Here is a 57,671-nt window from a genome sequence, read left to right on the forward strand (position 1 = left end):
GCCGGGAGTATAACGTACTGTTTATCGCTGACGAGGTGGCTACAGGCTTTGGGAGGACAGGCATGATGTTTGCTTGTGATCATGAAGAAGTGTCCCCTGACCTGATGGTAGTTGGGAAGGGGCTGACTGGCGGTTATTTGCCTGTAGCAGCTACATTGGCAACCGAAGAGGTGTATCGTGCTTTTTACGCGGATTATGAAAAGCAGAAAACGTTCTTTCACGGTCATTCGTTTACAGGTAATCCGCTCGGGTGTGCAGTCGCGCTGGCAAGCCTGAAACGATTTGAAGATCACCATATGTTAGAGGGTGTAAAGAGGAAAGCACTGTTGGTTGAGCACAAACTTCGTGCCATTCAGGATGCTCCGCATGTCGGAGAGATCCGGCAAAAGGGACTGATGGTGGGCATTGAACTGGTGAAGGACAAGTCCACCCGGCAAGCGTATGAATGGGCAGAACGCATCGGCGTTCGTGTAACCGGGCGTGCCCGGGAACTGGGGATGCTGACGAGACCCTTAGGCCATGTCGTGGTGTTCATGCCTCCGCTTGCCAGCACCGATGCAGAACTGGATGCGATGACCGATATTCTGATGAAAGCCATTATCGATGTCACCGAAGGTGGTCGGTAGAGATGAATGGAACACAAGGGTTATTCGTAACAGGTACCGATACGGGTGTAGGCAAAACGGTAATAACAGGTGCGCTTGTTGCCGCGCTTCGTGCGGAAGGGGGAAACGTCGGCGTTTGGAAACCGGTCCAGACCGGTGGACTTGCGGGTGAAGGCACAACAGATGCAGAGCTTTTGCTGAAATACACGGGGATGGATTCGGACGCGGAGGATATTGCCTCGTTCACATTTGAGGCTCCACTTGCACCCATGCTTGCTGCAAAACAGACGGGATTGAACATTACGTTACAGGATATCCTCAGTGCCGGGGAATCGATACTTCATCGATATGATTCCGTTTTTATTGAAGGGGCAGGCGGAGTAGCGGTTCCAATAACGAAAGATGCCCTGACAACTGATCTGATAGCCGAACTTCAGACTCCGGTACTAATCGTTGCAAGATCAGGGCTAGGTACGATCAATCATACGTTGCTTACGATGGAATACTTAGAGCGCCGCGGAATTTCAATTCTAGGTTTCATTCTGAATGACGGTCTCTCAGGTGAGTTGTGCCTTGACCCAAGCTTGGAGACAAACGGGAGAATCATTGAACACTACAGCGGCATTCCTTGTCTGGGACATTTTCCCGAGCTTACAGGAGAGATTGATTCCAAGAGGTTAATCCATGCGGTTCAGGCAACGATCAACCTTTCTCCCGTCAGAGATGCTTTGACCATTCAGAAAATGGAGGAATATCGATGAATATGAGCATAGCTCCTAAAGATACAGACTGGGCATCCCTTGCCAGAAAATCTTTGAAAGGCGAATGCCTGACAGTAGAGGAAGGAGTTGCTGTTCTGGATGCGGCTAATGATGAGGTACTGCCACTCCTGCATGCGGCTTATCTCGTAAGAAAACACTTTTATGGCAATAAAGTAAAGCTGAATATGATTATCAACGCCAAGAGCGGGTTGTGTCCGGAAGATTGCGGGTACTGCTCTCAATCCATCCGATCCAGCGCATCTATTCCGAAATACAGTCTGCTAGATAAGGAAACGCTGCTGGCAGGTGCACAGGAAGCAATGGCTCGCCAAGCGGGTACATATTGTATCGTTGCATCAGGAAAAGGACCGACAAATCACGAACTGGAGCAGGTCATCGACGCTGTAAAAGAAATCCGTGCAACGCTACCCCTTAAAATCTGTGCTTGCCTTGGCATCTTAAAGGAGGGGCAGGGAGAACGTTTGGCTGAAGCAGGGGTGCATCGTTACAACCACAATCTGAATACAAGCCGAGATAACTATCCGTCCATTACGACAACACATACGTATGACCAGCGGGTTGAAACTGTAGAGAAGGCCAGAACTTCCGGCATGTCTCCTTGCTCCGGTGTTATTATCGGCATGGGCGAGAGTCAGCGAGACATTGTAGGGATGGCTTTTGCACTGCGAGAGCTTGATGTGGATTCGATTCCGGTTAACTTTTTAAATGCAATCCCCGGTACACCTATGGAAGGGGCTTCACGTACAACGTCGATGAGAGCGCTTAAGGTTCTGGCATTATTTCGATTGATCTGTCCATCCAAAGAAATTCGTGTAGCAGGAGGACGTGAGATTAGTTTGCGTTCATTGCAACCTTTGGCGCTGTATGCGGCCAATTCGATCTTTGTGGGGGATTATTTGACGACAGTAGGTCAGGACATTACGAATGATCATCAGATGATTGAGGATTTGGGGTTTGAGATTGAACTCAATGCTTTGCAGGGTGGTGCCGATAAATATGAACTGGATGGAAAATGAACTTGAGAAACTGGCTCACGCCTCAAATCAACGTCATTTACGCGATAGTACTAAGTCTCCTGAACGTCCTGGTCATATTGTAAGAGGAGGGAATAGCTTACTTGATCTGGCTTCCAATAACTATTTGGGACTTGCAGGGCATCCTGATATTATTCAAGCCATTTGTGAAGCACTTCAGGTTGAAGGTGCAGGCTCCGGTGCTTCTCGTTTTGTCACGGGTAATCGTTCAGTATACGGCCGTCTGGAAGCAGTGCTGGCGTCTTGGCAGCAGGCGGAAGCCTCTCTTGTTTTTGCCAATGGTTATATGGCGAATTCAGGTGTCATTGCAGCGCTTACGGGGCGAGGAGATATCGTTTTTAGCGATCAGTACAATCATGCCAGCATCGTTGATGGTACTGTGTTAAGCCGTGCGGATCATGCCAGATATCGGCATAACGATCTGGAGCATCTGGAGGCTCTGTTGCACAAACATCGGGACAAAGGGCGTAAGCTGATTGTCACGGATGCACTGTTTTCCATGGATGGGGATCGGGCACGGTTGCATGAACTGGTGAAACTCAAACGGCGATATGACGCTATGCTGATGGTGGATGAGGCACATAGTGGAGGTGTTTACGGGGAAAAGGGAGAAGGGCTGTGTCATGAGTTGGGACTGCATCGCCATGTAGATGTGCATATCGGGACATTCAGCAAAGCCTTCGGTATATATGGAGCTTATGCATCTGGTAACAACGTATTAATACGATATCTTATGAATAAAGTCAGACCGCTTATCTATTCTACGGCGCTTCCACCTTCGCTTTTGGCAGGAATTATGACGGCATTACATTTGGTACAGACGGAGCATTGGCGCCGTAATCATCTCCGTTCGACCAGTGAAATGTTTCGTTCCGCATTGACGAATGCAGGATTCCATGTAGGGGAAGGAGATTCGCCAATTGTGCCGATTATGGTTGGTGACAATGAACGTGCACTTCGATTCAGCGAAGCTCTGGAAGCGGTCGGCATTGCAGGGATTGCCATTAGGCCGCCTACGGTGCCAGTCGGCACAGCACGAATTCGTTTTTCTGTATCGTCGGCGCATACGTTTGATGAGTTGAGGCAGGCGAGTGCTCTCATTAAGAAAGTTGGAGATCAGCTCGGGGTGCTCAGATCATGAACAATCGGAATGAATACATGCGACGAGTAGAGCAAAAAGAAAAAGGGACGATTTTATGGTTAACGGGCTGGAGTATGACAGATGCTGTGTTTGACTTGCTGCGGGAACGTTTGCCTGATTATCAACATCTTTCTCTCGATTACAGTGCTGTAAGTACTCCCGAAGACATGCTGGACATCGTAGAAACAACCGCTAAGTGGTTATCTCGGGCAGTTCGGTCTGGTCGATTGCATGAGGGCGCTGCTCATGGCGATATCGGCATGCCGGAACTGTTCCACGTGCTGAAAGGGGCTTGCGGAGAGAACGTGCCTCGCGCCCCGCTACTCATCTCGGGCTGGTCTTTGGGAGCGGTACTTGCTCTTGGACTGGCAGCCAAAGGTTATGCCGATGGGCTGGTGTTATTTAGTGCAACGGCACGTTTTGTTCGGGATAAGAAGGAACTGAGCCTTGGTGTGCACGATGCGTACGTCAGGCAGATGATGCGAGACATAGCCAAGGATTATCAGCCAGACGTGGAGAGTCGTTTTCGCAAAATGATGTTTACGGCACGGGAGGGGGAAATGGGGTATGCTGACCGCCTGCTCCCTGCTGGTTGCTGGACACCAGAAGCGCTACTGGCAGGGCTTCAGATTTTACGTTATGAGGATCATTTGCCCGATCTTGCTCGAATCGATTGTCCAGTCCTTTTATTCCACGGGCATGAGGACAAAATTTGTCCATATGATGCAGGGGTGGAACTATTGGATCGGTTACCGCGAGCTAGGTTAGTGACGCTGAACGATAGGGGACATGCAGTTTTTCTGGGTGAGGAAGTCAGAATTGAGAAGGAGTGGAGGAGGTGGTGGCATGAGCATAAGCAGGAGTTGGGATGAAAATAGAACGAGCTTCGACAGTAGCATCCATGTTCAGCGGCGTTTCAATCGTAACGCATCTTCTTATGATGCACATGCCCACGTTCAGCGAAGGATGGCCGCTCAGCTCGCAGAGATTGTTGCACATGGCAAGAACAATACGCTCAGCCATTCACTGAATTTTCTTGAAGTAGGCTGCGGTACAGGTGTTTTGACTCAAATGATTGCCCGTGATTGGTCCGATGCCAGTATTACGGCCTTGGATATTGCACCCGAAATGATTCGTCTGGCATCCCGGCGTGTAAAGCATGCTGAAGATGGAAAAGGTACGGCAGAAGGAATTCGTTTTGTGCAGGCTGATATTGAAAGGTGGGTTCATGAAGTCCCTTCATGCTCGGTAGATATCATCGTTTCCAATGCTTGTTTTCAATGGTTGCGTCATCCTCAACGGACCTTGACCGGCTTGAAACGTATACTCCGTCCAAGAGGTAGGCTTCTGTTCACCACTTTTGGGACGGACACTTTTAGGGAGATGCATGAGGCATTTCATGAGGTATATCTAGCCTGCGGAATGCAACCGCAGCGACATGGACTTTCGTTTCATTCGGCTAACGAGTGGAGAGTTATGCTGGAGAGATCAGGTTTTACGAGTTATCGGGAGAAGCGTTTGGTTCATATCGAGAGATATGCTTCAGCAAGAGATTTTCTGCACTCGGTAAAAGGCATGGGGGCCAGCGCTTCGGAAGCGGTTGAAGTACCAGAGGTTAGTCTACGAACTCTGTTTACCCAGATGTACAAGGTGTATGAAGATAGGTTTAGTGTCAGGGCAGCAGGAGGAGTTCGGGCGACATATGACCTCTTGTTCATTGAAGCTGCCATTTCAGATATGAGTGCGATATGAAGCAGCATACGCGGCATATTATACAGATAAATCCCCTCCAGGCGGCTTATCAGCCATGAAGGGGATCTATTTTTTTATCCAGCCAACTATCTAAACCAGGCTTTATTCAGATTGTTCGCAAAGTTGTTATCGTTAAATGGTACATTGGCGCTGCCAAAGTCTGTTGTATTCAGGGCATTACGCGCAGCTGGAGTCAGATCATCCCAACCGATTAGCGGCTGAGTTCCCCCAACAACGTTGGTTACACCAAGCTCATGATTGAGCGGCCAGGTGCTATTATAGGAGATTTTCGGATGATCGCCCTGCATGTTGCTGTTGCTTGGTGCCACTTTGGTGAACTGTCCATGACCTGAGTAGGCGATCGAGAGTACTTTGGGATTAGCAACTGCCGGGTTGTCTACCCATACGACAATGCCTTCCCAGTCATGACGATGTCCAAATCCCGGAGAAGGGTTGTCTTTAGGGAAGTACCATGCGTACATGATCGCCCACACTCCATTATGCCAAGCAGAACGAGAGTAGACCTGACCCAGATTGGAGCCGCATCCACCATTGTGTGATCCTGACGTTGCCAAGCCTGCACTGGTGTTGCCTTGTGCATCAACGGCTGGAAAAGGCACGCATCCATGATAGACCTTCAGGAAAGGTTGAAAACGTTTGGCTGTGATTTGCGTGGCCGTTACGGGTGTGACTTCTTGAAAACCGACGACCTGGTCATGATTAATGACGGCTGCTTCCGCAACGGTGCCTATCGGTAAATAGGCGAGGAGGGTAACCATTAGCATCAGTACCAGTTTTTTGGTTGTTTGCATTGTGCAATTCTCCTTTGTAAACGTAGTAGAGTGAAGTCAGTTATGTATGGATGTGTTCTGTATATTCATGGTACTGGAAAAATATTGATTCGGGTTATATTTTTATATTGAGATTTGTAAATTTGCTGTATATTTTTGTCATACTATATTTATATGTAGACAGTGGAAAGTACCAAGATTAATTCCTGTGCAAGCGGGCAGAATGGAAGATCAGTGGTTTTTTTGCCAAAGTAGATGGAGAGAACGGTTTCAAGATGACTTTGACTTGTTTATTAGGGTAAGGGACTTTGGGTGTTAGGGTTTATGCAAAAATCACGGCTGGAATAGGCTAGGACATCTTTACATTTGATGATATGATAGAAGCAATAGCTTTAGGAATGGGACGTCATTCCTCTGGCATAGTTATATATAGTGTTTGGGCAGGATTAACGAAAGTGCATGGTTGTGTTAATTGAAATGATGCCCCTTGGTGGACTGATGCAGCGTAAGAAGATGAGGTCATTCGGACTCATGGATAATGTGGAATAGGTGGCGTATCAGATGAAAAAAGCTCGATTAATATATAATCCGACTTCAGGCCGGGAAGAAATGAAGAAACGTCTAGCTGATATTTTGCAACGTTTGGATCAGGGCGGTATTGAGGCCTCGTGTCATGCTACAACGGGGGAAGGTGATGCAACCCGGGAAGCGGAACTGGCGATTGAACGCGGTTATGACATGATTATTGCTGCCGGTGGAGACGGTACGCTGTATGAGGTCATTAATGGTATGGCTGAGCGGGAGAACCGTCCTCCACTGGGGGTGTTTCCTCTGGGAACGACCAATGATTTTGCGCGTGCGCTCGGCATTCCGAGACAATGGGAAGATTATGTGGACCTGGTCATTCAGCAGCAGACGCGCCCACTGGATCTCGGCAAGGCAAACGATAGGTATTTTATCAACATCGCCGGTGGTGGATCGTTAACTGAACTGACCTATGAGGTGCCGAGTCGTTTGAAAACGATGATCGGGCAACTGGCCTATTATATGAAGGGGATTGAGAAAATGGCAAGCCTGTCCCCGCAGGAATTAATCATTCGTGCGAATGGTCAGGAAGAAATTCATGATGAATTCATGCTGTTCCTCATTGCCAATACGAACTCCGTTGGCGGCTTCGAGAAGCTGGCTCCGGGGGCAACCATTGATGATGGGTTGTTCGATGTCATTGGTGTCCGCAAGTGTAATCTGGCGGATATGATTCGTCTTGTTACTCTGGCGCTACGCGGAGAGCATCTGAACGACAAAAAGGTTTTACATTTCCAGACAGATCATATGGAAGTCAATTCCCCAGGCTATGTGCAACTGAATCTGGACGGTGAGCTGGGCGGCACGTTGCCTGCGACGTTTACGAATTTAAAGCATCATCTGCAACTATTCCATCGGTAAGTTTATACATTAAAATAACGTTCTCTGAGATTCGTTAGAATTTTGGAACGTTATTTTTGGCGTGAAGAAGGCAATTCTTTTATTAAGATTACGAAAATTACGGAAAAGTTCAGAACAGTTCAGAACAGCTTAGGTTAACTCACCGTCATTGCAGGCGGTGTACTATATAAGAAAGAAGTGAATGTACGTTGTCAAATACGAACCGCAGCGGTCGTGGAAAAAACCGCCGGAATTCGGCTGCTCCTCAAGGGAAAGGGAAGGCTTCAGCTTCCCGTCAGCCAAGTCAATCAACTCGTCCATCTACAAGTCAGTCAGGTAAAGAGGTGCGGCCAAACGGTGCATCTCTTTCTGGTGCGCGTTCCAAAGGCAGAGCACGTGAATCCGCACCAATCGAAGGATTACCCGTTAGCAAAAATGAAGAAACCGTCATTGAGATCATTGGCATGAACCATGACGGCGAGGGTGTAGGCCGTGCAGATGGATACACACTATTCGTGCAGGGTGCTCTTCCTGGGGAAACGGTGCGCGTGCGCGTTATGAAAACCAAGAAGCAATATGGCTATGCCAAGCTGCTGGAGATTGTCAAAGCCAGTCCGGACCGTGTATCTGCACCATGTCCGATCTACGATCAATGTGGTGGTTGCCAGATCCAGCATATGAGCTACGCTGGTCAACTGGCGTGGAAACGTCAGCTTGTGATCGATAATTTGCAGCGGATCGGGAAGCTGAACGTGTTGGTGGAGGATGAGACGAACGAAGAAGATACAGGACACGCGATTCTTGTCTTGCCAACGATGGGGATGGACGAGCCGTGGCGTTATCGGAACAAGGCACAGGTGCCGATTGGTGTAACCGAAGGTGGTTTGGTGGGCGGTTTTTATGCGAAAGGAAGTCACCGAATCATCGACATGGAGACCTGTCTTATTCAACACGAGCATAATGATGAAGTCGTGGCGAAGGTGAAGGAGATCGGCAGCCACCTCGGCATCAGTGCATACAACGAAGAAACAGGCCGTGGTCTGTTGCGTCATGTCGTGGTGAAAAAGGCGTTCCGTACAGGCGAGATGATGCTCGTTCTGGTGACGAATGGCCGGGATATTCAACATAAAGACGAGTGGATCGGCAGTATCCGCGAAGCGATTCCTCAGGTGGCGAGCATCTGCCAGAACGTGAACAAAAAGCAGACAAACGTTATTTTCGGCGATGAGACCCGTGTCCTGTGGGGCCGGGATGTAATTTATGATTTTATCGGGGATGTACAATTTGCGATATCGCCGCGTTCGTTCTACCAGGTCAATCCGGTACAGACTGAAGTGCTGTATGGAAAAACGGTAGAATACGCTGGACTGAGCGGCAAAGAAACCGTAATTGATGCCTATTGTGGCATCGGAACGATCTCTCTTTTCCTGGCGCAACATGCGGATCAAGTGTATGGGGTAGAGATTGTGCCTGAGGCCATTGAGGATGCACGCAGCAATGCGATGCTGAACGAGATGCGTAACGTCAAATTCGAAGTTGGCGCTTCCGAGGACGTCATTCCGCGCTGGAAAGAACAAGGCATTGAAGCCGATGTCATCGTTGTTGATCCCCCGCGCAAAGGCTGCGACCCGCGTCTGCTCGATACCATCCTGGAGATGAAGCCGGAACGTGTGGTGTACGTGAGCTGTAATCCAAGTACGCTGGCACGTGATCTGCGCGTGCTGGAAGATGGAGGTTATCGCACGGTGGAGGTCACCCCGGTGGATATGTTCCCGCATACGGTGCATGTGGAGTCGGTGGCGATGTTGGTTAGGGAGTAGTTTTGAATCCATATTTCACCTAGTAAAGTCCGAACATACTACCGTTCGGGCTTTACTAATTTACATAAATAGAATGGAGCTTGTTATATCTGTGGTAGGGGTAACAAACACCGTGATAAGACTGGTTTCTTAAGAATTATCAACGATGTGGTATGGTACAGAATGGCGCAGGCTAAGCATTTTGGGAAGGTGATGGCAAAGGAATTTCCCGGCAGTACGCGGAAAATATAAGCTGTTATGCTATGGAGACTATGTGCTTAAAAAACACAGATATATCTTGAAATACAGTGATGGGCCTTACCTTGGAACAACAATTGCCAAATCAACTTGACGGGTTAGTTATTTTTTTTTATTATAGCAAATATGGTAACTTTACCCTGATATATGAATTGAGGTTCCTAAAGTTCAACTGGTAGAAACGGTGCTGTTTTAATGAGGGAGTGCTAAACAGGTGACTAATTGACCAACCAGTGCAATAATGACCAGAGTGCCATCTGGATCCTAGGTGATAAAACTGGGTAATTACCTGTAACAACTACTCTTAAAGGCAAGCACCGTGACTATCTTTGTACAGATCTGAGCAAGGAGAAGGCAAATGCCTGCTACGTATTGCATGGAAAAGGTGAAGTTCTGGTTGAATCCCACCAGTAATGTTGCTACAACATGAGAATTATTATAACACTAATAAATGGATGGATACTCTATGAGCAAAAATCTCTCTGGGGCAATTGATTGTAGGTTAATTAAAGTCAATAGGTATATTCGTGAAAACTATAGTCAGCCTCTTTGTTTACATACATTGTCAGACATCATACAATGTCATCCTACATACCTTTGCAACACATATTCAAAAGTATTCAAAATTTCACCTATGAAGTATTTACAAAGTATTAGAATGATAAAGGCTGCAGAGCTATTGACGCAATCCAATGATTCTATTGGTGAAATTGCTAAAAAGCTTGGTTATATATCCAATTCGCAGTTTACAGACTTATTTAAAAGGTGGCATGGAGTTCCACCCATGATGTATCGTTCCATAAATTCTTCAACAAGCTGTTTCTGTGACGAAAAATCATAAAAGACAGGTGAAGACTATAATGGATCTACATGCTACGAGATTAAAAATATTGAGTAATTTGCAGGAAATACTAGAGATTAGCGATGATATAATGCCAGATGAGAATTTGGAAGCGATTGGGCTGAATTCTTTAAAATCAATCATGTTAATTGTGAAACTAGAAGAGGAATTCGAAGTGACTTTCAATGATGAAGAGTTGTTGTTCGAAAACTTTTCTACCATTAATAGGATAATGCAGAGTCTTCAGTCTACAAGTATTTAGGAAAATAATTAAGCCAGTGTTATATAACTCGACGTGTACAACTTAAAAACGGCAGATATGCTTTGATATAGCTTTGCACAGCGGTAATCGACTTTTTTAAATTAATACTGAACCAAACTGAAGATCCAATACTGCGAGGGGAGTAAGACTTGGCGCGTAAGCACTGAAACACCATAATAGGCGAAGAAGTGACTAAGCGAGCTTGAATTACGCTTCATTATTCCATTGCTTATGGTAGATACGACGAGATTGGAAGCTTTAGGTTTGTTGACAGTTGGGCCGGCCATAATCACAGAAATGTTGGGAGTAAATTCGGTAGCGGACATGACACGTGGCGTCACTCCTAGGGACAGGGCTTATTTGTTAACCAACTGTTCATCAGGTTGACGCCTGCTTTAGGGCATTAACGAGCATCTCGGAGCTAGTGTTTCTACCGTGTATTTGCTAACAACTTTCGTTTGATTTTCAGGCGTGTTGCGATAGCCGCGCCAGCCCCAACAACCCTTTCCCTGCATTTTCTATTAATCCTCTCGTTAAGTATCTCCGGTTTCACAACCTTCACTGTATCGCACACGTCGGCTGTTTGAGTGTATGTGAGCTGTTTCTCCTACTCTTATATCGTTTCAAAGAATGCACATCAGATGTTACCCTTCGACTATTTAAATCAGTTACATGGCTGCAAATTTCACAAAACAAAGCCTCTAGCCATGTGGGTTATAGTTTGTGTGGCGTCTATCCCTGTCGTCTTTTTCAAACTACAGGTTTACAGTATGTACTGCACCTGAGCATACGCACACCATTCACTTGCAGAAACGTGAGTTATTCTCTAGATGAATCGCAGATATAGCTCCATCAAGCGCCGTCTCGATTTATCAAAGCGTGACTTAAGAAGGGCAAAACGGAAAACCACTCACACAACCAATGCTGCCTTTTTGGAATTTAGAGCGAACAGGTTGTCAAGTGGTGTCCGAGCTTCATATATTGTGTCACATGACATTATTTTTGTAGGTTCAGGGACCGGTAGGATCAATATATTCTCTTGGTGATAACAATTCGATACCAACATCCATTGCTATCTCATTTCCCATAAAATTAAGGAGAATTTTAACTCTCTTTTTTTGTTTATTTACTTTTTTGATTATTGCCTCTTTTCCTTTTAGAGGACCGGATTGCACGATGACTTTAGAATTTATAACGTACACTCTCGAATAATCAATTACTTGTTCATCTCCAAGAAGTTGTAATACTAATGACATTTCGTTATCACTGATTTCTGAAAAAAGGTATGTAGGTTCTAGATGCTTTTGCTCAGTATCATGTACTTCTCTTTTATTTATCTGTTTGTTTGTCTCGTTGTTTTTATACATATTCAATAACCTATAATATTTAGGTATCTTTTTTAATTTATAATATATAGCATTATTCATTTGTGTGTGTATCAATACATACCCAGGAAATAATGGTTTATCAATATGGAAAAATTCTCCTTTTCTTTTTTCGCAGAGTTTTCGCTTTGGAACAAGAGTGCGTACGGTGGGCTCATCAATATACTTGTTAATTAATGTTTGAACCAACTCTTCTTTACCAGCTTCAACAAATAGTGCATACCAGTGCATGTATTACGCCTCCTTCTTATAATTTACACTACTATATTAGATTAACAATAAAAAGCTATTCTTTAAAATCAGATACTTTAATTCGAAAATGTAAATTAAATAAGTAAAATGAGGTAATATAAATTATCGGTTTACAATTTAATACAAATCGTATAAAATTGTATTGGAATGACAATTTGGGATTACAACAACCTGTTTTACTATGATAATCGTTGTTTCGGCACGTTATTAATAACAGGGGACATATGTATATTACATTGAATGCGGTTACACCGGATGAATGGGCGAAGCTGTGTCTGTTTGTCCCACTGACGTCACATCACATATTCTATTATCTAGAGACATGCACCCTTGAGGTGTGTGTTTTTTTTTCGACAACACAACTAACATGTTTAAGCAATGCTAAAGAGAAGAGGTGAGTACTGGAAGGCATACAGCCCGAAAAGGGAAATGAGATACTCTCTCATTCGCAAACAGTATATGCCCAGCGTTTTTAGTAGAACTAGAATCGCTGATTCCGGCATCGATGTATCTATCGATCGGCTAAGCGATGACGATAATACTGCAAATGCCTCACCTTAAAGATATGACGAAGAGTGTATTGTACAACCGGTCAATAAGAGCGAATTATACGAGTCTAAGGAGGATTCTAAGATTGTGAATATGATGAATCATCTGTTAACTCAGCCACAAATGAGGGTTTGGCTGATAGACCAAATGAATCCTGGAACACCGATAAACAATCTAGGCGGGACAGTTCGATTTCGTACAAATTTAAATATTGATTGGCTCAAAGAAGCAATCAATTACATAATAAGGAATCAGGGCGGAATGCGTGCACGTTTCTTTCTAGAAGAAGGCCAAGCATTTCAGTATGTTGAAGAATTTTCTCATATAGATATCCCTTATCTAGACTTTTCGAAATCTGTTTCTCCGGAAACGGATTTTGAAACCTGGGTGGAGAAGGAATCAAAGAAACCATTCGACATATATCGGGAACGGATGTATCGATTCGTGATTATTCGTTTTAATCAGCACGAAACAGGCTATTTCATTAATATGCATCACATGATATCAGATGGCTGGAGTTTTAAACTGCTTACTGAGCAGATTCTTCGGCAGTACAGCGAGCTTGCAGGATTGAATACGGAACCTGTAACGCTTAACGCGGGTTGCTATACCGATTATATTGAAACTGAGAGGGGATATTTTGATTCCGATCGGTATCAGAAGGATAAGCGTTTCTGGCGAGAAATGTTCGCTAACTTAGACCTAGAACAGCTGATGAGAACATCCGAAGATTTTAGTGCCAAGCGGCTAACATTCTTTATAAAACAGGAATACGTTGGTCGAATCGCGGATTTTGCACAAGCAAATAAATTGACTTTAAATACGTTCTTTACGGGCGCAATTTCGTTGTTTCTGTCGCGAATTACGCAGCAAAACAATGTAATCATAGGCATTCCGGTTCTGAACCGTTCCGGCGGCAAGGAGAAGAAGACCATCGGGATGTATACGAGTACAATGCCCATTCATGTTCATATAGGTGAAGAAAAGCAGATTATAGATTACTTCGTTGAGGTTCAGCGGAATTTAACCAAGTGTTATTTCCATCAGAGATATCCGTACAATTACTTAGTTGAGGATTTGCAAATTCGACGCCGAGGTTACGATCAATTATTCCAATATTGTGTCAATTATAGCAATGCCAAGCTCCCTTCGAGTATGGGGCAAGTCGAGATCGTGAACGAGGAATTTTTCCCGGAGATGCAACCCTACGCGTTGCACTTCTTGATTAAGGACTGGTACGAGGACGGGACGATACGATTAGATATCGATTATAAGAATTGCGAATATACGGAGACAGAAATCCGTTTAATATTCAACCAACTTATTGAACTGATTGAACGTATCGTCGCTAACCCGTATATGTCTCTTCGCAGCATTGATATTCTTTCAGAAGCAGATAAACGGAAACTATTGTATGAGTATAATTTAACGAAGACGGATTATCCGAAAGACAAGTTATACCATCAGTTAGTGGAAGTACAGACACTGGCAACCCCTGATAGAATCGCGGTCACGCATGGCAATGAATCCTTGACGTATAGAGAATTGAATGCGAGAGCAAACCAGCTAGCACGGTTCCTACAAGTCAGGGGTATCCGACGGGGGCAAGTTGTCGCATTGATCGCGGAACATTCGATGAATACGGTGGTTTCTGTTCTTGCCGTCATGAAAGCAGGCGGCGTGTATCTCCCTCTTGATCCCGAATATCCTAGGGAGCGTATGCAGTATATTCTAGACAACAGCGGGGCAAATCTTATTCTGACGAACGTTCATATCGATGGGGGAATCGGCTTCAAGGGTGATGTCATTCATCTGGAATCCGATGACTTGTTCTGCGGGGACGCTACGAATTTGGAGACGGGGAACAGCCCGGATGATCTCGTCTATATCATATACACATCCGGCTCTACAGGCACGCCTAAAGGAGTAATGGTTCATCATCGGGGACTAGTGAATTATGTATCTTGGGCGGCGAGAACCTATATAACCGATAGAGACGATAAATTCGCACTGTATACTTCCTTAGCCTTTGACTTAACCATTACCTCCATGCTTGTGCCGTTAATCGCGGGCAATGAAGTCATCGTCTACAGACAGGATGCCGAGCGCTTCGTACTGCATCAAATCTTGGAAGAGAGAAGAGCGAGCATAGTCAAGATAACCCCGGCACATCTGGCTTTAATTCAAGACTATCCTTTGGCCGAGACAGCTGTACGCGTTTTTGTCGTGGGTGGCGAGATGTTCCAAACAGCCCTGGCAAAGACTATGACAGATTCTTCTGGCGGAAGAGTAGCGATTTATAACGAGTATGGACCAACAGAAGCTGTTGTAGGCTGCATGATTTATAAATTTAATGAATTGCAATGCAACGAATCCGTTCTGATCGGTAAACCGATTAGTAACGTTCAAATTCTTTTGCTCGATTCCGATAAGCGTATTGTTCCCTTTGGATCCGTAGGCGAGATATACATATCCGGGGATGGAGTTGCCTCTGGTTACATTAACGCACCGGAACTTACCGCAGACAAGTTTACTCCGAGCTTGACCGACCCTGACCGAAACATGTACAGGACTGGCGACCTTGCCCGCTGGTTGCCGAATGGGGAAATGGAATATATCGGGAGAGCAGACCATCAAATCAAGTTAAACGGTTACCGCATCGAGCTTGGAGAAATTGAAAGCCGGGCTTGCATGTATGAAGCCGTCAAAGAGGCGGCGGTTAAAGTATTCAGCAATTCGAACGGCCATAAATACCTTGTGCTGTACGTTGTTGGAAGCCGGAAAATAACTTGGTTGGATCTGAAAAACTTTCTTGTCGAATATTTGCCAGGTTTCATGATACCCCAGTCGATGGTAGTGCTGGACAGAATGCCGCTAACCATCAACGGTAAGATAGACAGAGATGCGTTGGCTGTACCAGATTCCAATTCAGAGAGCGCCGAATTAACGAATCACTCTAAGGATGAGGGGTTGCAACAGCTCCATCGGATCATGAAGGATGTATTGGGAATCGAAGCGTTGGAATGGAACGATAACTTTTATTTCGTGGGCGGTGACTCGATAAAGGCGATTCAGATCGCATCGAAGTTTAACGAGGATGGGCGTTATTACTTAAAGCCAAAGGATATTCTGATGTCCAGTTTTGTAGGAGATATTGCTTTTGAAAAGATATACAAAAACAATAGGGAATATAAGCCGGCCCATGGCTTGCTCCAATCATCTCCCATCATCAACTGGTTCTTCGCGAACCGTCTAAAGAATGTGAATTATTATAATCAATCTGTGGTGCTTCGGGTATTAGGTGTCATGGATATAGAGCTACTTGAACATGCGGTTCAACGCATCATGGAAACTCATGATTCGCTACGTTTGTACTATGATCAAGCATTATCCATGCTCAAGTACAAGGATTTAGATCCTGGGATGGTCTCGGTAGATCGTGTTGATCTCTCGATTTATCCCGCTGAGGTCAGGTGGGATTTATTTAAAGATTATGCAGTAAAGTTGAAGTCATCCATTAATGTTACAGAAGGGCCATTATTTAAGGCCGGACTTTATGATTTGGGAGATGGGGAACAACGGCTTCTACTGACTGCACATCATCTAGCGGTAGACGGGTTATCATGGCGGGTTATTCTCGAGGATATGAACCTGATCTTATCTTATGAAGCAAGCGAGAGTTCGCAAGCGTATATTCGCAGATCCGATTCCTATCAGGATTGGGTAAATGCGTTGTACGAGTATAAGCCCACAATACCGTCAAGTATTATAGAGTATTGGAGCAATATGGCCACCAAGAAACCGACTAGACTTCCAGAGAGCGGATTGAAAGAGAAGAGCCCGGGGATTGAAACGCTTCACGCGTTACTTTCGGCGGAGGATACGCATTCCCTCCTTACGAGCGCTAATCGAGCTTACGGCACACAGTCGCTGGAATTGATTTTCGCCGCCTTGGCTAGAGCGCTAGAACCGTATGCCGAGAATCAGCGCGTTGTGCTCGAAGTGGAAGGACACGGGAGAGAAGAGATCGGAAAAGCCTTAGCCATCGATCGAACAGTAGGCTGGTTTACGAGTCTATATCCTTTAGAGCTAATCTGCGAGTGTTCTCGCTTATCAGATCACGTCAAGTCGATTAAAGAACAAATTCGTTCCGTCCCTAATAAAGGGTTCGATTACGGCATTATACAATACTTGGAGAATGTAAATAGGAGCATCAGCAGAGATTACATCCGTTTTAACTTCCTTGGAGAGGCTGACAATACGATCGGCTCCTATTTTGAGTGGGCTCATGAAGACTCGGGACCAGATACATGCGAGAGCAATTCGATGACATGTCTTCTCGCAATAGATGCCATGATTGTAAGGGGTCAATTGCGCGTAGCGTATACATTCGACCCGCAAGTGTGTGACCCGGATGCTGCGAAGCAGGTGATAGCATCCTTCCTGAAAGAGCTGAAAGAAATCATCGCGCATTGCAGCGCGAAAGAAAAACGAGATTACACGCCTTCCGACTTTGACTTGGTCAAGCTGTCTCAAGAAGACTTGAATCAACTGTTCGAATAGTCGGATGAATGCTGATTAGGGGATCTATGATGGAGAAGCTAGAGTTATTATGCCTACCTTACGCGGGCAGTTCGGCAATCGTATACGGAAGCTGGAAAAATCAGTTACACTCGGATATTGCTCTAAGAATGGTGGAATTTTCGGGTAGAGGCAGGAGATATGAAGAACCATTACTCGATTCCGTAGCCGGTATGGTAGACGACCTATACGTACAGTTGCAATTGGAGCAGCAGGACCGCCCCTATGCCTTCTTCGGACATAGCTTGGGGGCTATTCTTGCATATGAACTGGTTCAACGATTAATCGATGAGAACAAGCGCCTCCCGGAGCATATTTTCCTATCTGGTCAAACCGCCCCGCATAAGAAGGAGCAATATCGAATTGACCATGAATTGGATGATTCATCTTTCATTAAGGAAATTCTGAAACTTGGAGGAACCTCCAGCGAGGTGTTCGAGAACGTGGAGCTTTCTAATTTATTCCTGCCGGTAATACGAAACGATATCAAGGCAGCCAATACGTATCGATACGTGGAGAGAAACAAAATTAACGTTCAAGTATCCGTATTATTCGGCGATAACGATCCTTTGAGCAACGACTTTAGCGATTACGGAGAGTGGAACATCCATACCTCCGCGAAGTGTAAATTGCTGGAGTTTAAAGGAGGACATTTCTTTATCCACGATCATAAAGAGCAAGTCATCCGATACGTTAATGAGACATTGGTGGGCAAGTAAATCGAAACCGTCTAAATGCATGCATGCAGTTTATTGGGGGGGCTTATTATACATGCAAATCGTAATAGAAGGAATTGAGCCCTATAATGAGTTGTTTTTTGATAATTGCTTCTACAATTCCTTCTTTCCAATCATAAGGGCATTCCATAAGGATGAGCTTCCGTTCTTTCTGAATGAGAACATCGTATATGAGTTAAGTCAGAATGCGAACGAAGCGGTAATTGGTTGCCGTTATCGTCAAAAGCATAGTTTTGCCGAGCTTGTGGAGAGCTTGTACTTAGGGGCGTTGACAAAGCATCGATCCGAAGATGTGACCGCTGACATCAAGTCAGCGATATCAAAAGGCAGGCCAGTCATATTATGGGTGGATTGTTACTATGAGCCTATACGATTAGACACGTATCTCAAGGAACATTGGCCTCATACTTTGTTGGTTTACGGGTTTGACGACAATGAGCAAACGTTCCAAGTCATTGAACACAAGCATAAAGAAAACCTTTCTTACGAGAAACAATCGCTCTCCTATCATGATCTCCAAGAAGCGTACAGAGGGTATTTGCAATATTTCATCAGTGAAGGTCATCTGACATTCTATGAAATTCATGAGCTTGATGGGCAGGAGTTGATATCGGGCGAGTTCGGCAAGATAGAAGCAGTAAAGCATCTGTCGGACCTCTATTCCTCGCAGGTGGGAGATGTAGATAAGAGAGGGCTAGCACAATTGCAGAAGTTTGAAGATACAGTAAAACATCTGCAGGAAGAACAGTACTCTTCGGCTACCTACTATTCAAAAGTGGTAGCAGGCTTGAATAAGATAATTAACTGCAAAAAAGTGGAAAAGATTCGGATGGCGAAGCTGATTGACGATCCTTCCATACTCGGTACAATGGAGGAAATCGTAAACTTGTGGGTTCAAGTCCGAGCTGTAGTCGCAAAAACACTTTATACGAATCGAATGGGAAGCCATATCTGGCCTGGTATCTTGGAGAAGTTAAGTAAATTAGTCAGTCTTGAGGGATTGATAGGGACGGATATAGAGGTGTATTGCAAGCGGTTACAGAAAAATGATAAATGAAATTACTCACGGCAATCTCGGAATAGGAGAGGTTACTTTGAAAATAAATCTGGTCGGCATAGTCGGTGCTGGAGTAATGGGGAGCGATGTCGCCCTTGATCTTGCATGTAACGGTTATCGTGTTGTAATAGTTGATATTGATGAAATGATACTTGACAAATCAGATGAAAAAATGAAAAAAACGTTCTCGTTAATGAAGATGATGAGTCCCAAATATCGAAGTCTTGATTGGAATGTAATCGATGAGAAAATTGAATTTCATACGGAGTATAAAGCGTTAAGTCATGTCGATTTGGTCATCGAGAACGTGACGGAAGACTGGAATGTGAAGAAGGCAGTGTATGAGGAATTAAGGGAAGTTTGCAATGAAGATACGTTGTTTGCTGTCAATACCAGCTGCATATCAATAACGAAAATTGCTGGTCTAATGAAAAGGCCAGATAACGTATTGGGGACGCACTTTATGAACCCGGTTCCGATGAAAACCTTGGTTGAGGTCATTAAAGGGCATCACACTTCGGAGGCGACAGTCGAGACGGTCACCGCGTTCTTGAAGTCGATGAATAAAGTCCCGGTTGTGGTTAATGATTTCCCGGGTTTTGTAACGAACCGTGTTCTAATGCTTACCATTAATGAAAGCATCTGGCTCGTCCATGATCGAGTTGGGCGACCGCAGGATGTCGACAAAATTTTCCGGCTTGGATTCGGTCATGAGATGGGCCCGCTTGCTACGGGGGATTTGATCGGGTTGGATACGATATTGAAATCCCTAGAAGTATTACATGACAGCTACAACGATCCTAAATATCGGCCTTGCCCGTTGCTTAGAAAAATGGTTGATGCTGGGCTGTTAGGCAAAAAATCAGGGCAAGGATTCTATACGTATGACAAAAGAAATTAAGTGCGTGGTATGGGACCTTGACGAGACGTTATGGGATGGTACTTTGCTGGAATCCGAACAAGTTCGGCTCAAGCCGGGAATGGAAGAGATTTTGCACACGCTAGACGAACGGGGAATTCTACAATCGGTTTGCAGCAAGAACGATTATAATCACGCTATGACGGCATTGAAAGAGCGGGGCTTAGACCATTTGTTCATATATCCGCAGATTGGATGGGACGCTAAATCTATCCTGATCGGCAATATTCAAAGGGAACTGAATATCGGCTTCGACTCCATTCTCTTCATTGACGATCAGATGTTTGAATTGGATGAAGTTAAGAGCGTTCATCCGGATATTTTCTGCATGCAGACTATCGATCGGAGAACGTTTTTGGATATTCCAGAGCTAAATCCCAAGTTTATTACTGTAGATTCTGCTCGGAGAAGGTCCATGTATATGGATGACATGCAACGCAAACAAGATGAACAAACGTATAACGGGCCGAAAGAGCAATTTTTATCTCAGCTGAACATGGAATTTATGATCTCTCCTGCGACGGAGGAGGATCTGGCCCGAGCTTCTGAGCTTACGGTCAGGACACACCAGCTTAACGCAACGGGGGTCACATATGATCACGATGAGTTAAATCGATTTAGACAGAGCGACAGTCATCGTTTGTACCTATGCGAATTGACGGATAAATACGGAACATACGGGAAGATCGGATTGGTATTGGCGGAAATTACAGATACGCACTGGCACCTCAAGCTCCTGCTCATGTCATGCAGGGTTATGTCAAGAGGGGTAGGCACCATTCTGCTATCTTTCATGATGGATCAAGCCAAACAAGATGGTAAGAAAATGCTGGCGGATTTTAGAAAGACAGATCGCAATAAAATGATGTATATCACTTACCGCTTTGCAAATTTTAAAGAAATCGATGTACGAGAAGACGGGGAACTTTTGCTCTTGGAGAATGATTTATCGGTCGTGCAAAAATATCCGGAGTATATTCGTATCATCGTTAAAGAAAGGTGACGGCCATGGAACATTCAGAAGCAGCAGTATTAATTAGAGGGTTTATTGGAAAACATCTAGTTGTCTTTGATGATGACGCAACATTTACCGATGAAGACCATATTTTTCAGATGGGATTCGTTAATTCTCTATTCGCAATGGAGATGGTTGGATTCGTAGAACGCGAATTCGGGATCACCGTCGAAGGCGATGACCTGGATATCGCGAATTTTAGTTCCGTCCGTAACATCCTTCGTTTCGTTGAGCAAAAACGTACGGGGATGTAGCTATGGTCGATCATCAGGAGCATTTTCTTAAAGAAGCAGAGCAATTCGTTAAACATAACATCGATCCCTATGCAACTTCCTTTGACAGAAGCGAGATGCTTCCAAGAGAGATGATAGATAAACTTGCGGAGAAGAAGTATTTGTCAGCCAATCTTCCTATCAAATATGGGGGCCTAGAGCTTTCTCCTGTGAATTATGGCAAGTTTACCGAAATTATTGGGAAGTCGTGTTCTGCTGTTCGTACATTAATCACAGTTCACTCCACGCTTGTCGGAGAATCGATATCCAGATGGGGAACAGCGAATCAAAAGGATAAATGGTTGCCGCTAATTAGTGCAGGTAGCGTACTGGGCGCATTCGCGCTATCTGAACCCGACACGGGGTCTGACGCTAAAGGAATCCAAACGACATACCGGCGAACAGCAGATGGGTATATCCTGAATGGCAGGAAGAAGTGGATTTCTTTCGGTGGTATCGCAAATGTCTTTCTTACTATCGCAAAAGACGAATCTAGCGAGAGCATCACGGCATTTCTAGTCGAGCGGGAATCTAAAGGTCTTTGCTCAACCCCAATTTCCGGCATGCTGGCGGGAAGAGCCACGCACCTAGCGGAAATCGAACTCGATCATGTTGAGGTTCCCGCTGGCAATGTGCTGGGGAAGGTGGGAAGCGGGTTTACGTACGTTGTCAATCATGCACTAGACCATGGACGTTATAGCATTGCTTGGGCTGGGGTCGCTATTGCTCAAGCTGCTCTTGAGGAAATGGTGAAATACACGAGAACCCGAAGTCAATTCGGTAAAAAATTATGCGAGTTTGAGTCAGTTCAAACTATTATTTCTAACGCAACGATAGATGTTGAGGCCGCAAGGTCTTATTGTATACGTGCGGGGGAATTGAGAGGCAGTCGTGATCCGGAAGGGATCATGATGACCACTATGGCCAAAATATTTTCCTCCCGTGTAGCGATGAAAGTATGTACAGATGCTGTTCAACTTCATGGAGCCAATGGCCTTCATTCCGATTTCAAGGCAGAGCGATTGTTCAGGGAAGCGAAAGTATTGGAGATTATCGAAGGTAACACGCAGGTTTTGGAGAAGGTAGTGTCCGGAGCTGTTTTATCGAAATACATGTCGTCGTAAGCGAGGTATAACAATGTACAGAAATAAGGCCAAGATCTTAATTGGCATCGTCTTATTATGGTGCGTTCAGATATGGGGAGCCCCCGTAGCGGGAGCGAGCGCAATAGACGATAAGCTCATTCAAGAAATCGATGGGTATATTGTAAAGCTTATGGAGGAATCAGGTATTCCCGGTCTGGCGGTCTCCATTGTGCAGGAAGGACAGGTAGCTTACGATCGCAACTTCGGATATGCGGATGTAAAGAAGAAACTGCCTGTCACCAATCAAACGAGATTTGAGCTAGGTTCGACTACGAAGGCCTTTACCGCTCTTGGAATTTTGAATCTGGAGGACGAAGGCAAATTAAAGTTGACCGATACGGTAGAAGCTTATCTTCCCTGGTTCCATATGGAATTCGAGGGCAAACGAGAGGCAATCACCATTGGTCAGCTATTGCACCATACATCGGGCATCCCATATAACACGATCGGAGATATCCCTACGGAAGATTCGCCAACCGCCTTGGAAGAAACAGTAAGGAGGCTGGTCGGTACCGAGCTTGTCGAGAAACCGGGGAAGCGATTCGAGTATGCGACCATTAATTACGACATACTCGGCTATATCATACAAACCGTATCTGGACAGACCTATCAGGATTATATCCGAGAGCACATTCTCAAGCCAATGGATTTGAACGGTTCTGTCTTTTACGACGAGTACGACCAAGTACCGAATTTAGCGAAAGGTTACAAACCAGCCTTCTATCGTTATCGGGATTACTCGGCTCCTCTCTACACAGGAAATACGCCAGCAGGATACCTAATCACGACGAAGAATGATATGGTGCGCTGGTTACAAATACAGCTTGGGATCGTTGAAGATATACCCGAGAGGTTAAAGAAACTGGTCGCAAAATCGCAAGTCCCGGATCGATCCGTCTATCCGTCCATGGACGGGAGCTCCTATGCAATGGGGTGGTCCGTCTTTCAAATCGGTAGCGGTGAATTGTCGCATCTAGGCGCTAACCCTAATTACTCGTCGTACTTTGGATTCCGGCCGAATGATGGGATTGCCGTAGTTGTCATGGCGAATGCCAATTCAGACTATACGAATCTGATCGGCCATAATGTGATGAGAATGCTGTTGCATCAGGAAGTAACAAGCCTTAATTCCGATTTCTATAAAAAAATTGATAAGATGTCATCTTCAGTAACGGTTCTCTTTATTGGTATTGGACTATTATCGTTATGGATGTTAGCCAGGCTGGTGGTAGAGATTCTTAGAGGTATCCGACGCTATGTTGGAGTATCATTCAAGCGCATCCTATTCATTGTCTCCGGAGCGGCTTTTGTTCTAAGCTTGTTAATTGCGATCTATTTCCTTCCGGATGTCATGTTCTCCGGACTGCCTTGGAAGTTTGTACTGGTGTGGGGACCGTTGAGTATTCCATCAGCGATTATAGCTATATCGGCAACAGCACTGATATATTATTTATATCTAGCAGGCACCATTCTCTTCGTGAAGCAGAATAACAATTCGCTAGTCAATATCACTCTAATGAGTATCATGAGCGGATTCGGAAATGCTTTCTTGATCTTTGTCATTAACCAGCAATTGGTTCGAATGAATGGTGATCAATGGCCAGTGGGGTTAATCTATTACTTTGGAATTGGTTTATTATTTTATGTTGCGGGTCAACGTCTACTAAGGAAACGATTAATCGTCATCACGAACGACAATTTGTACCGCAAGAGAATGCAGATCATCGATACGATTCTGCGTTCCAGATATCAGACTGTCGAGAAGTACGGTAGAGATAAGATCATGGCCAGTCTGAATAATGACACAGAAGTCGTAAGCACTTCCATCAACGTGGTTATAGGAGGACTTACAAACCTTGTTACATTGATTTGTTGCCTTGTATATCTTGGTACGTTAAGCTTGCCAGGTCTTCTCATATCTGTTCTATTAATCGGACTGGCTGTATGCGCTTACGCAATCGTGTCTCGTCAAGCGGAACGCATATGGGAAGAAACAAGAGATATGCAAAATGCGTTTTTCCGGTTTATCAATCATTTAATTTACGGTTTTAAGGAGCTAAGCATGTCGACTCGTAAACGCAAGGAGTTTCGAGAAGATATGAACGAAATTAGCAGTGCTTACCGGCAGAAGCGTGCACAAGGGGATATCGCCTTTGCTAACGTGTTTGTCCTTGGAGAACTTCTGTTTACAATCGTGATCGGTAGCATCGCCTTCTTACTGCCTATGCTATTCAAGGATATATTGAGCGAAACCCTGAGGGGTTTCGTTTTTGTTTTCCTGTATATGACAGGACCCATTAATGGCATTCTTAACTGCATTCCGCAAGCTACCCAAATGAAGATTAGCTGGAAGCGGATTAACGATCTCCTTCATGAAGTATCGAGTATTGCACCCTCCAAGGAAGAGATTACAGCAGTTGATCGAAGGGAAGCACAAAAAATAGATTTGATCGATGTAGCTTTTCAATATGGGGGAGATTCTTCCACATTCGAAATCGGGCCCATCAGCTGTAGCTTCGCGAAAGGACAAATCGTATTCATCACAGGTGGAAACGGAAGCGGGAAAACAACATTTGGTAAGTTGTTAACGGGCTTGTACGAACCGGCCGCTGGGAACATTCACATTGACGGACATGTTGCGAGTCCAGCAGATATTGGCGAGGTGTTCTCTCCGGTGTTTAGCGATTACCACTTGTTCGAGAAGCTATATGGGATTGATACAACCGGACGCGACTCTGAAGTAAATCGTTATCTAACCTTGCTGGGATTGGAAGAGAAGGTTACCGTTCTGAACAATGAGTTCAGTACAATTGACCTATCTGCGGGGCAACGAAAACGACTAGCTTTGTTCATGAGTTATTTGGACGATCGACCTTTCTTGTTCTTCGACGAGTGGGCTGCAGATCAAGATCCGGAATTCAGAAGATTCTTTTACACCGAGCTGCTGCCTAATTTGAGAGCAAAAGGGAAAGGCATAATCGCGATCACGCACGATGATCAATATTACGGCGTTGCTGATCAAATCATGAAATTTGAGATGGGAAAACTTAAGGAGGTAACGGGGACTAAGGTGGACGCAAATGATTTTCTGCCTAGTGGAGAAGCTTTACTCGCTTTTAAATATTTTAATTCATAAAAATGGTAATAACTTATTTTGATCCAATAGATAATACAAATATCCACCTCAATAATTTTTCGGAAGAACTTTAATTCAAAGCTTTTCTTTTTAAATAAGTCAATAAAGTCCTTCCTTTGTAGGTGTCCTTAATAAAATCAATATGTTAATTACAATTCGAAACATATTGATTAATCAGGCAAAGCTTATAAGGGGAGAAATAAGTATCCAAATAAAAGAAGACTATAAAATTGGGAGGGCATCTCGATTGAGGTTTTCTTAGACAGTAAACTCTCTCGTGTACTCTTTCCTGTCACACAAAATGAAATTAGGTAGCGAATACTTAACGAAAGTAATTAATTAATTTAATCGAAAGGAAGAAAAAGATAATAATGAAAATTGATAGATTTCAGTATCTCCGAAAGGAAATATTTATAAAAGAATATCTTAAGAAAAATAGGCCTGTAATCATAACTGGTCTTGCAGATGAGTGGCCTGCAAGAAGTAAATGGTTGGAAGAAGGATATCTAGAGAAGGTAATCGGTAACAAAAGAGTAACGGTAACGATTTCAAAAGATAAAACGGTTGTTAATCCAGACAAGGGATGGAAGTATAAGCAAATGCATATACCCTTTATGGATTTTATACGTTTATTGAATGATGAAAAAGAAAAAAAAATTTATTATTATCTTGAGGCAGCAACAGTTGAGAATTTGTCACCAATGTTGCTTGAGGATTTTAATATACCCGAGTGTATACCGAGACGGGCATCCAAAGTACAAACAAATCTTTGGATTGGATCGGGGGGGAATATCAATCCTATACATTATGATTTTTCTTCAAATTTTCTGACTCAGATTAAAGGGGAGAAGAGAGTGCTTCTATTTCCCCCTTCAATGACTGATAATCTATACGGAAATATGTATAATATTCGATCTAAAAGCATGAACCTAAGTCCATTTAATTTAATCAATCCCGATTATGAGAAGTACCCAAAAGCAAAAGATGCTACTCCTATTGAAGTGATACTAAAAGAAGGAGAAATGTTATTCATCCCCATATTTTGGTGGCATTTTGTTGAAACGCTTGCTATGGAAAAAACGATTTCATTGAACTTTTGGTGGAGAGGGCCTAAACGTGATTATTTACTCAAAAAGAATGGTTGGAGAATAATGGCATATTTCTTGTATTCAAAATATATCAGCAAAAATAAATAAATTGGAGAGTGAAATTAATGTTTAAAACGATGATGTATGCTAAATTACACAATGGGAGAGTTACAGAAGCGAACTTAAATTATGTTGGAAGTATTACAATAGATGAAGATCTTTTGGATGCTACGGGCATTTCAGTATCGGAGAAAGTACAAATTGTAAATAATAATAATGGAGCTAGATTTGAAACATATGTAATAGCTGGTAACCGGGGGAGTGGTATTATCTGTTTGAATGGTGCTGCAGCTCGATTAGCACAAGTGGGCGATGTAGTAATTATTATGGCTTATATGTTGGTAGATATCAACCAAATCGGAACATTTTCCCCAAATATTGCTGTTTTGGATGAGTCAAATCGAATCGTTAAGCATTCAGATAAAGAGTTACAGAGAATGCAAACTATCTAGTAAAGGGAGGCAGAGAAATGAAGGACTTTCGTTTAGTAGATAATATAGAGGATGTTATTCCACTTTCTCCTTTGCAAGAAGGTATGCTATATCACTATATTAAGGATCCTGCTAGTGATCTATATTTGGAACAAATAAGCTTTCGCATTCAGGGAGTAATTAACACCGATATGGTTGAAGATGCATGGAATAAAGTTATTGAAAAATATGAGGTCTTGAGAACAATATATCGTTGGGAATCACTTTCTTCCCCGATACAGATTATATTGAAAAAAAATAGAGTTAACTTCACCTACAATGACTTAACAGATGCAAGGGTAGCATCAGATAATGAGATCGAAATCCTTAAGATGAATGATAGGAATGAAATAGATCTGAAGAATGTACCATTCAAAATATCCTTATGCAAGTTTGAAGAGGAGCAACACTTATTAGTTCTCAGTTATCATCACATTTTACTGGACGGTTGGAGTTTATCTATCCTTATGAAGGACTTCATTCATTATTATTCTAATGATATTGATAGAAGCTGCGAAGACATGAAGGTAAAGCTAAGATATAAAGAATATATAAAATTTGTAAATAACGATGAAAATGATCAAATGGATTTTTGGAAAGATTATTTAGATGAAATGGAATTTCATCCTATTTTTACAGAAAAAAAATTTAATTACTCAAAAACTCCACTTACATATCAAGTCGAGTTTGATGAAAGGCTCTCATCCGCTGTCTACGCTTTTGCAAAAGATAAGGAACTCTCTGTCGCCAGTATTATTTATTGTTGTTGGGGGATACTTCTTCAACGCTTTACAGATAGTAACGAGGTATGTTTTGGAACCGTTTGTTCAGGGCGCAATATGAACTTGACGGGAATAGAAAACATGGTTGGCCTATTGATAAATACGCTTCCTGTACGGTTTCGTTATGCAGATGTGAGTGGAGAAAAAGCGGTCAGAGAAATGCAAAGTCATATCCAAGCTAGAACGAACTGCGAACATGCATCGCTTGTAAAGCTTAAGGAAATAGCGGGAGTTCAGACTGGTGATGAGTTTTTTGATTCTATTGTGGTTATAGAGAACTACCCTATTGACGAAAGTGCTTTTAAAGATATTTCTTTTGAAATGAATGTTGATAGCGTTTTCGAGAAAAGCCAGTATAAATTAATGATGTCTGTATTCCCGCAAGAACGGCTTCGATTTCATTTTACATGTGATGCTGAGTATGTTAGTGATAAGGATGTATCTTTACTAGCTAAACATCTTAAAACAATTATTAAGTTTATTATTGAGAGTCCTAATGAAACAATCGACAACATTAATATAATTGATAAACAAGAAATGGAACTATATCAATATTTTAATAATACTCAAAAGGAATATCCTGATCATAAGCAGATTCATGTGCTTTTTCAAGAACAAGTTCAGAAAAAAAACGATGAAATCGCAATTGTGTGTGATAACGAAAGTATAACATATGGAAAACTAAATGAAAAAAGCAATCAAGTTGCCAGAAATCTAATTAACGAGCACCGGTTAAAACAGGGAGAACCAGTTGGCATCTACCTTAATCGATCAATTGAGATGTTCGTAGCCATTTTTGCAATACTAAAGGCGGGTGGCGTTTGTTTACCGTTAGATATCTCAGCTCCTAGAGAGCGAATCAATCTATTAATTAAAGAAAGTGAAACAAACATAATTCTTACCTCACATGAGTTGGAATCTTCTATTTATGAAGATAAAAGACAATTAATTGTAATTGATGATATATTTAATTCAGAGATAGACACAAACAATATTGATACACGAGTAAGTGAACATAACAATAAAGCGTTCTTTATTTTTACTTCCGGTTCAACGGGTAAACCTAAGGGTGTTATACTTCATCATAAAGGAGTCATAAACCACGCATTTACCAAAATTCGATTACTAAATATTGAGTCTAGTGATATTTTGGGTCATAGCTTAAACACGAATTTTGTTGCGTCAATATGGCTGGTGTTATCACCTTTATTTATTGGTGCCAAATTAATCGTTTTTCCCCAAGAGGTTATACGGGACCCAATGCTCTTAATGAGAAATGTTTCAAATCATGGTGTTACAATTGTTGAAGTTATTCCTTCACTGCTCCAAGCCTATCTTCACCGAACAGCAGATTCTTGGGGGATAAATGACTTGGAATCATTGAAATACCTTGTTCTAACGGGAGAAAAGGTTTCAGCTAATCTTGTAAAAGAGTTTTATCAACGTTACACGGTAAAGTTAGTTAATGCATACGGCCAAACGGAATGCTCGGACGATACTTTACATTATATTATTCCTAAACAAACATTAATAAGTGTCCCACTTGGAAATCCTTCGAATAATACTGAAGTCATAGTCATCAACAGAGCGGGGAAAGTTCAACCTATCGGGTTTCCAGGGGAGATATGTATATCCGGTGATGGCTTAGCAAGTGGATATTTCAAAGATGAGGAACTTACAAAGAAAAAGTTTATTCTGCATCCCTTCAAGCCAGGACAGATGCTATACAAAACGGGGGATCAAGGTAAATGGTTGCCTGAAGGTCTAGTCCACTTAACTGGGCGATTAGATTACCAAATAAAAGTGCGAGGATATCGTATTGAGCTAGGAGAAATTGAAAATCAGTTAATTAGACATAATGACATTACAGAATCCATCGTTACTTCTATTACAAATGAGTATGGAGAAACAGAAGTTTGTGCCTATTATATAGCTGTAAACGAAATAAATGAAATGAATTTACGGAAATATTTAAAGAAATACTTACCGGATTATATGATTCCATTCTATTTTATATGTTTAGAAAAATGGCCACTCAATTCCAATGGTAAAATCGATCGTAAAATGTTACCTAAACCAGTCAGAATTGATGTGAAAAGAACCATTTCACCCCCTAAAACGTGGACTGAAGTAATATTGGTAGATATTATTCGTGATATTATCGGTGTAGATAATGTAGGTGTAAAAGAGAATATATTTGATTTAGGTACTCACTCTCTGCACGTAACGAAATTGGTTTCAACAATAAACAAGAGATTGGGAGTTAGTTTGAGTTACTCTATCATCTTCCAAAACCCTACGATCAACGAGCTTGCAGGGGTAATTGTGTCCAATAAAGAATCATTACATGAAACTATTCAGACAGCGGAGCCGAAATCATATTATCCTGCCTCTTCAGCACAAAAAAGGCTGTATATTTTGAGTCAGAAGGAGGAAATGAAACGTAGCTACAATATTTCTGGTGGTTTCGAAATCAATGGTTCGATAGATGTTAGCAAAATAAAATGGATATTACAAACAATAGTTGATAGACACGATGCTTTACGAACAGGTTTCGAGATTGTTGAGGGGGAGCTTGTTCAGAGAATTCACTCAGGAATAAAGTTTGAATTAGACTTCTATCAGACCAAAGAAAATGAGGTTAGCGAAATAATAAAGAGTTTTGTTCGACCGTTTGATCTTAATATCCCCCCCCTAATTCGAGCTACCCTCGTAGAGCTAGAGTTAGAGCGGTATCTTTTATTATTTGACATCCACCATGTAATATCAGATGGACGCTCCATTAGTATATTAATTAAGGAGTTTACACAACTTTATAATAACAACCATCTTGATAAACGAACAATTGAGTATAAAGATTATGTAGAGTGGAAGAGAATCTACGATCAGAGTGATAAGATAAAAAAGCAGGAAGCATATTGGATGAACGTTTTCCGGGAGCCTGTTCAGTCATTAGCTATGCCCACGGATTTTTCTAGACCAAAAATCCAAAACTATGAAGGTAGCTCAGTCAAATTTGTTATTGACTCGAGAAGAATTAGGGGTTTAAAACAACTGGCAGCAGGTGTGAATTCTACACTTTATATGATGGTTTTATCGCTTTACACTTGTTTGTTGCATAAATACTCTGGTCAAAGAGATATAGTAGTGGGAGCCCCTATTGAGGGGAGACTATTACCAGAGTTAGATAATGTTGTTGGTCTATTCGTTAATACATTAGCTTTGCGTATTAATCTTAATCCGGAGATGACATTCACTCAGCATTTGATGGCAGTGAGGAAGAATACAATCGAAGCATATGAAAATCAAGAATATCCTTTCGAATTACTAGTCACTAAGTTAGATATAGTCCAAGATCGAAGCCGAAATCCATTGTTTGATACAATGTTTGTAATGCATAATATGGACAACACGGACAAAACCACACCTAAATTAAGTGATCTGGGATTTGTCCCACTAACAATAGAACAAAGTAATTCTAAATTTGATATCACTTTATACGCTGTTGAATCGGTTAGCGAACTGGAATGTACTATTGAGTACGCAACTTCATTGTTCAAAGAAAAAACTATAAGACAATTTATTCAGAACTTCCTTTCGTTAATTGATGCGGTATTGGTAGATGCACATATGAACATCTCATCTATTGATGTGGATTTACATCCTAGCTATGGCGAGAACAAGAACGATGGAGCGGTGCAGGCTCTACATGTTGAAAATAAATTAATACATCTAAATTCAAATAACAAGTCATTAACACCAGAAGAAGTTTTATTGTTTGAAGTTTGGGGAGAAGTGTTAAAAACCTCAGCAATAGGGATTTGGGATGACTTTTTTGACCTTGGTGGAGATTCGATTAAAGCAATGAAGACCCTCTCGAAATTGTATCAAAAAGGTTATGAAGTTGAATTGAAAACAATCTTTAAGTATCCAGTTATTTCTGAGCTCAGTCAACATATCAAGCCCATCTCTAAAACAAAATCTGAGAAAGGATCGCCAACAGGAAATAGTGTTAAAACAGATGAGCTTATACTTAATGATCTCTTTCTTAACAAAATATCTGATAGACTTCGAAGTAACAATAATCAAAACGAAGCTATATTACAATTAATTGAAATAGAAGATATTTATGCTTTGACACCTATGCAAAAGGGAATGTTTTTCCATGGCCTAGTGAATGAGATATCCAGTGCGAATTTTGTCCAATCCAGATTTAAACTTTACGGTAAGCTCGATATTCCTAAGTTTGAACAAAGTCTTAATCTTATGATAGAGCGTCATGAAATTCTAAGAACAAACTTTTTTAGTACGCCCGATGAACCGGTTCAAGTGGTATTCAAGAGTAAAGTTGCAGAGTTTAATTTTATAGATATTTCAGACAAAACTGATACAAGTCATTCACTTATTGTTGAATCATATGCTGAACAAGATAAAGACAAAGGTTTTGATTTAGAGCGGGGTTCACTCATGAGACTGACAATCATTCGCACAAGTGAGGAATCATACGATTTTATTTGGAGTTTTCACCATATTCTAATGGATGGTTGGTGTATGTCTATTGTCGCCAAAGAAACTTTGGACTTGTACTACGGAAAAAGTCTATCAAATCCTATTTCGTTCCGTAAATATATTAAGTGGATAGAAAGGAGAGAAAGCGAAATTGCTTTGAATTATTGGACGGGATTGCTAAGTGGATATGATTTACAAACAGATCTTCCAGGAAAAATCACAGTATCTAATCTCGAAAAGGGAGCGACTATTTCTAACGAATATAGGATATATGAACTCGGAGACGTCTTGACTAGATCTATCTATGAAATATCCAGAAAGAGTAAAGTTACCACCAATATATTGATTCAAAGCGCGTGGGGCATTCTTCTTCAACTGTATAACAATTGTTATGATGTTGTATTCGGTAGTGTTGTCTCAGTAAGACCTGCTGAAATATATGGAATAGAAACGATGATCGGATTATTTATTAATACGATACCTGTACGTGTGAAGTGCGATCCAGAAGATCGCTTTGTTGATGTTATAAATTCTTTGCAAGAGCAATTAATATCATCGACCGAATTTAGTACTTCGCCACTGTTTGAAATTCAGACGCAAACAAAACAAAAACAAAATCTGATAAACAATATAGTAGTGTTTCAAAATAATCCATCAACTGACTGGATGGAAGAAGTTGAAAATGAAACTAAACTCAAGTTTAGTAATATGGAGGTAAATGAGCAATCTACCTATGATTTCAATCTTTTTGTGTACCCGGGTAAAGATATAAAACTTCATGTTCAGTTTAATCCTCAAAAATTTGATGGTATAGATGTAGAACGAATTATTGGGAATTTCATCCATATTGTAAGTCAGGTTATCAATAATCCTAATATCCGTATAGGAGATATTGAAGGCATTACCGAAGAAGAAAAAAATAAAATTTTAGAAACTTTCAACGATACTTTTATGGATATTCCTTCGGAGGTAGCATTGCATCAGTATATTCAGCAGCAATCAGTAAAACGACCAGACCAAATTGCATTGATATGCGGGGAGCATAGCTTAACTTATAGGGAATTAAATGAAAGATCTAATGTTCTTGCTCGAATGCTAGTATCGATTGGCTTTGATCCTAAGGATCTGGCTGGAGTTATCATAGACAGATCCCCTGATATGATTGTGGCGATTCTAGGAATACTGAAAGCGGGAGGGGCTTATTTACCGATAGATCCTCAATTGCCTAGTCATAGAATGAACTATATGTTAACGGACTCTGGCACGAAATATATAGTCACGAACCAAAATCTTGAGTATGACTCTAAAAAAGTCATTAGAATAGACGAGCTTGATCAATATCAATTTGATAAAAGTGATATAAATCTGATGACAAGGCCAAGCGATTTGGCTTATGTCATGTATACTTCCGGTTCAACGGGCAGACCTAAAGGAGTTATGATAACTCATGGATCACTTACTAATCTTTTCTTCGCTATGGGCAAAAGTATTCCGTATGAAGAGTGTGAATCGATTCTTTGCTTGACAACAGTAGCATTCGACATATTCATAATGGAATCATTAATTCCGCTTGCTAGAGGAATGAAAGTCATTATAGCTACCGAAGAAAATCAATTAAATCCGACATTTGTTGCTCAACTAGTTCACAAACATAAGATTCATATTCTTCAGTCTACTCCATCGAGAATTAAACTTTTCCTGAAGTACGCAGATCGACAAAAATTTAATGCGATAAAAAATATTTTAATAGGAGGCGAAAGTTTCCCGACAAGCTTATTGAAAGAGCTTAAAAATATGGTGGAAGCAAATATATTTAATATGTATGGTCCAACTGAAACGACAGTATGGTCTACAGTAGCTAATTTAACTATGGCAAATACGGTTGATATCGGAAGACCAATAGCTAACACAAGAATTTATATTTTGAGTGAATTTCAAAAACTGGTTCCAATCGGAGTGATTGGCGAACTATGTATTGGTGGTAATGGGCTGGCTGTGGGATATGTAAATCAGGAAATTTTAACTAGTGAACGTTTTATAAATAATCCATTTTATCCCGGTGAAAAGATTTACCGTACTGGTGACTTAGCAAGATGGCTTCCTAACGGATCAATAGAGATTATTGGAAGATCCGATCAGCAAACAAAGATAAGAGGATATCGTATTGAATTGGAAGAGATCGAGGAGGTTATTAATAGCTATGATTTAAGTATTAAGTCGGCTGTTGTTATAGGTAGTGACTCAAATGGGATAAATGTGCTTTATGCATATATAGAGAATTTGAAAGAGATTAATAGCAAGGAATTACGTATGTATTTATCGCAACGATTGCCAAGTTACATGATTCCAAACTATTGTCTAGATATTCAGCGACTTCCTTACACCTATAATGGTAAGCTTGACCGTAAGTCTTTGCCAATTCCAGATCTAAACATTAACAACCGATTATTTTATGATACTCCTCAAAATGAACTTCAAGAACAGATTCATTCCATTTGGAGCGAAACTTTACTTCATGTAAAGGAATTTGGAATCCGAGATGACTTCTTTGAGCTAGGTGGGCATTCCATTGATGCAATTAGAATAGCCGATGAAATTAACAAAGCATTTAGTGCAAACATACCTTTTCTGGAGTTATTTCGAAATACAACGATTGAAGCACAATCACTTGTTGTTGAAAAAAGCAAATTCCAAGAACTCCATGGCATAGCTACAGTTGAGCCAAGCAATTACTACCCATTATCAGCTGAACAGAGCAGAATGTACATTCTTCAACAAATGAATCCAGACAACACGAATTACAATATGCCAACGTTCTTGCAATTGCAAGGTGATTTAGACAAGTTGAAAGTATCAAATATTTTCCAAAAACTAATCTGTAGACATGAATCGTTGAGGAGCCGATTTGACTATCATAATGGTGAAATAGTCCGAATAGTCTCCGACGATGTTTCCGTTGAAATTGAATATGATTGCGGTATTCAATTAAATATTGAGGAGATGATCCGGGATTTTATCCAACCATTTGATTTAAGTAAATCGCCATTACTCCGTCTACGTTTGGTGAGTTTTGGAGATGATAATTACTTTCTTTTTGTAGATATGCATCATATTATTTCTGATGGAACATCATCTGAAATTTTAATTGAAGAATTTGCAAAGATATATCGTGGTGAACCATTGCCAGAACTTTCGTTGCAATATAGGGACTATACAGCATGGCAGCATAGTTTAAAAGAAAATTCCAAGAAATATTTCGAGATGGAATTGTTTTGGCTAAATCAAATGCAAGAAGCCAATTCGAAATGTATTTTGCCTAAAGACAATATTGTAGGGATATCTACCAATATGGATGGGAAAAAGATAACTGTTCATTTTGACGTGGAATTGACCCTACAGATCAGGGAAATCGCTCAGAAACTAAAAACAACGCCTTATACTTTATTATTTTCAGTTTATAATGTTCTTCTCTCAGGTTATACAGGTATCGAGGATGTGACTATCGGAGTGCCATTAGATGGGAGAAATCAAGCAGAATTGCATCATGTTGTAGGTATGTTTGTTAATGTGATGCCCGTAAGTAACAAGGTATCTCCACAAATTGGATTTGACAATTTTGTTGCCAATGTTTCTAGAAATAATATTGCTGTACTTAATCATCGAGCTTATCAATATGATTGGCTCGTTACCAAACTAGGCTTGAATGGCGAAAGGATGTTATTTGATACTATGTTTACATATCAGAATAAGAAGAATTCGCCTTCTTTAAACGATTGTACTGTGTCAGTATACAATTACCTAAACCATCAAACTCAAGTCGATTTGCAGTTCTGCATTATGGATGCCACGGATACCATAGATTTATCAGTTGAATACAATTTATCTTATTACAATGAATCAACAGTTATGAGGTACGCAGCAATGTATAAGCAACTGATTATGAAAGTCGTAATGAACCCGCAAGAACTCCTTACTGAATTAACTGATTTCAAAAAAAGTGTAGAACAAGTAGATGAAGAGGGATTTTGTTTTTAGAAGAATAAAACGATTAAACTAACCCATGGAGGTATATATGGTTGAGATTTTAGTTGAATTATGCGATAGAAACAAAAAGTTTATTATTAATAATTTATACCCTTTATACTTGCATGAACTAAGTGCAGTGCGTACGGTTTATACGAATAAATATGGAGTTTTTGAGGATAACGATGATTATAAAACCCTCGAAGAACAAATTCCTGTTTTCGACATATGGTGGGAGAAAGAGAATGTTTTATTTCCGTTTTTAATTATAGTTGATAATTTGCCCGCAGGGTTTGCGCTGGTTGCAACTCCCCCCTATATATTTGATGGCAGTGACTTCTTTTTGCACGAATTCTTTATATTAGGCGCATACCGCGGTACTGGAATTGCGGAGAAGGCAGCTATCAAATTATTTGATAAATTCAAAGGCAATTGGGTGTTTTTTACTACGCCTAATGATAAAAACATTAGGGCGTTAAAACACTGGAGAAAAACACTAGCTCATTATACAAACAACCAATATGTTGAAGAAGTGAAGGATACAATAGATCAAGGAGTTAATGCAGTATTTAATTTCACGAATAAGTAGCAGGGCATAACACCGTTATTTAGATTTGTTGAGTAGGTACGTTGAAGAATTAAGTTAATTAGTATTTTATTTTCCGCACTGCGCGCACTTTCCAGCGCGCGGTGCTTCTCTGTATAATGGCGGTCGGTCGATTACGAGGGCTTTAATTTATTTTTGCACAGCATTGAGTCTGGGGGATCCAGTGTGTTTTTTAAATTAAAGTATCCTCTCTTGATCGTCTCGGATGAAACAGAAATGGATCAATAAACCGATACTTTTAATAGTCAAAAAATGAGTGGTGGGGATACGATTAGCGGCATCTTCCATACTTTGTGCCAAATTGGTTTTCTTAGAATTATGGTGTCACAGCCGGCAATGTGTTGGTGTTCGGTTTATTCAAGTATAGATTCATATAATCACGAGTTGATTTTTTTAAGTTAAATATGGACCTTTAGCCAGTATAAGTTCTCTGCCAGAAGATCAAGCAATAAAAATAGAACATAAAGGATTATCTACTGAGTCCGATCGTATCCGTTACTTAAAGGAAAGGAAAATTTGTGAAAGTGTCATGTTTCGAAGCTTGGTTAAAAAAAGGCGGAAAACCTGAAATAAATTATGTCTTGTATTTTACTATCGGCGAGCAGCGGGTTATTGGTGATTTGTATTCAACGCATATGGTTATCCCAGTTAGAGATTTTGATCCGAAAACAATTAGTTTTACTTACACAGATTCATTCCACACATATAGCTGAATTGACAATCATCCAACCAGAAGAAAATTATACACAATAGAGGAGATCAATCATGTTATTAGCAACTATGGGTTCCATTCGATACAGATTGTGACGCTGCAGTCATGAAGTTAATTCCCGTTTTACCTCAGTACGTGTCACTAAATAAAAGAAAGAAGACCAGTAATGATGGTGTTCAAATGGATGATGTTTATGAAATAAGTTTTTGTTATTTTTTTGGTCAAACCGTATCTATTTCAAAAGAAGTTTACGATTTTTTAATAGAAGTCGATCACTCAAAATCGGTGGGAGAAATTATCCAAAAGCAATCACATTTCAATAAAGATGAACGGATTAAAATAGAAGACATAGTGGATTTATGGACAAAACGCTTGCTAAAGTTAACTGTAAAAAAATAAATTTTGAGGGTTTTAATCTTAAGGAGAAAAATTCATGCGTGAGAATATCTAATCATCAAAAAACAACAAGCAATGCTTGAGGGATGATATATTCTGATCTTGAAGACCTCCTTCTTTACTAAATGTTTTATTCTAATTCATAAATGTGAATTAAATATTTTTAAACTTTTTTTGCCATACAATATTAGGAAAGCGGGTTATGTCCAATGAATGTAACTACAATCGTAGAAAACGCTATCAGAAAAGTTTTAGAAGTTCCAGAGAATCATCCACTTAACGAAGGGCTGTTAGAAAACGGCATCAACTCTCTACGATTCATACAACTAGTTATAGAGTTAGAACTTCAATTAGATATTGAATTTTCTGACGAATATTTAAGTGAAGATAACTTATCAACCATTACTATTGAGGAGTTTTCAAATTATATTATTAATAATTTTGGTATATCTAATGAAGGGTGATCAACATCCTCCTGCATATAATTATTAAGGAATTCGGGAATGAAATTAACTATGAACGGGGCCTCATTTCGTTAGCAGTTTAATGATACATCGGCATTGAAACAAATTAATTCATATAATATAGAAAATAAAGAGAGAGCAATTTTTTTGTTTAACATTTTTAAAGATTCCGATAACCTTGACCGAGTTAGGCTTGGTGATTTGGATGTCTCATATTTACGAAATGAGACATCCAAAGAGATGGTGCCATTAGCTCTATATCTTTATAAATCAGGTAATAGCTTAGATAAAGTCTGGACGTGTTGATAAATGAAATTTTATTGCATGTTAATATCACATAAATATTTCTGATTATTTACAGTAATTTAAAATTAAGGCAAGGGAGTTTTAATAAATGATTACATCCTATCTAAACATCAATTCCTATTTCGATTATCAGTTGCTTGAGCAATCTACGAAAAAGTCTTTAACAAGGGAAGAAATTATTCAATTAATTCCGCCTTCTCTTGCCGAGCTTGAATTGTCTAAGGAAAAGCTTATTCCGATTCCCGAAGAAGTGTTGAATGTATACGCTCAGTACCGTCCGACACCATTGTTCCGGGCGGTGGCTTTCGAACAAGCGATCGGCACCGATTGCGAAATTTACATCAAAGACGAAGGGAAAACGCATTCGGGAAACCACAAAGCGAACAGTGCCTATCTAATCGCTTATATGTGCAAGAGAGACGGAATTAAGACAATCACAACGGAAACGACAGGCAACTGGGGCACCGCGTTGGCTAAGGCAGCGAACCATTTTGGAATCGAAGTATTATGCTTCATCGACGAGGAAAGCAATCGTTTGCGCCCCGACAGAGTCAAGATTATGGAGGACGCAGGTGCCAAGACGATCGTTGTACCTTTAGACGAGGAACATCAGGATTTGCTGACCTTGTCGGCGGATGCCGCCATCACGTATACCAAAACGTTAAGTAATTCGGCTTATATCTTTGGAAGCGTCTATGGATACTTCGTCATTCCACAGACCATTATCGGACTTGAAGCGAAGGAACAATTAAAGCAAATTGACCGTTATCCCGACATTGTAGTGGGAAGTTGCGGAGGGGGTGCCAACATTCTTGGCACCGCCTCCGTTTTTATTGCCGATAAACTTGACGGCGGCAAAGAAGTGGAAATTTTCTCGGCCGAAGCCACGAGTTGCCCGATCCTGACGGAAGGAAAATGGGGACACTATTCCATCGACAGCCAGAGCTACTACCCGCTAATCCATACGTATGGATTGGACGGCTTGCTGAATGACGGCAAATATATCGGCGGTTTAGGTTCTACGATCGTTGCCCCTGCCGTGTCATATTTTCATAGTCAGAATATAATCCAAGCCAAAACGTTCACGTCGGAGGAAGCCAAACAGGCAGCTTCGTTATTCTATCAATCGGAACAAAAGCTGGTCGCTCTTGAAACGGGATATCAACTGGCTGGCGTCATCCATAAAGCCAAGACGAACAGCAAAAAAGTCATTTTGGTGAATATTAGCTCAGGCGAGAATGACAGGAAAATATACTTTTCGTAATCCAAGCGATCGAGCGGGAAGAGGTAGACTAGACCATGAATAATTCTGTCGAAAATAAGGAAAAGGAAAAGGGAAAACGCTTGCAGAGAGAGTTCCCGCGTGTACATTTCCCTTACGACAATCGAGAAGAGCCATCTCGCGTAGATGGCTCTTCTCGTAAGGTAATTGAGCTCGAGGTGCCTGAGGTCGTGTCATCCAAAGTAGCATTGATCAGCAACCATTCCGATACGCGCATGCATATTGTCATAATGGCAGGTGTTCTATCGGTCCTTCAACGATATGCCGGCGTTCCTGAAGTGGCCGTCGGTTCGCCCGTATACAAACAAGTTGGCGGAGATGAGCATGTCCCAGGCTTTTTCCCGATCTCATGCAGGATTGACGACAAGGTATGCTTCAGGGAGCTCGTTCTTTCCGTCAATCAAACCGTGAGGAAGGCGCTTGACCACCCGGAACTAACTTGGACACCCGAGAGCGGGCCAGCGCCTGACATTGGTGTTATTGTTCAAATGGATGGCATACATCGCAGTATCGGGCATTCGTCCGCATACTCGGATATGACCTTTACTGTCCAAAGGGAGGAAGGCAACTTATCGCTTAAGATCGATTTCGACGCAACGCGATACGAAGATTCAGGAGTATCTTCAATCGGACAGCATGTGGTTCAGCTACTTGCTAGCGCACTCTTCCAGTCCGACCTGCCGATCGACGAGATAGATATCTTGCTAGAAGACGAGCGTGCGAAAATATTGGAGGAGTACAATCGTACAGAGAAACCTTGGCCCCACTGGAAGACATTGCACGGCCTTGTACTCGAACAAGTGCAGTGTAATCCCGATCGCATTGCGTTAGTGAATGATGAGGAAACGCTGACCTACCGCGAACTAAACGACAGAGCCGATAAAGTTGCACGATTCTTGAGCCAGCAAGGCATTGCCAGTGAAACGGTCGTAGCGATTATGATCAAACGTTCGATCGAGATGATTGTCGGCATACTGGGCATTCTCAAAAGCGGCGGAGCTTATTTGCCTATTGGGCCCAATACGCCGGTGAACAGGGCAACCATGATGCTCGAGGAGTGCGCGGCTTCGCTAGTCCTTACGAATACTGCTACGTTGACAGGTTCGAAGTCTTTACAGAACCTGCGAACTAGCAATGTAGCAGAAGTGTACGAAGTGGATCGGATCGTGGAAAACATCGATAACAACCTGCATGCGGACGTCAAAGTGGCCTCCAGTGACCTTGCCTATATTATGTTCACATCCGGGTCTACCGGTAAGCCGAAGGGCGTCATGCTTGAGCATCGCAACGCCGTGAATACGATCGATTGGTTCGTTGCGATTACCGGGTTAAATGAGAATAGCCGTACCTTATTAACCTACAACTATACGAGCGACCCTAGCGTTGAAGATATTTTCGCCCCGCTATCAGTAGGAGCTACCTTATATATTACGGATGAATACTTAACGATTGATCACATTCGTTTTCGTGAATTCGTCCAACGACACGGGATTCACATCTTAAACTTCGTTCCGAGAATGATTCGAGAGCTCTTATCTGGTGCACCGAAGTTGGATAGTCTGGGGATCGTTCTGTCTGGCGGTGAGGAGTTGGAGGATTCCCTAAAAGACGAGTTGCTCCAGTTGGGATATACCGTATACAACAATTATGGACCGACTGAGGCAGCCATTGACTGTTTATCGGAACGTTGCGGGCGGCAAAAGGTAACCCTTGGCGGTCCTATTCAGAATATGAAGTGCTTTATCATGAATCCGGCCCATCGACTTGTACCGTTCGGAGGCATCGGCGAACTGGTTATCTCTGGAGTTGGTTTGGCAAGGGGCTATATCAATCAAAAGGAATTGACCGACAAGAAATTTATTGATAATCCGTTGCTTCCAGGCGACAGGATGTATCTAACGGGGGATATGGCAAGATGGTCGCGAACCGGCGCTATCGAATTTCTTGGAAGAAGCGATTCGCAAGTCAAAATCCGGGGGTATCGAGTCGAGCTGGGAGAGATCGAGGCTTCGCTGCTGTCGCATCCCTGTATTGTCGATGCAGTTGTACTTGCCAGACCGGATATGAGAGAAGATGACCTGGTTATATGCGCATATGTGGTTGTCAAACCTGGCTATCGAGAAACTGACGCTCGACAACATCTTACGGAACAGCTCCCTGCGTATATGGTGCCAGAGCACATTGTGGAAATGGACAGAATACCATTGAATACTGTGGGAAAAGTCGATAAGCTGTTGCTTCCTAAACTTGCCCCCGAACGAAATTCTGAAGCGGAAGTAGCGCAGGACGGCATGGACATGGAAGGAAGAGAAACACATCAACAGGGCAACGCAGAGCAGGTTTTGGCGGGGCTATGGAAGGAGCTGCTCCGAATCGATGCTGTCTCCCGCTCAAGCAACTTCTTTGACTTGGGTGGCACTTCGATGGATATGATTCGGTTGAATAGAATGATTCAAGAGCGAATGGGACTCCATATTCCAGTCGTCACCTTATTCAGATTTCCGACAATTGCCGCGCTTGCCCATCATATCGAAGAAAAGGAGGTTCACAAGTGAATTCATCCGAGACCAATCGGGCGGAGAAAGACCATGCGATTGCCGTAATTGGGATGGCCGGAAGATTCCCTGGCGCCGATAACATAGAGCAATTCTGGACCAATCTCGAAAACGGCGCGGAATCCATCACCTTTTTCTCCAAAGATGAGCTTGCTGAGCATGGCATCGAACCCGAGCTTTTAAATCAAGAAAATTATGTAAGAGCCACTGGGATCTTAGAAAATGCTGAATATTTCGATGCGGGTTTCTTCGGTTATTCCGCTAGAGATGCGGAGACAATGGATCCTCAGATCCGTTTGTTCATGGAGTGCGCTTGGGAAGCATTCGAAAATGCAGGGTATACGCCGGATGAATATGAGGGTCGCGTCGGGCTATACGCAGGAGCTTCATCCAATGTGCTCTGGGAGTACTTGTCAAACATGGCTGACACGGATGATAATGTTCGCTTCGAGGCAGGACAAATCAATGATAAAGATTACCTCAACTCGAACGTATCTTATAAATTGAACCTGAAGGGACCGAGTGTTTCCGTATTCACGGCCTGCTCCACCAGTCTTGTTGCCATCCACATTGCATGCAAGGATATTATTGAGGGACGCTGCGAAATGGCGCTAGCGGGAAGCTCATCTGTATCTCTTCCCCAAGAAAAAGGTTATTTGTATCAAGAAGGCGGTATCTCTTCGGCAGATGGGCATTGCAGAGCGTTCGACGAACAGGCGAGCGGCACATTACTCGGGAACGGTCTGGGGTGCGTAATCCTAAAAAAACTTTCCGACGCGGTCGCCGACCGCGATCATATTTATGCCGTTATTCGCGGGTCAGCGATGAATAATGACGGCGCAATGAAAGCGGGATTCTCTGCGCCAAGCGTTGATGGTCAAGTTGAGGTGATCAGAGCCGCGTATGAAGATGCCGGGGTATCGCCGGAATCGGTGAACTACGTCGAGACACACGGAACCGCTACCCGCCTGGGAGACCCAATTGAAGTGGAAGCGCTTCGTCTAGCTTTTGCTACGGATCAACGGAACTATTGCGGGATTGGATCGGTTAAGACCAATATCGGCCATTTGGACAGTGCCGCGGGCATTGCGAGTTTTGTGAAGACTTCTATGGCACTGAAGCATGGAAAAATTCCGCCCAGCCTGCACTACAGTAATCCGAATCCCTATCTTGATCTGGATAATAGTCCCTTCTATGTCGTGAGTGAGCTAACGGATTGGAATTCCGAAGGTCCTAGGCGTGCGGGGGTATCGTCACTCGGCATCGGAGGGACTAATGTTCATATCGTCATGGAAGAAGCGCCTTCGCTTCCGATCCGGCCTACTTCAGATAACGCCAAGCTCTTCGTCTTGTCTGCGAGAAGCGAAGTAGCGTTAGATCAGATGAAATCTAACTTTAAATCATATCTGGAGCACAACCCGGCAATCAACTTAGACGATGCGGCCTATACGCTTCAAACGGGTCGCAAAAAGTTTCCATATCGGATGTCATTTGTATGCGGTAGCCGTGAAGAAGCGTTGGATTGTTTAGAAGCTGACCCGTTGAAACGGACAAGAAGAATGCATTCTGAGGTTGAACAAGCCAAACTTGTGTTCATGTTCCCGGGACAAGGGGCGCAGTACATCAATATGGGTTTGGGACTGTATAAGAACGAAGCGGTGTTCAGAGATGAGCTCGATCAATGCTTCCAGATCCTCCGAAACATAACGGGTACCGATTATAAGGAGATACTGTATCCTGCGGGAAACAAGCAATTGGAAGATCAAGGATTGGACAATACATCATTGGCTCAGCCGCTCATCTTCAGCTTCGAATATGCATTGACCAAGCTGTTGATTCATTGGGGAATGGACCCGCATGCCATGATCGGATATAGTTTCGGCGAATACGTGGCCGCATGCATTGCGGGAGTATTCACGCTTGAAGATGCGCTGGGAATCACGGTGTTTCGCGGCAAGCTGATGCATGAGATGCCGGCAGGAGCCATGCTCAGTGTTCCACTGCCGGAGGATCAGGTTCTTGCGTCCTTGACTGAAGAAGTATCCTTGGCGGTCGTTAATGGACAGTCTTGCATCGTATCGGGAACGGTTGAAGCGATATCGGCTTACGAGTCAAAGATGAAAGCGATGAAATTGCTGTGCACACGGTTGCCAGTAACGCATGCAAGTCATTGCAGACTTACAGAAGGGATCGTTGACCGGTTTCATCAGTACATGCGAAGCGTGACGTTATCCAAACCGAGCGTTGCATATATCTCAAGCATCACAGGTGGTTGGATTAATCCCGATCAGGCTATGGATCCGAATTATTGGGTCAGTCACCTGCAGGATACCGTTCGGTTTGCAAAGGGCATTGAGACATTGGCGAAGATCCCCAATTGCCTCTTCGTCGAAGTAGGTCCTGGGCAAGATCTTAGCGCCCTCACTAGAAGGTTCGTTGCCGAACAGCATGCCCGGCAGATTGTACCGCTTGTTCGCCCTAAGGTGAATTCGGTTCCGGACATTCAATATATCTTGAATAATTTGGGCTGGCTTTGGATCAATGGAGCATCAATTCGGTGGGATAATTTATATAGTTCTCAGGAACGGTATAAGGTGCATTTACCCGCGTACCCGTTTGAAAGACAACGATACTCGAAGTTAATGGACCTATATAAGAAGGGGGCAATCGGCCACCAACCTGTACGCAGAGCAACCAAGGTTAACTTGACCGATTGGTTTTATACACCTTCCTGGAAATATGCGAAGCCCATAGCAGGACTGCGTCAAGCCGAAAAGATTCCTTGGTATGTGTTCTGCGACGGTTTTGGTCTAGGGGAGGCCATCGTGGAGTCGCTTCGTTCTCAAGGAATCGACGTCACCGCGATTTACCAAGGGTCGGCGTTTCAGGAGAAAAGCAACCAAACGATTGTGATGCAGCCTGAGATCGAAGAACATAATGCAAGGTTAGTGCGCATCATGGAATCAGCTAACTCCATAAATATCATTCATCTGTGGGGATTAACGGATGAAGCGGACTTTGAACAAATTCAAATCAGCGGGTTATACAGTCTCGTAAATTTGGCCAAAGCGCTTGGAGCATCCCGCATTCAGGGAGCAATCCGGATTCAGACGGTAGGCGACTCCGTATTTGAAATCGATGGAACCGAGACCATGGTGCCTGCCAAAGCAACCGTGACGGCCGTTAGTAAAGTCATTCCGCAGGAGAATGCGAACATCGCCTGCCAATATGTCGATATTGTGAAGCTGCAGGATGAGGAGATGATTCGAGAACTTGCAGGGGATCTGATCAACGAGTTCCAATTGAATCGCTTGGAGCCTACGGTAGCTTATCGCAACAGAAAGAGATTGGTCCAAGATTTCCAAGCTCATCAGTTGACGCCGTTGCCCTCCGAAGGCCAAGAACAATATAAAGATAAGTCCTTCTACATCTCAGGCGGGTTAGGCAATATCGGTTACACTGTCGCTGAACACCTAGCGGGAATAGGCGCAGCGCATCTCGTCCTTTCAGGGCGGACCGAAATTCCGGGCCGGGGAGACTGGGATAGCTGGCTATCCGCTCATGGTCCGGACGATCACATTAGTAGGAAGATTGACAAGTTGAAGCGACTGGAAGCATTGGGTGCGAATGCACACTATATCCAAGCGGATGTGGCCGATGCTACCCAACTAAAGGCGGAAATTGGGAAATTCGAGCGTCTGTATGGTCCGGTCCATGGCGTAATCTATTCGGCAGGCGTCACAGAAGGGGATTCCTTAGCATTAATTAGCTCGATTCAAAAGACTCACTTTGAAACGCAGTTTCACTCTAAAGTGAAGGGGTTGACGGTTCTTGAGGAAATTTTCAAGAACCAGAAGCTAGACTTCTGTATCATCTTCTCGTCCCTTGCTTCCATTCTAGGAGGGATCGGATTCAGCGCATACGCTGCTGCTAACGCTTACGTAGACCATTTTGTGTCCTGCCACAACCAAAAAATGCTCAACCGTTGGGTTAGCATCGACTGGGATGCTTGGCCCTCCGAGAAAGGGAAAGCATCCGGTATTCGGACAACCTTGGACCAGTATACGATGACCTATCAAGAGGGAATAGAGGCGATGTTCCGCATTATTGACCATGCGGTGACGGACCAGGTCGTCGTATCGACAGGTTCCCTTACGACAAGGATTGAACAGTGGGTGAGCCAAGCAGGCGAAGAAAATGCGGATCTCGAGGATTCGGCTGATCGCTCATATGATTCCCGACCCAACTTGTCCTCGGATTATGTTGGATCGCGCAACGCCTCGGAAGAAGAATTGGTTTCCGTTTGGGAGCAGTTTTTTGGTGTGCAACCGATTGGCATTCACGATGATTTCTTCGAGCTGGGCGGCGATTCTCTTAAAGGCATAAATCTCCTTGGGAAAATCCATAAGCGAATGGGAGTGCGCCTGCATATCGCCGAAGCATTCAAGCATCCAACGATCGAAGGCTTTGCCCGATTTATCATGAATGGGGAGAAAGACGACTTTATATGCTTGCCAACCGCGCCGGAGCGATCTTATTATCAGCTCTCGGCGGGACAAAAACAAATATATTACATGGACGTGATGGCGCCGAATGCGTTGCGGTACAATATGCCGGCCTGCGTCGAAATCGATGGAAGCGTAAGCAAAGAGCAAGTCGAAATCGCATTTTGTGCTCTAGTGGACCGGCACGAAATGCTGCGAGCTACCATTCAAACGGTTGACGGAACTCCGGTGCAAGTCATTCCCGATCGCCATGAATCTTTCGCTATCGAGTATAGCATGGTCAAGGGCGAGGAGTTGGAGGAAAAGAAGCGCCAATTTGTTCGCGAGTTTGATCTTGGAAGCGGTCCGCTCATCAGGGTGGCTTTGTGGAAAGTTCACGATCAACACCACATTTTAATGTTGGACACGCATCACATTGCATGTGACGGAGTATCCACAGGCATACTCATTGACGAATTTACCCGATTGTATCGAGGCGAATCCTTGGCGCCCGTTCGTACGCGATACCGCGATTACGTGGAATGGCAGCAGGAGCGAATCGCATCAGGCGTTTTAGCAGAACAGGAACGGTATTGGCTGAATCAATTTTCGGGCGAGATTCCTTCTCTTGACCTTGCTGCGGAGGGTAAGAGGAAACGCTCTATCTCGTACCTGGGAGATAAGGTGTACGCGAGAGTTGACAAAGCAAGCACGGCCGAAATTATGCGGTTGTGCAAGGAGCAGAATGTTACCCTATATATGTTGTTGAATGCGGTATTAGGAACGTTGCTGTACCGGTACACACAACAGGAAGATATGGTTATCGGCTCTGCGGTTGCGGGACGAACGCACGAGGACTTCCAGGAAGTGATCGGCATGTTCGTGAATACGATTGCGATGCGTCACCGTCCGGAGGGAGATTTGCCTTTTGCAAGTTATTTGCAGAATGTAAAGTCGACTGTCATGGAGGCATTTGAAAACCAGGAGTATCCATTTGACCGGCTTGTGGAGAAGTTGTCATTGCATAGGGAGAACGGCCGGAATCCGCTGTTTGATATCATGTTTATTCTGCAAAATATGAACATCGGAGCGATCGAATTAGACGATGTCGTTGTTAAACAAAGCGACCAAAACGTCCTGGCTTCCAAATTCGATCTCACCTTGTATGCCGTAGAGAAAGATAAGGAAGAGATTGAATTTATATTTGAATATAGAACAGATTTATATACGAATGAATATGTAGAACGTCTTGCTCGCCATTATGTCAATATCCTGCTCGATGTCATTCGCAGGCCAACCGTGGAACTCGGGCTAGTTCAAATGTTAGACGAATCCGAGTTAGAACACATTCGAACTTTATTAAGCGGGGATGACCGTAAGCTGGATGAATCGTCGGTACTGGAACAATTCGAGAAGCTCGCGACCGATTATCCGCATCAAGTCGCAGTCTTATGCGATGGTTGCGAATTCAGCTATTCGGAATTGAATGCGAGAGCTAATCGGGTTGCAGCCTTTATGCAACATTCGGCAATGGAGAGCAGTCCGTTCATAGCGATCATGGTAGAACCGTCAATTCATATGATTGCTGGCATTCTTGGGATACTCAAGCTAGGGAAAGCTTTTGTCCCAATCGATCCGAAATATCCGGCTGACCGCGTACGGCATATTCTTCGCGACAGCTGTGCAGGACTGATATTGACCCAGACCCATTTGATGGATGTTTGTGAAGAAGAGAATACGTTCGCCATTGATCTCGACGCATTAAATTGGGATTTGGAAGGCGAAATCGCTCTTCGGATCGAACGGAAAAATGATAATGCTGCTTATATGATCTACACATCTGGCTCGACCGGTGTTCCCAAAGGCGTTGTGGTAGGTCATCAAGCACTTTCGAATTTATGCGGATGGCACCAAGAACAATTTCGCATCGGGGGAGAAGATCGCGCTCTGAAGTACGCTGGATTAGGCTTTGATGCATCTGTATGGGAAATATTTCCCTATCTTTGTTCTGGCGCAAGTATCGTGATGTTACCAGAGCGGCTAAAGCTAGATATGCAAGGGCTGTCTGCATTTATCAACGACATGGGTGTGACGATTGCCTTCTTGCCTACGCCTATTGCCGAACGGTTTATGGAGATGGGGGGGCCGTCATCGCTTCTGACATTATTGACTGGTGGGGAACAGTTGCGTAAATTTACTCCTGTTGACTATACCGTCTATAATAACTATGGACCGACAGAAAACACTGTCGTAACAACTTGCTTTACAGTTGACCGTTGGCAAGAGAACATTCCAATCGGAAGGCCGATCTGCAATGTCGACATCCACATTCTCGATAATAACCTACAGCAGCTACCTATAGGCGTGCCCGGAGAGATTTGCATCTCAGGGAAAGGGTTGGCCAACGGTTATTGGAACAATCCGGATTTAACGAACGCGAAGTTCGTCATGCACCCGTTAAATCGTGATATTCGGTTGTATCGAACTGGCGACATGGGTCGATTGCTACCCGACGGACAAATCGAATACCTCGGTAGAATAGATTCGCAGGTGAAAGTAAACGGGGTAAGGATTGAATTAGGAGAAATCGCCGCGACCTTCATCCAACACAACGCAGTACGGGATTGCGTAGTGGACGCCGTCCGAAATCGGGACAACATGTTGGATTTGACTGCCTATATCGTATCGGAACAGCAGTTAACCTTGGATGAACTATTGCCGTTCTTGAAGATGCAACTTCCGGTGCATATGATTCCCTCACATATCGTGCAAGTGGCGGATATCCCAATTAACGCGAACGGCAAGGTAGATCAGAAGGCGCTTATGAGTGCCGAAGGAGTTAAGTTGGTCAGACAGCATGGGGAGATCATCCCTTGCTCCACCGACACTGAACACAAATTGCATGCTGTCTGGAAAGAAGTTTTAAATTACAACGATGAATTCGGCACGGAAAGCAACTTCTTTGATTTAGGCGGAAATTCCATGCGGGCGATAACGCTGGCCACAGCAGTGAAAGAAGCCTTTCAGGTGGAACTGCCGCTATCGAGAATATTCAATCAAGCAACGCTTCAGGAGATGGCAGAAGAGATCGAGCGCCTCCCGAAAGCAGAAGCTTGGAGCCGCATTTCTATCGCACCGAAAGCAGACCATTATCCATTGACTCCCTCCCAGAAGCGGATGTATTTGCTACAGCAGATGAATGAACAATCGATGGACTACAACATTCCATTTGTTCTTTCGCTGGAGGGGGAAATTGATATTGGACGTTTCCAACACGCATTTGAAGCGCTTTTTGCCAAGCACGAAGCCCTTCGAACAGAATTTACCGTTATCCATGATCAAATTGTTCAGAAGGTAAGGGATGAGGTTGACTGCCAAGTTCAGTATGAGGAAATCGAAGAACCGCATGACATGCAGGATGTACTGAAACGATTCCTGCGACCGTTCGACTTGACGAAGGCCCCGCTTTGCAGGGTGGTTTTAGTCAAAACCGGGGACCAAAAGCATTTGCTTATCATAGATATCCATCATATCGTTTCAGACGGCGAATCTGTAAAAATCTTGCTAAGAGATTTTACAGCTCTATACAAAGGCGAGGACGCTGGTACACGTAGTTCTTCCTATATGGATTATGCAACGTGGTTAGACTCCAATGAACAGCGTGCTCTGTTGAGCCGTCAAGCCGATTTTTGGTTGACTGCTTTGGACCAAGTACCGTACCTACAGATTCCAACGGACTTTCCTAGAGAGAAGAAGCTGGTTTCGGGAAGCGAGCTGTGCAAGGCAACGCTGAACGAGGAGTATACTTCAAAGCTAATGAGGTTATCGAGAAAGCACCAGGTTACGCCGTTTATGATTATGTGGAACGCATTCCATATTCTGCTGGCTAAGTATTCCGGTCAAAATGATTTTGCGATCGGAACGCCGGTAGCTGGACGGAGACATACGGATATTCTAAATTGCGTTGGACTATTCGTGAACTCGCTGGCTCTAAGGCATCATTTGGACGAATCGGACACGTTCTTATCCGGACTCCTGAAGGCGAAGCATTCGATTATTAGTGCGTTTGACCATCAAGATTATCCATTCGATGAGATCGTACGAAAATTAGGGGATTCCGGCGCTAATAGATTGATGCCTGTGTTTAATACCATGTTCTTCCACCAGTCGCTTGCGGATCAGTCCCTGGAGCTACCGGATTTGACCGTTCGTTCCGAGGACTTCCATAACGGAGCGTTGAAAGCCGAAATTTTGTTGACGGCAATCGAACAGCACCAAGATATAACGTTCCAGCTAGAATACGCTGTAGACTTGTTCCGGAAAGATACAGCTTCGCGGATGCTGGACCGCTATATCGAAATACTGAAACAAGCGCTGGATAATGAGAACATTGGCATTGGCGAAATGACGCTGTCAAGTGACCGATCGGTTGCCAAAAGCGTATTATTGCCGGAGCTTCTCGATGATTTCGTATTCTGAAGCAACCAGTAAGAGACTGGAGGATGTCAATGATATTCGTGATCGGAAAAGTGATTGCATACTTCTTCATTTGGACGCTGTATTCGTACGGCGTCCATCGGCTGGCGCATATTCCCCATAAGAAAAACATTTTATACAAAATCCATATCGTGCATCACCGTGTCAAGTACGGGGAATCAAATTGGCCTGAGCCTTCGAACTATTTTTTTTGGTTTGGGGGCTTGAAGGCTTCGCTGGATGTTTGGATAACGCTGACAGCACCCCTAATTGTACTTACCTTCATCGATCCGATTCCAGGAGGGATACTGCTGGCGTTTCATTATGCTTATGAAGTGTTCTTAGCTGGTAAGGTTGTTGATCACAACCCGAGAATCAGGGGCATCATCACCCGATGGCTATCAATAGGCACATACCATTTGAAACATCATGATTTGTACAAGTGCAACTATTCTTTTTTTATTACCTTGTGGGACCATATATTTCAAACAAGCGATAAGAAGTTTCTGGCGGTAAGAGGGATAAAGGGGAGAAGAGAATCTTGATGAGAGAGATGCTGACCGAAAAAACGGTAATTGCCAAGCAACTTGTTGCTGAAGAAGCTTACTGGCTGGGCAAACTGTCAGGCGTCGAAGACCATACCCACATTCCGTATGAATCGACCGATACGGCTGTGTCTGGGGAACGTAAACAAGCGAATATCATTATCCCTACGGAAATATTTGATAAAGTGAATGCCATCTGCGGGGGAGTTGAGGAACGCATCCACGTGTTATTGGTAAGCGTTCTCTTCGCGTTGTTGTATAAATGCACGGGTCGCCGGGATCTTATTATTGGCTCCCCGATGCACCATATGGGCAAGCTCGAGGGCGGTTGGCTTAACGCTGTCCTCCCATTAAGAGAAAGCGTAGATGGCGAACTCAGTTTTAAGCAATTGCTCTCGAAAGTTAAGGTTACCGCTCATGAAGCATTTCAACATCAGAATTATCCAACGGACGTATTGTGGGATAAGCTCAACCTTGATCAATCGGGGGATGGTTTTCCTCTGTCGGATTGCATGTTCATGCTCGAGAATATTAGCCCTGCAGGATGGGAAGATCAAATTGCTTGCGGAACGCTCTTTGCTTTCCGCTATTCGTCTACGGATTTGCAGGGTCGATTGGAGTATGACAGCTCTTTATATACGGAGGCTGCGGCAACGAGGATTGCTGGATATTACGTCCACATGCTAAGAGCCGTGGTGGCGCAGTCTGACGAGCAGTTGCGGAGTATTCGGCTCATTACGGAGGAAGAGCTTCACAAGTTGCTGTATGAGCACAATGCAACCAGCTTGGACTTGCCAATAAACAAGACAGTCGTGGATTTAATTGATAAACAGGCTGAGCTGTATCCAGAACAAATCGCAATCGTATATCAAGATGAGTCGGTCACCTATTCGGAGCTTATGGCGAGAGTGAAGCAGACGTCCTTCATCTTGCGCAGCCATGGTGTAGGCCCCAACTGCATCGTTGGGCTCATGCACTCCCGTAGCATTAATCTAGTGGTTGGCATGCTTGCGATATTGAAGGCAGGCGGGGCATACTTGCCAATTGACCCCAACTTTCCTGAAGATCGCATAGCTCATATGATTACGGACAGTCAAACAAAGTGGGTAGTCACGGAGCGCGATTTGGTGGTAAGGCTTGAATGCTATGCGTTGCACGTTATCGAAGTCATAGAGGGGACGGCCGATCCGGGATTTATGGCAGAGGCAGCTGCAACCCCGATTCACGGGGAGCATCTGGCCTACTTGATGTATACTTCAGGCTCAACAGGAAAACCGAAAGGCGTCATGGTTACCCATGGTAATGTCCTCAACTTTGTAACCGGAATGGATGCTGTGATCCGGCCTTCGATGAACGAGGCATTTCTCGCTTTAACGACGGTATCATTCGATATATCTGTACTTGAATTATTGTGGACGTTATCGAAAGGGATACAGGTTGTCCTTAAGCCCGAAGACCATGTAATGAATCATTCGTACGATGCGTTTTTACGCGTCGGGCAGATGGATGAAGTATCTTTCAGCCTATTGTTTTTCTCGAATTATGGCGCAGAGGACGAGCGGGAAAAGTATCGGCTATTCTTGGAAACAACGCAATTCGCCGATCAGAACGGCTTTGAAGCAGTGTGGGTCCCGGAGAGGCACTTTCACGAATTTGGAGGCCTGTTCCCTAATCCGTCTGTTCTGTCAGCTGCTGTAGCTGTAAAGACGAATAAGCTACGCATCCGTTCGGGTAGTGTTGTAGCTCCGCTTCATCATCCTGCCCGCGTTGCGGAGGAGTGGGCCGTCGTCGATAATCTTTCCGGCGGCCGCGTCGAGCTGGCATTCGCTTCCGGCTGGCATTCAGATGACTTTGTATTTTACCCCGAGAGGTACGATAACCGGGTCGATGAGATGTTCGCGCAAGTCGATGTGATCCAGAAGCTTTGGCGGGGAGAGGAGCATCAGTTTCTGAACGGGTCCGGCAAACCAGTCAGTATCAAGACATATCCTAGACCGCTGCAAGCCGAACTTCCGATGTGGATTACGACTGCGGGAAGCCGCGATACCTTTATTCGGGCTGGCCGAATCGGCGCGAATATTCTTACGCATTTGTTGGGTCAGGAAGTTGAAGATCTGGAAGAGAATATTAAAGTTTACCGAACGACGCTTGAAGAGTACGGCTATGATTCCAGTCAATCCAAGGTTGCAATTATGCTACACACGTTTATCGGGGACGACGAGCACGCTGTGAAAGCAAAGATCAAGTCACCATTCTGCGAATATATCCGTTCCAGCATTGGATTAATGAAGAATTTGGCACAAAGTCTTGACATTCCAGATGTTGAGAGTTGGCTTGGATCCAAAGTGAGGACAGACGAGCTTGTCGAGCTGGCGTTCGAGAAATATTGGTCCAGGGCAGCGCTATTCGGCACCCCGGAAACCTGTTCCTCCTTAGTCTCGAAACTCAGTCGAATGGGCGTCAACGAGATCGCTTGTTTAGTCGATTTTGGATTGTCCGAAGCAGATATCAGGGAAGGGCTAGAGCACTTGAACCAGGTGAAAGGCAAGTTTGACGGAACAATTGAGGCACGTCAGTCAGAACGGCAGCTCCGACCGGTCACCCAAATGCAATGTACGCCCTCCAGATTAAAGATCATGCTACAGGATAAGGAGTCACACAAGTTCCTTCGTTCGTTGAAGACGATTTTAATTGGCGGCGAGAAGCTGGATGAAAGGCTCATTCGCGAGTTGCGCGAGGTCACCGATGCAAGAATTATAAATATGTACGGACCGACTGAAACGACGGTTTGGTCTTCGGCATATGAGATTCAAGCTGATCAGCAGGTATCTATAGGCAGACCTATTGCTAATACGCAAATCTTTGTACTAGATGACGACCTTAGTCCGTTGCCGTTCAATACCGTCGGCGAAATATGCATAGCTGGTCTGGGAGTTACCGATGGATACTGGAATAATTCAGCTCTTACGGCAGAACGCTTTATTCCTAATCCATTCTCTAAAATAGCGTCTGACCGAATATACCGTACGGGAGATCTGGGTATCATGCATCGGGACGGAATTATGGAAATAGTCGGAAGGAAGGATAGCCAGCTTAAGATACGAGGGTACCGGATTGAGCCTGGCGAGATTGAAGCTGTACTGCTTCGTCACTCATATTTGGAAGAAGCAGTCGTTGCCGGGCGGGAAGGATCGGAAGGGAATATGATGCTTGCCGCGTACGTCGTTGCCTCTGGCGAGGTTACAAATGCCGAGCTTATTCGTCATCTTCGCCAAGAACTTCCGCTCTACATGATACCGAGCGAATTCTTCATTTTGGATCGGTTGCCTTTGACGCCTAATGGCAAGGTTGACCGAAAGAAACTATCAAAGATGGCTCCCGCATACACGGGAGATGCCAGCCTTCCATCAGGTGCTCTAGAGAATCGGCTGCATGGCATCTGGAAGGAGCTACTGGAGCGCGAAGGCTTCGGGGTCAACAGCAATTTCTTTGAGCTTGGAGGTCATTCTTTAAGCGCTATGATGATGGCCTTCCGCATTCATCGGGAATTTCTTGTACAGATCCCTTTGAGGGAAATATTTGATAGACAAACGATTAGTGGTATCGCTGACTATATACGAACGGCGGAGCAGGAGACATATACGCCTATTCCTCGAGTTAAGGAGCGAACTTATTACCCGACAACGGCTTCGCAGAGAAGATTGTACATTCTTTCGGAGATACAAGGGGATTCGATCAGTTATAATATGCCAATGATTTATCGATTGGAAGGACCCTTGGATACAGAAAAATTATGCAGATGTCTGGGTAGCATTGTAGAAAGACATGAGATCCTCAGGACACGGTTCCAACTAGTCGACGGAGAACCGGTACAGCGAATGGTAGAACTAATGACGCTGGACATACCTTGCGAAACTTGCGAAGAGCATGAACTGGAGAGCAAGCTGAAAGAATTCGTTCGACCGTTTCGTTTAAAAGAAGACCTGTTAATTCGCAGTAAATTGCTACGTGTCGATAAGGAGACACATTATCTGCTCTTGGATATGCACCATATTATATCAGACGGTCCTTGGACGACAGGCATCATGATTCGCGAGCTTACGGCTTTATACAACGGGGACGAGCTTGAACCACGACCGTTGCAGTACAAGGACTACGCGATTTGGCATCATGAGCTACTGCGGTCCGATATCATGAAGCACCAAGAACAATACTGGTTGTCTGTCTTCAACGGAGAATTACCTTTGCTCAATCTGCCCACAGATTATCCAAGGCCACCGATTCAACGATATGAAGGGAAGCGTTTCGTTCACAAAATAAATAAAAAATTGACGGGCGAACTGGAGAGGCTGGCTGGTAAGCATTCCACGACGCTATTTTCACTATTGCTGGCGGTCTATTACACATTGCTGTCCAAGTATACTTCACAAGAAGACATCGTGATTGGCACGCCAACGGCGGGAAGAAATCATATGGATTTGGAAGATATGATGGGGCTATTCATTAATACGCTCGCGATCAGGAGTTATCCTTCCGGACAGAAAACATTCCGTTCTTTCTTGGTAGAGGTCGCAGAACGAGTGCTTACTGCTTTCGAGCATCAGGATTATCCATTCGAGGATTTGGTCACGAAGTTGAATGTGCAACGCGACTTGAGTAGAAACCCGCTCTTTGACACGCTATTTGTGCTCCAGAATACGAAACACGAAGTCAATGAGATGGCAGGGCTGAAGTTTGAGGCGTTCGCTTACATGCCCGACATTTCCAAATTCGATTTGACTTTGCAGGCGGAAGAAATGGAAGGAGAAATCATACTTCATTTTGAGTACTCGTCAGCGTTGTTCGCAGAACGAACGATTGAGCGGATGTCGGAGCATTTCGTGCAAATTGCTATGCAGGTAGCAAATGATCCTGAGGTGCCGATATCGTCCATTGATATCATGACGGAAAAGGAACGCGTACAAATAACGCAGCATTTTAACGATACGCGACGGGAGTACGATCGGGAAGCTACTGTTCATGCTCTGTTCGAGACCCAAGCGGAGCGGTATCCGGATCGGATGGCGGTCAGATGCGGAACGGATTGCATCACATACAGGGATTTGAACGAAAAGTCGAGTCGCTTGGGGGACTACATGCGAGCCAAAGGAATCGGCAAAGGGAACTTCGTGGGA

General features: G+C 43.4%; 31 protein-coding genes (2 of these 31 cut by a window edge). 29 read left to right on the plus strand and 2 right to left on the minus strand.

Features of this window, described 5'->3' with window-relative positions:
- The 6 genes in view from bioA to bioC are tightly spaced (at most 2 nt apart) and all read left to right on the plus strand, a layout consistent with a single transcriptional unit that may run on beyond the window.
- On the plus strand, positions 1 to 626 hold the 3' portion of the coding sequence (bioA, locus tag Q9R46_RS21650) for an adenosylmethionine--8-amino-7-oxononanoate transaminase (RefSeq protein ID WP_311281719.1). 727 nt of this gene lie to the left of the window's left edge; the window shows 626 of its 1,353 coding nt (coding positions 728-1,353); its start codon lies off the left edge, out of view; its stop codon occupies positions 624 to 626.
- Positions 627 to 628: 2 nt separating this feature from the next.
- The gene (gene bioD, locus Q9R46_RS21655; RefSeq protein WP_311281720.1) at positions 629 to 1,366 is read left to right on the plus strand and encodes a dethiobiotin synthase; all 738 of its coding nucleotides are present in this window, start codon (positions 629 to 631) and stop codon (positions 1,364 to 1,366) included.
- 2 nt (positions 1,367 to 1,368) lie between these two features.
- Positions 1,369 to 2,403, plus strand: a complete 1,035-nt coding sequence (gene bioB, locus Q9R46_RS21660) for a biotin synthase BioB (protein ID WP_311281842.1) — start codon at positions 1,369 to 1,371, stop codon at positions 2,401 to 2,403.
- Positions 2,384 to 3,562 carry an 8-amino-7-oxononanoate synthase gene (gene bioF / locus Q9R46_RS21665; protein ID WP_311281721.1) on the plus strand — a complete coding sequence of 393 codons (1,179 nt, stop codon included), beginning with the start codon at positions 2,384 to 2,386 and terminating at the stop codon, positions 3,560 to 3,562. The genes bioB and bioF overlap by 20 nt, the downstream gene beginning before the upstream one ends.
- A complete protein-coding gene (locus tag Q9R46_RS21670) occupies positions 3,559 to 4,434 on the plus strand; it encodes an alpha/beta fold hydrolase (protein ID WP_311281722.1) in 876 nt (291 codons plus the stop codon). Before bioF ends, Q9R46_RS21670 begins: the two co-directional genes overlap by 4 nt.
- Positions 4,409 to 5,314 (plus strand): malonyl-ACP O-methyltransferase BioC, encoded by a 906-nt coding sequence (bioC, locus tag Q9R46_RS21675; protein ID WP_311281723.1) that lies wholly within the window; start codon positions 4,409 to 4,411, stop codon positions 5,312 to 5,314. The genes Q9R46_RS21670 and bioC overlap by 26 nt, the downstream gene beginning before the upstream one ends.
- 86 nt (positions 5,315 to 5,400) lie before the next feature.
- Here bioC and Q9R46_RS21680 read toward each other — a convergent pair whose 3' ends face one another.
- Positions 5,401 to 6,099, minus strand: coding sequence for an NPP1 family protein (locus tag Q9R46_RS21680; protein WP_244159393.1), 699 nt, complete (start codon positions 6,097 to 6,099; stop codon positions 5,401 to 5,403).
- A gap of 567 nt (positions 6,100 to 6,666) precedes the next feature.
- Between Q9R46_RS21680 and Q9R46_RS21685 the strand changes: the two genes are divergently transcribed.
- The 4 genes from Q9R46_RS21685 (at position 6,667) to Q9R46_RS21695 (ending at position 10,690) form a co-directional block, all read left to right on the plus strand.
- Complete coding sequence (locus Q9R46_RS21685) at positions 6,667 to 7,551, plus strand: diacylglycerol kinase (RefSeq protein ID WP_311281724.1); 885 nt, start codon at positions 6,667 to 6,669, stop codon at positions 7,549 to 7,551.
- Positions 7,552 to 7,739: 188 nt separating this feature from the next.
- Positions 7,740 to 9,350: a 23S rRNA (uracil(1939)-C(5))-methyltransferase RlmD gene (gene rlmD, locus Q9R46_RS21690; protein WP_311281725.1), complete on the plus strand. Its 1,611-nt coding sequence runs from the start codon at positions 7,740 to 7,742 to the stop codon at positions 9,348 to 9,350.
- Between the two features lie 703 nt (positions 9,351 to 10,053).
- A complete protein-coding gene (locus tag Q9R46_RS28610) occupies positions 10,054 to 10,428 on the plus strand; it encodes a helix-turn-helix domain-containing protein (protein ID WP_397386400.1) in 375 nt (124 codons plus the stop codon).
- Between the two features lie 19 nt (positions 10,429 to 10,447).
- Positions 10,448 to 10,690, plus strand: a complete 243-nt coding sequence (locus tag Q9R46_RS21695) for an acyl carrier protein (RefSeq protein ID WP_311281726.1) — start codon at positions 10,448 to 10,450, stop codon at positions 10,688 to 10,690.
- 1,010 nt (positions 10,691 to 11,700) lie between these two features.
- Here Q9R46_RS21695 and loaP read toward each other — a convergent pair.
- Positions 11,701 to 12,306: an antiterminator LoaP gene (loaP, locus tag Q9R46_RS21700; protein WP_311281727.1), complete on the minus strand. Its 606-nt coding sequence runs from the start codon at positions 12,304 to 12,306 to the stop codon at positions 11,701 to 11,703.
- Positions 12,307 to 12,972: 666 nt separating this feature from the next.
- Here loaP and Q9R46_RS21705 point away from each other — a divergent pair.
- From Q9R46_RS21705 to Q9R46_RS21795, 19 genes are all read left to right on the plus strand, one after another.
- Entirely contained in the window at positions 12,973 to 17,439 is a 4,467-nt protein-coding gene (locus Q9R46_RS21705) for an amino acid adenylation domain-containing protein (RefSeq protein ID WP_311281843.1), read from the plus strand.
- A 26-nt stretch (positions 17,440 to 17,465) separates the two neighbouring features.
- Positions 17,466 to 18,176 (plus strand): thioesterase II family protein, encoded by a 711-nt coding sequence (locus Q9R46_RS21710; protein ID WP_311281728.1) that lies wholly within the window; start codon positions 17,466 to 17,468, stop codon positions 18,174 to 18,176.
- A gap of 52 nt (positions 18,177 to 18,228) precedes the next feature.
- Positions 18,229 to 19,251, plus strand: coding sequence for a BtrH N-terminal domain-containing protein (locus Q9R46_RS21715; RefSeq protein ID WP_311281729.1), 1,023 nt, complete (start codon positions 18,229 to 18,231; stop codon positions 19,249 to 19,251).
- A gap of 37 nt (positions 19,252 to 19,288) precedes the next feature.
- The gene (locus Q9R46_RS21720) at positions 19,289 to 20,152 is read left to right on the plus strand and encodes a 3-hydroxyacyl-CoA dehydrogenase family protein (RefSeq protein ID WP_311281730.1); all 864 of its coding nucleotides are present in this window, start codon (positions 19,289 to 19,291) and stop codon (positions 20,150 to 20,152) included.
- Positions 20,136 to 21,173, plus strand: coding sequence for an HAD-IIIC family phosphatase (locus tag Q9R46_RS21725; RefSeq protein ID WP_311281731.1), 1,038 nt, complete (start codon positions 20,136 to 20,138; stop codon positions 21,171 to 21,173). Before Q9R46_RS21720 ends, Q9R46_RS21725 begins: the two co-directional genes overlap by 17 nt.
- Before the next feature lie 5 nt (positions 21,174 to 21,178).
- Positions 21,179 to 21,439 carry an acyl carrier protein gene (locus Q9R46_RS21730; protein ID WP_311281732.1) on the plus strand — a complete coding sequence of 87 codons (261 nt, stop codon included), beginning with the start codon at positions 21,179 to 21,181 and terminating at the stop codon, positions 21,437 to 21,439.
- Positions 21,440 to 21,441: 2 nt separating this feature from the next.
- The gene (locus Q9R46_RS21735; protein ID WP_123064851.1) at positions 21,442 to 22,581 is read left to right on the plus strand and encodes an acyl-CoA dehydrogenase family protein; all 1,140 of its coding nucleotides are present in this window, start codon (positions 21,442 to 21,444) and stop codon (positions 22,579 to 22,581) included.
- A gap of 13 nt (positions 22,582 to 22,594) precedes the next feature.
- A complete protein-coding gene (locus Q9R46_RS21740; protein WP_311281733.1) occupies positions 22,595 to 25,738 on the plus strand; it encodes a cyclic peptide export ABC transporter in 3,144 nt (1,047 codons plus the stop codon).
- A gap of 371 nt (positions 25,739 to 26,109) precedes the next feature.
- Complete coding sequence (locus tag Q9R46_RS21745; protein ID WP_311281734.1) at positions 26,110 to 26,934, plus strand: cupin-like domain-containing protein; 825 nt, start codon at positions 26,110 to 26,112, stop codon at positions 26,932 to 26,934.
- A gap of 17 nt (positions 26,935 to 26,951) precedes the next feature.
- Positions 26,952 to 27,338 carry an aspartate 1-decarboxylase gene (panD, locus tag Q9R46_RS21750; protein ID WP_311281735.1) on the plus strand — a complete coding sequence of 129 codons (387 nt, stop codon included), beginning with the start codon at positions 26,952 to 26,954 and terminating at the stop codon, positions 27,336 to 27,338.
- A 17-nt stretch (positions 27,339 to 27,355) separates the two neighbouring features.
- Entirely contained in the window at positions 27,356 to 36,682 is a 9,327-nt protein-coding gene (locus Q9R46_RS21755; RefSeq protein WP_311281736.1) for a non-ribosomal peptide synthetase, read from the plus strand.
- 37 nt (positions 36,683 to 36,719) lie between these two features.
- Positions 36,720 to 37,259 (plus strand): GNAT family N-acetyltransferase, encoded by a 540-nt coding sequence (locus Q9R46_RS21760; RefSeq protein WP_311281737.1) that lies wholly within the window; start codon positions 36,720 to 36,722, stop codon positions 37,257 to 37,259.
- Between the two features lie 910 nt (positions 37,260 to 38,169).
- Entirely contained in the window at positions 38,170 to 38,388 is a 219-nt protein-coding gene (locus tag Q9R46_RS21765) for a hypothetical protein (RefSeq protein ID WP_311281738.1), read from the plus strand.
- Positions 38,389 to 38,594: 206 nt separating this feature from the next.
- On the plus strand, positions 38,595 to 38,849 hold the full coding sequence (locus tag Q9R46_RS21770; RefSeq protein WP_311281739.1) for a phosphopantetheine-binding protein: 255 nt from the start codon (positions 38,595 to 38,597) through the stop codon (positions 38,847 to 38,849).
- Between the two features lie 394 nt (positions 38,850 to 39,243).
- Complete coding sequence (locus Q9R46_RS21775) at positions 39,244 to 40,419, plus strand: pyridoxal-phosphate dependent enzyme (RefSeq protein ID WP_311281740.1); 1,176 nt, start codon at positions 39,244 to 39,246, stop codon at positions 40,417 to 40,419.
- Between the two features lie 35 nt (positions 40,420 to 40,454).
- Complete coding sequence (locus tag Q9R46_RS21780) at positions 40,455 to 42,992, plus strand: non-ribosomal peptide synthetase (protein WP_311281741.1); 2,538 nt, start codon at positions 40,455 to 40,457, stop codon at positions 42,990 to 42,992.
- Entirely contained in the window at positions 42,989 to 51,955 is an 8,967-nt protein-coding gene (locus Q9R46_RS21785) for a non-ribosomal peptide synthetase/type I polyketide synthase (protein ID WP_311281742.1), read from the plus strand. The genes Q9R46_RS21780 and Q9R46_RS21785 overlap by 4 nt, the downstream gene beginning before the upstream one ends.
- 29 nt (positions 51,956 to 51,984) lie before the next feature.
- Positions 51,985 to 52,497: a sterol desaturase family protein gene (locus tag Q9R46_RS21790; RefSeq protein WP_123064861.1), complete on the plus strand. Its 513-nt coding sequence runs from the start codon at positions 51,985 to 51,987 to the stop codon at positions 52,495 to 52,497.
- Positions 52,497 to 57,671 carry the 5' portion of a non-ribosomal peptide synthetase gene (locus Q9R46_RS21795; RefSeq protein ID WP_311281844.1) on the plus strand. 2,154 nt of this gene lie beyond the right edge of the window, so 5,175 of the gene's 7,329 nt are visible here — the first part of the coding sequence; the start codon lies at positions 52,497 to 52,499; its stop codon lies beyond the right edge, outside the window. Before Q9R46_RS21790 ends, Q9R46_RS21795 begins: the two co-directional genes overlap by 1 nt.

Source organism: Paenibacillus sp. RRE4, assembly GCF_031844205.1.
In the GTDB taxonomy this organism is placed as follows: Bacteria; Bacillota; Bacilli; order Paenibacillales; family Paenibacillaceae; genus Paenibacillus; species Paenibacillus xylanexedens_B.

Bases quoted from the DNA above. Each gene is read 5' to 3' on its own strand.
- bioD (WP_311281720.1), top strand. From the start codon at position 629: ATGAATGGAACACAAGGGTTATTCGTAACAGGTACCGATACGGGTGTA.
- Q9R46_RS21790 (WP_123064861.1), top strand. From the start codon at position 51,985: ATGATATTCGTGATCGGAAAAGTGATTGCATACTTCTTCATTTGGACG.
- bioB (WP_311281842.1), top strand. From the start codon at position 1,369: ATGAGCATAGCTCCTAAAGATACAGACTGGGCATCCCTTGCCAGAAAA.
- Q9R46_RS21710 (WP_311281728.1), top strand. From the start codon at position 17,466: ATGATGGAGAAGCTAGAGTTATTATGCCTACCTTACGCGGGCAGTTCG.
- Q9R46_RS21725 (WP_311281731.1), top strand. From the start codon at position 20,136: ATGACAAAAGAAATTAAGTGCGTGGTATGGGACCTTGACGAGACGTTA.
- Q9R46_RS21770 (WP_311281739.1), top strand. From the start codon at position 38,595: ATGAATGTAACTACAATCGTAGAAAACGCTATCAGAAAAGTTTTAGAA.
- Q9R46_RS21755 (WP_311281736.1), top strand. From the start codon at position 27,356: ATGAAGGACTTTCGTTTAGTAGATAATATAGAGGATGTTATTCCACTT.
- Q9R46_RS21745 (WP_311281734.1), top strand. From the start codon at position 26,110: ATGAAAATTGATAGATTTCAGTATCTCCGAAAGGAAATATTTATAAAA.
- Q9R46_RS21740 (WP_311281733.1), top strand. From the start codon at position 22,595: ATGTACAGAAATAAGGCCAAGATCTTAATTGGCATCGTCTTATTATGG.
- Q9R46_RS28610 (WP_397386400.1), top strand. From the start codon at position 10,054: ATGAGCAAAAATCTCTCTGGGGCAATTGATTGTAGGTTAATTAAAGTC.
- Q9R46_RS21670 (WP_311281722.1), top strand. From the start codon at position 3,559: ATGAACAATCGGAATGAATACATGCGACGAGTAGAGCAAAAAGAAAAA.
- Q9R46_RS21735 (WP_123064851.1), top strand. From the start codon at position 21,442: ATGGTCGATCATCAGGAGCATTTTCTTAAAGAAGCAGAGCAATTCGTT.
- Q9R46_RS21780 (WP_311281741.1), top strand. From the start codon at position 40,455: ATGAATAATTCTGTCGAAAATAAGGAAAAGGAAAAGGGAAAACGCTTG.
- Q9R46_RS21775 (WP_311281740.1), top strand. From the start codon at position 39,244: ATGATTACATCCTATCTAAACATCAATTCCTATTTCGATTATCAGTTG.
- bioF (WP_311281721.1), top strand. From the start codon at position 2,384: ATGAACTGGATGGAAAATGAACTTGAGAAACTGGCTCACGCCTCAAAT.
- bioC (WP_311281723.1), top strand. From the start codon at position 4,409: ATGAGCATAAGCAGGAGTTGGGATGAAAATAGAACGAGCTTCGACAGT.
- Q9R46_RS21715 (WP_311281729.1), top strand. From the start codon at position 18,229: ATGCAAATCGTAATAGAAGGAATTGAGCCCTATAATGAGTTGTTTTTT.
- Q9R46_RS21695 (WP_311281726.1), top strand. From the start codon at position 10,448: ATGGATCTACATGCTACGAGATTAAAAATATTGAGTAATTTGCAGGAA.
- panD (WP_311281735.1), top strand. From the start codon at position 26,952: ATGTTTAAAACGATGATGTATGCTAAATTACACAATGGGAGAGTTACA.
- Q9R46_RS21760 (WP_311281737.1), top strand. From the start codon at position 36,720: ATGGTTGAGATTTTAGTTGAATTATGCGATAGAAACAAAAAGTTTATT.
- Q9R46_RS21730 (WP_311281732.1), top strand. From the start codon at position 21,179: ATGGAACATTCAGAAGCAGCAGTATTAATTAGAGGGTTTATTGGAAAA.
- Q9R46_RS21685 (WP_311281724.1), top strand. From the start codon at position 6,667: ATGAAAAAAGCTCGATTAATATATAATCCGACTTCAGGCCGGGAAGAA.
- Q9R46_RS21705 (WP_311281843.1), top strand. From the start codon at position 12,973: ATGAATCATCTGTTAACTCAGCCACAAATGAGGGTTTGGCTGATAGAC.
- Q9R46_RS21765 (WP_311281738.1), top strand. From the start codon at position 38,170: ATGGATGATGTTTATGAAATAAGTTTTTGTTATTTTTTTGGTCAAACC.
- Q9R46_RS21680 (WP_244159393.1), bottom strand. From the start codon at position 6,099: ATGCTAATGGTTACCCTCCTCGCCTATTTACCGATAGGCACCGTTGCG.
- loaP (WP_311281727.1), bottom strand. From the start codon at position 12,306: ATGCACTGGTATGCACTATTTGTTGAAGCTGGTAAAGAAGAGTTGGTT.